At 71.6% G+C, this 55,452-nt stretch carries 54 protein-coding genes and 1 pseudogene (1 of these 55 only partly in view); 18 read left to right on the top strand and 37 right to left on the bottom strand.

Features of this window, described 5'->3' with window-relative positions; all coding sequences use genetic code 11:
- Positions 1–135 precede the first annotated feature (135 nt).
- The 3 genes from xseA (at position 136) to ACJ9NR_RS25400 (ending at position 2,397) form a co-directional block, all read left to right on the top strand.
- The gene (xseA, locus tag ACJ9NR_RS25410; protein WP_412493235.1) at positions 136–1,344 is read left to right on the top strand and encodes an exodeoxyribonuclease VII large subunit; all 1,209 of its coding nucleotides are present in this window, start codon (positions 136–138) and stop codon (positions 1,342–1,344) included.
- 9 nt (positions 1,345–1,353) lie between these two features.
- Positions 1,354–1,587, top strand: a complete 234-nt coding sequence (locus ACJ9NR_RS25405) for an exodeoxyribonuclease VII small subunit (protein ID WP_412493234.1) — start codon at positions 1,354–1,356, stop codon at positions 1,585–1,587.
- Positions 1,588–1,806: 219 nt separating this feature from the next.
- Positions 1,807–2,397 (top strand): malonic semialdehyde reductase, encoded by a 591-nt coding sequence (locus tag ACJ9NR_RS25400; protein ID WP_412493233.1) that lies wholly within the window; start codon positions 1,807–1,809, stop codon positions 2,395–2,397.
- A 126-nt stretch (positions 2,398–2,523) separates the two neighbouring features.
- Here ACJ9NR_RS25400 and ACJ9NR_RS25395 read toward each other — a convergent pair whose 3' ends face one another.
- Entirely contained in the window at positions 2,524–3,051 is a 528-nt protein-coding gene (locus tag ACJ9NR_RS25395) for a DUF4245 domain-containing protein (protein ID WP_412493232.1), read from the bottom strand.
- A gap of 126 nt (positions 3,052–3,177) precedes the next feature.
- Between ACJ9NR_RS25395 and glpX the strand changes: the two genes are divergently transcribed.
- Positions 3,178–4,212: a class II fructose-bisphosphatase gene (glpX, locus tag ACJ9NR_RS25390; RefSeq protein WP_412493231.1), complete on the top strand. Its 1,035-nt coding sequence runs from the start codon at positions 3,178–3,180 to the stop codon at positions 4,210–4,212.
- Positions 4,213–4,306: 94 nt separating this feature from the next.
- On the opposite strand, the gene ACJ9NR_RS25385 is transcribed toward glpX, so the two are convergent.
- Both ACJ9NR_RS25385 and ACJ9NR_RS25380 read right to left on the bottom strand, forming a co-directional pair.
- Entirely contained in the window at positions 4,307–4,681 is a 375-nt protein-coding gene (locus tag ACJ9NR_RS25385) for a WhiB family transcriptional regulator (RefSeq protein WP_412493230.1), read from the bottom strand.
- 174 nt (positions 4,682–4,855) lie between these two features.
- A complete protein-coding gene (locus ACJ9NR_RS25380; RefSeq protein WP_412493229.1) occupies positions 4,856–5,563 on the bottom strand; it encodes a DUF1707 SHOCT-like domain-containing protein in 708 nt (235 codons plus the stop codon).
- A gap of 146 nt (positions 5,564–5,709) precedes the next feature.
- On the opposite strand from ACJ9NR_RS25380, the gene ACJ9NR_RS25375 reads away from it, so the two are divergent.
- The 4 genes from ACJ9NR_RS25375 (at position 5,710) to ACJ9NR_RS25360 (ending at position 12,140) form a co-directional block, all read left to right on the top strand.
- Positions 5,710–7,377 (top strand): fumarate hydratase, encoded by a 1,668-nt coding sequence (locus ACJ9NR_RS25375; RefSeq protein ID WP_412493228.1) that lies wholly within the window; start codon positions 5,710–5,712, stop codon positions 7,375–7,377.
- A 112-nt stretch (positions 7,378–7,489) separates the two neighbouring features.
- Complete coding sequence (locus ACJ9NR_RS25370) at positions 7,490–8,875, top strand: class II fumarate hydratase (RefSeq protein ID WP_412493227.1); 1,386 nt, start codon at positions 7,490–7,492, stop codon at positions 8,873–8,875.
- 72 nt (positions 8,876–8,947) lie between these two features.
- Positions 8,948–9,643, top strand: coding sequence for a cytidylyl-2-hydroxypropylphosphonate hydrolase (gene fomD / locus ACJ9NR_RS25365; protein WP_412493226.1), 696 nt, complete (start codon positions 8,948–8,950; stop codon positions 9,641–9,643).
- A gap of 379 nt (positions 9,644–10,022) precedes the next feature.
- Complete coding sequence (locus ACJ9NR_RS25360; protein WP_412493225.1) at positions 10,023–12,140, top strand: SpoIIE family protein phosphatase; 2,118 nt, start codon at positions 10,023–10,025, stop codon at positions 12,138–12,140.
- 78 nt (positions 12,141–12,218) lie between these two features.
- Here ACJ9NR_RS25360 and ACJ9NR_RS25355 read toward each other — a convergent pair whose 3' ends face one another.
- The gene (locus ACJ9NR_RS25355) at positions 12,219–14,600 is read right to left on the bottom strand and encodes a transglycosylase domain-containing protein (RefSeq protein ID WP_412512736.1); all 2,382 of its coding nucleotides are present in this window, start codon (positions 14,598–14,600) and stop codon (positions 12,219–12,221) included.
- Positions 14,601–14,856: 256 nt separating this feature from the next.
- Between ACJ9NR_RS25355 and ACJ9NR_RS25350 the strand changes: the two genes are divergently transcribed.
- The 5 genes from ACJ9NR_RS25350 to ACJ9NR_RS25330 all read left to right on the top strand — a co-directional run bounded on the left by ACJ9NR_RS25350 (position 14,857) and on the right by ACJ9NR_RS25330 (position 19,712).
- Entirely contained in the window at positions 14,857–15,774 is a 918-nt protein-coding gene (locus ACJ9NR_RS25350; RefSeq protein WP_412493223.1) for an SPFH domain-containing protein, read from the top strand.
- Positions 15,771–16,013, top strand: coding sequence for a type II toxin-antitoxin system antitoxin (locus ACJ9NR_RS25345; RefSeq protein ID WP_412493222.1), 243 nt, complete (start codon positions 15,771–15,773; stop codon positions 16,011–16,013). Before ACJ9NR_RS25350 ends, ACJ9NR_RS25345 begins: the two co-directional genes overlap by 4 nt.
- Positions 16,014–16,129: 116 nt before the next feature.
- Positions 16,130–16,654: a PadR family transcriptional regulator gene (locus tag ACJ9NR_RS25340; protein WP_412493221.1), complete on the top strand. Its 525-nt coding sequence runs from the start codon at positions 16,130–16,132 to the stop codon at positions 16,652–16,654.
- Entirely contained in the window at positions 16,651–17,340 is a 690-nt protein-coding gene (locus ACJ9NR_RS25335) for an ABC transporter ATP-binding protein (RefSeq protein ID WP_412493220.1), read from the top strand. Before ACJ9NR_RS25340 ends, ACJ9NR_RS25335 begins: the two co-directional genes overlap by 4 nt.
- The gene (locus ACJ9NR_RS25330) at positions 17,337–19,712 is read left to right on the top strand and encodes an ABC transporter permease (protein WP_412493219.1); all 2,376 of its coding nucleotides are present in this window, start codon (positions 17,337–17,339) and stop codon (positions 19,710–19,712) included. The genes ACJ9NR_RS25335 and ACJ9NR_RS25330 overlap by 4 nt, the downstream gene beginning before the upstream one ends.
- Positions 19,713–19,783: 71 nt before the next feature.
- On the opposite strand, the gene ACJ9NR_RS25325 is transcribed toward ACJ9NR_RS25330, so the two are convergent.
- From ACJ9NR_RS25325 to ACJ9NR_RS25275, 11 genes and pseudogenes are all read right to left on the bottom strand, one after another.
- Positions 19,784–20,212, bottom strand: coding sequence for a hypothetical protein (locus ACJ9NR_RS25325; protein WP_412493218.1), 429 nt, complete (start codon positions 20,210–20,212; stop codon positions 19,784–19,786).
- Between the two features lie 4 nt (positions 20,213–20,216).
- Complete coding sequence (locus tag ACJ9NR_RS25320; protein ID WP_412493217.1) at positions 20,217–20,603, bottom strand: roadblock/LC7 domain-containing protein; 387 nt, start codon at positions 20,601–20,603, stop codon at positions 20,217–20,219.
- Positions 20,604–20,657: 54 nt separating this feature from the next.
- Positions 20,658–21,482, bottom strand: a complete 825-nt coding sequence (locus ACJ9NR_RS25315) for a MarR family transcriptional regulator (RefSeq protein WP_412493216.1) — start codon at positions 21,480–21,482, stop codon at positions 20,658–20,660.
- Between the two features lie 176 nt (positions 21,483–21,658).
- Positions 21,659–23,071, bottom strand: coding sequence for an AI-2E family transporter (locus ACJ9NR_RS25310; protein ID WP_412493215.1), 1,413 nt, complete (start codon positions 23,069–23,071; stop codon positions 21,659–21,661).
- Between the two features lie 138 nt (positions 23,072–23,209).
- The gene (locus ACJ9NR_RS25305; RefSeq protein ID WP_412493214.1) at positions 23,210–23,902 is read right to left on the bottom strand and encodes an aggregation-promoting factor C-terminal-like domain-containing protein; all 693 of its coding nucleotides are present in this window, start codon (positions 23,900–23,902) and stop codon (positions 23,210–23,212) included.
- 456 nt (positions 23,903–24,358) lie between these two features.
- A complete protein-coding gene (gene phoH2 / locus ACJ9NR_RS25300; RefSeq protein WP_412493213.1) occupies positions 24,359–25,684 on the bottom strand; it encodes an RNA 5'-3' helicase PhoH2 in 1,326 nt (441 codons plus the stop codon).
- Between the two features lie 347 nt (positions 25,685–26,031).
- The gene (locus ACJ9NR_RS25295; protein ID WP_412493212.1) at positions 26,032–26,805 is read right to left on the bottom strand and encodes an isoprenyl transferase; all 774 of its coding nucleotides are present in this window, start codon (positions 26,803–26,805) and stop codon (positions 26,032–26,034) included.
- 789 nt (positions 26,806–27,594) lie between these two features.
- The gene (locus ACJ9NR_RS25290) at positions 27,595–28,386 is read right to left on the bottom strand and encodes a methyltransferase domain-containing protein (RefSeq protein WP_412493211.1); all 792 of its coding nucleotides are present in this window, start codon (positions 28,384–28,386) and stop codon (positions 27,595–27,597) included.
- A gap of 86 nt (positions 28,387–28,472) precedes the next feature.
- Positions 28,473–29,348: an LLM class flavin-dependent oxidoreductase gene (locus ACJ9NR_RS25285; RefSeq protein ID WP_412493210.1), complete on the bottom strand. Its 876-nt coding sequence runs from the start codon at positions 29,346–29,348 to the stop codon at positions 28,473–28,475.
- Between the two features lie 42 nt (positions 29,349–29,390).
- Positions 29,391–29,966 (bottom strand): dihydrofolate reductase family protein, encoded by a 576-nt coding sequence (locus ACJ9NR_RS25280; RefSeq protein ID WP_412493209.1) that lies wholly within the window; start codon positions 29,964–29,966, stop codon positions 29,391–29,393.
- 77 nt (positions 29,967–30,043) lie between these two features.
- Positions 30,044–30,199: pseudogene (locus ACJ9NR_RS25275) on the bottom strand (prepilin peptidase); the annotation flags it as partial.
- 154 nt (positions 30,200–30,353) lie between these two features.
- Here ACJ9NR_RS25275 and ACJ9NR_RS25270 point away from each other — a divergent pair.
- Positions 30,354–30,728, top strand: coding sequence for a DUF192 domain-containing protein (locus ACJ9NR_RS25270; RefSeq protein ID WP_412493520.1), 375 nt, complete (start codon positions 30,354–30,356; stop codon positions 30,726–30,728).
- Between the two features lie 21 nt (positions 30,729–30,749).
- Here ACJ9NR_RS25270 and ACJ9NR_RS25265 read toward each other — a convergent pair whose 3' ends face one another.
- From ACJ9NR_RS25265 to ACJ9NR_RS25255, 3 genes are all read right to left on the bottom strand, one after another.
- Positions 30,750–31,247, bottom strand: a complete 498-nt coding sequence (locus tag ACJ9NR_RS25265; protein WP_412493208.1) for a hypothetical protein — start codon at positions 31,245–31,247, stop codon at positions 30,750–30,752.
- A 42-nt stretch (positions 31,248–31,289) separates the two neighbouring features.
- Positions 31,290–33,302: a Flp family type IVb pilin gene (locus ACJ9NR_RS25260; RefSeq protein WP_412493207.1), complete on the bottom strand. Its 2,013-nt coding sequence runs from the start codon at positions 33,300–33,302 to the stop codon at positions 31,290–31,292.
- Positions 33,303–33,844: 542 nt separating this feature from the next.
- Positions 33,845–34,174 carry a hypothetical protein gene (locus ACJ9NR_RS25255; protein WP_412493206.1) on the bottom strand — a complete coding sequence of 110 codons (330 nt, stop codon included), beginning with the start codon at positions 34,172–34,174 and terminating at the stop codon, positions 33,845–33,847.
- A gap of 156 nt (positions 34,175–34,330) precedes the next feature.
- Here ACJ9NR_RS25255 and ACJ9NR_RS25250 point away from each other — a divergent pair, with 156 nt between their 5' ends.
- Positions 34,331–34,648, top strand: coding sequence for a GntR family transcriptional regulator (locus ACJ9NR_RS25250; protein WP_412493205.1), 318 nt, complete (start codon positions 34,331–34,333; stop codon positions 34,646–34,648).
- 83 nt (positions 34,649–34,731) lie between these two features.
- On the opposite strand, the gene ACJ9NR_RS25245 is transcribed toward ACJ9NR_RS25250, so the two are convergent.
- The 14 genes from ACJ9NR_RS25245 to ACJ9NR_RS25180 all read right to left on the bottom strand — a co-directional run bounded on the left by ACJ9NR_RS25245 (position 34,732) and on the right by ACJ9NR_RS25180 (position 46,820).
- Positions 34,732–35,385 (bottom strand): OmpA family protein, encoded by a 654-nt coding sequence (locus tag ACJ9NR_RS25245; RefSeq protein ID WP_412493204.1) that lies wholly within the window; start codon positions 35,383–35,385, stop codon positions 34,732–34,734.
- An 8-nt stretch (positions 35,386–35,393) separates the two neighbouring features.
- A complete protein-coding gene (locus ACJ9NR_RS25240) occupies positions 35,394–35,972 on the bottom strand; it encodes a hypothetical protein (RefSeq protein WP_412493203.1) in 579 nt (192 codons plus the stop codon).
- Between the two features lie 34 nt (positions 35,973–36,006).
- Positions 36,007–36,600 (bottom strand): pilus assembly protein TadG-related protein, encoded by a 594-nt coding sequence (locus ACJ9NR_RS25235; protein WP_412493519.1) that lies wholly within the window; start codon positions 36,598–36,600, stop codon positions 36,007–36,009.
- Positions 36,600–36,833 (bottom strand): hypothetical protein, encoded by a 234-nt coding sequence (locus ACJ9NR_RS25230; RefSeq protein WP_412493202.1) that lies wholly within the window; start codon positions 36,831–36,833, stop codon positions 36,600–36,602. The genes ACJ9NR_RS25235 and ACJ9NR_RS25230 overlap by 1 nt, the downstream gene beginning before the upstream one ends.
- Positions 36,834–37,086: 253 nt before the next feature.
- Complete coding sequence (locus ACJ9NR_RS25225; protein ID WP_412493201.1) at positions 37,087–38,046, bottom strand: response regulator; 960 nt, start codon at positions 38,044–38,046, stop codon at positions 37,087–37,089.
- 56 nt (positions 38,047–38,102) lie between these two features.
- Positions 38,103–39,563, bottom strand: a complete 1,461-nt coding sequence (locus tag ACJ9NR_RS25220; RefSeq protein ID WP_412493518.1) for a sensor histidine kinase — start codon at positions 39,561–39,563, stop codon at positions 38,103–38,105.
- Positions 39,564–39,959: 396 nt separating this feature from the next.
- On the bottom strand, positions 39,960–40,847 hold the full coding sequence (locus ACJ9NR_RS25215) for a DUF5936 domain-containing protein (protein WP_412493200.1): 888 nt from the start codon (positions 40,845–40,847) through the stop codon (positions 39,960–39,962).
- Positions 40,848–40,878: 31 nt separating this feature from the next.
- The gene (locus ACJ9NR_RS25210; RefSeq protein WP_412493199.1) at positions 40,879–41,823 is read right to left on the bottom strand and encodes a type II secretion system F family protein; all 945 of its coding nucleotides are present in this window, start codon (positions 41,821–41,823) and stop codon (positions 40,879–40,881) included.
- A gap of 1 nt (position 41,824) precedes the next feature.
- Entirely contained in the window at positions 41,825–43,162 is a 1,338-nt protein-coding gene (locus ACJ9NR_RS25205) for a TadA family conjugal transfer-associated ATPase (RefSeq protein WP_412493198.1), read from the bottom strand.
- A gap of 18 nt (positions 43,163–43,180) precedes the next feature.
- Complete coding sequence (locus ACJ9NR_RS25200) at positions 43,181–43,564, bottom strand: TadE/TadG family type IV pilus assembly protein (RefSeq protein ID WP_412493197.1); 384 nt, start codon at positions 43,562–43,564, stop codon at positions 43,181–43,183.
- 1 nt (position 43,565) lies between these two features.
- Entirely contained in the window at positions 43,566–43,964 is a 399-nt protein-coding gene (locus ACJ9NR_RS25195; RefSeq protein ID WP_412493196.1) for a pilus assembly protein, read from the bottom strand.
- A 5-nt stretch (positions 43,965–43,969) separates the two neighbouring features.
- Positions 43,970–45,217, bottom strand: coding sequence for a CpaE/TadZ family protein (locus ACJ9NR_RS25190; protein WP_412493195.1), 1,248 nt, complete (start codon positions 45,215–45,217; stop codon positions 43,970–43,972).
- 6 nt (positions 45,218–45,223) lie between these two features.
- Positions 45,224–45,934: a Flp pilus assembly protein CpaB gene (gene cpaB / locus ACJ9NR_RS25185; protein WP_412493194.1), complete on the bottom strand. Its 711-nt coding sequence runs from the start codon at positions 45,932–45,934 to the stop codon at positions 45,224–45,226.
- 76 nt (positions 45,935–46,010) lie between these two features.
- Positions 46,011–46,820 carry a hypothetical protein gene (locus ACJ9NR_RS25180; RefSeq protein ID WP_412493517.1) on the bottom strand — a complete coding sequence of 270 codons (810 nt, stop codon included), beginning with the start codon at positions 46,818–46,820 and terminating at the stop codon, positions 46,011–46,013.
- Positions 46,821–47,187: 367 nt separating this feature from the next.
- On the opposite strand from ACJ9NR_RS25180, the gene ACJ9NR_RS25175 reads away from it, so the two are divergent.
- The 3 genes from ACJ9NR_RS25175 (at position 47,188) to ACJ9NR_RS25165 (ending at position 50,885) form a co-directional block, all read left to right on the top strand.
- A complete protein-coding gene (locus ACJ9NR_RS25175) occupies positions 47,188–48,879 on the top strand; it encodes a chitinase (protein WP_412493193.1) in 1,692 nt (563 codons plus the stop codon).
- Positions 48,880–49,042: 163 nt separating this feature from the next.
- The gene (locus ACJ9NR_RS25170; protein WP_412493192.1) at positions 49,043–49,552 is read left to right on the top strand and encodes a SigE family RNA polymerase sigma factor; all 510 of its coding nucleotides are present in this window, start codon (positions 49,043–49,045) and stop codon (positions 49,550–49,552) included.
- Positions 49,553–49,625: 73 nt separating this feature from the next.
- A complete protein-coding gene (locus ACJ9NR_RS25165; protein WP_412493191.1) occupies positions 49,626–50,885 on the top strand; it encodes a hypothetical protein in 1,260 nt (419 codons plus the stop codon).
- 153 nt (positions 50,886–51,038) lie between these two features.
- On the opposite strand, the gene ACJ9NR_RS25160 is transcribed toward ACJ9NR_RS25165, so the two are convergent.
- From ACJ9NR_RS25160 to ACJ9NR_RS25140, 5 genes are all read right to left on the bottom strand, one after another.
- Positions 51,039–51,938 (bottom strand): anti-sigma factor RsbA family regulatory protein, encoded by a 900-nt coding sequence (locus tag ACJ9NR_RS25160; protein WP_412493190.1) that lies wholly within the window; start codon positions 51,936–51,938, stop codon positions 51,039–51,041.
- Positions 51,935–52,375, bottom strand: coding sequence for a hypothetical protein (locus ACJ9NR_RS25155; RefSeq protein WP_412493189.1), 441 nt, complete (start codon positions 52,373–52,375; stop codon positions 51,935–51,937). The genes ACJ9NR_RS25160 and ACJ9NR_RS25155 overlap by 4 nt, the downstream gene beginning before the upstream one ends.
- Positions 52,376–52,741: 366 nt before the next feature.
- Positions 52,742–53,395: a hypothetical protein gene (locus ACJ9NR_RS25150; protein WP_412493188.1), complete on the bottom strand. Its 654-nt coding sequence runs from the start codon at positions 53,393–53,395 to the stop codon at positions 52,742–52,744.
- Between the two features lie 90 nt (positions 53,396–53,485).
- The gene (locus ACJ9NR_RS25145) at positions 53,486–54,961 is read right to left on the bottom strand and encodes a GntP family permease (protein WP_412493187.1); all 1,476 of its coding nucleotides are present in this window, start codon (positions 54,959–54,961) and stop codon (positions 53,486–53,488) included.
- 156 nt (positions 54,962–55,117) lie between these two features.
- Positions 55,118–55,452, bottom strand: the 3' portion of a protein-coding gene (locus ACJ9NR_RS25140) for a RidA family protein (RefSeq protein ID WP_412493186.1). Its footprint extends 76 nt past the window's final position; the window shows 335 of its 411 coding nt (coding positions 77–411); its start codon lies off the right edge, out of view — the gene reads right to left on this strand; it ends in the stop codon at positions 55,118–55,120.

Raw genomic sequence — 55,452 nt, 5'->3', positions numbered from 1 at the left:
GTCGGTCGGGGCCGGGGCCTGTCGGTCGCGGCCCGGTCCTGGCTGACCCGCCGCGTCGGTCGGGGCCGGGGCCTGTCGGTCGCGGCCCGGTCCGGGCTGACCCGCCGCGTCGGTCGGGGCCGTTACCCTCGCGGCATGGCTCTCAACACGTCCGTGGAAACCCCCCTGCCCGTCGGTGAGGTCTCGCGGCTCATCGGAGGGTGGATCGACCGGCTGGGGGCCGTCTGGGTGGAGGGGCAGATCACCCAGCTGTCGCGGCGGCCCGGCGCCGGGGTCGTCTTCCTGACGCTGCGGGATCCCTCGCACGACATCTCCATCGGCGTCACCTGCTACCGGCAGGTGTTCGACGCCGTCGCGGACGTCGTCAGCGAGGGCGCGCGGGTCGTCGTGCACGCCAAGCCGGAGTGGTACGCGCCCCGGGGCCAGCTCTCCCTGCGCGCCGCCGAGATAAGGCCCGTCGGCATCGGTGAACTCCTCGCCCGGCTGGAGCGGTTGAAGAAGTCGCTGGCCGCCGAGGGGCTGTTCGCGCCCGAGCGGAAGAAGGCCCTGCCCTTTCTGCCCCAGCTGATCGGCCTGGTCTGCGGTCGCGCCTCGGCCGCCGAGCGGGACGTCCTGGAGAACGCCCGGCACCGCTGGCCCGCCGTCCGCTTCGAGGTGCGCAACGTCGCCGTGCAGGGCGTGCACGCCGTCCCGCAGGTCGTGCAGGCCGTGAAGGAGCTCGACGAGCTCGGCGAGGTGGACGTGATCATCGTCGCGCGCGGCGGCGGCAGCGTGGAGGACCTGCTGCCCTTCTCCGACGAGCAGCTGGTGCGCGCCGTCGCCGGGTGCCGCACGCCGGTCGTCTCGGCGATCGGCCACGAGCCCGACAACCCCCTCCTGGACCACGTCGCCGACCTGCGCGCCTCCACCCCGACCGACGCGGCCAAGAAGGTCGTACCGGACGTGGGTGAGGAGTACGAGCGCGTGCGGCTGCTGCGGGACCGGGCCCGGCGGTGTGTGCGGGCGTTCGTCGAGCGGGAGGAGCGCGGGCTCGCCCACGCGCTCGCCCGGCCCTCGATGGAGGACCCGCACCGGATGATCGACGAGCGGTCCGATCACATCGGCTCGCTGGTCGACCGCTCGCGGCGCACGCTGCGGCACCATCTCGACCGCGCCGACTCCGAGCTGACGCACACGCACGCACGCGTGGTGGCCCTCTCCCCCGCCGCCACCCTCAGGCGCGGGTACGCCGTGCTGCAGAAGGAGGACGGTCACGTGGTGCGCGATCCCGCCGAGGTCACGGCGGCGGAGACGCTGCGCGCGCGGGTCTGTGAGGGTGAGTTCTCCGTACGAGTCGACGCATAGGGTGGGCGGATGACCGGCAAGGTGGCGGAAGAGGCGCTCGGCTACGAGCAGGCGCGGGACGAGCTGATCGAGGTCGTGCGACGGCTCGAGGCCGGCGGCACGACGCTGGAGGAGTCCCTCGCGCTGTGGGAGCGGGGCGAGGAGCTGGCCAGGGTGTGCCGGCGCTGGCTGGACGGCGCGCGGGCCCGGCTGGACGCGGCACTGGCCGAGGAGGAAGAGGCCGAGGAGACGGGCGCCGAGTAGCCGCCCCCTGCGGTGGGCCCCCCGCAATGGGCCACCCGCAGGGGGCCACCCGCAGGGGGCCGCCCCTCCGGGGGCCGTCGTGCGGTGGCCGCTGTGAAGCGGATCACTGCGGCCCGGATTTTGTTGAAGGTTGAACTTCACTGGCGTACGGTCATGTCGTCAGCTTAACCGGACCACGGTCCGGTTGAGGGCCCGGCATCATCACCAGGAAGTGCAGCCATGTCTCTCGTTCTCGACCCCGCCGCCCAGGACCTGCTGTTCCGCGAGGCCCGCACCGCGAACACCTTCGCCGACGAGCCGGTGACCGACGAGCAGGTGCGGGCGATCTACGACCTGGTCAAGTACGGCCCGACCTCCATGAACCAGTCGCCGCTGCGCGTCACGCTGGTCCGTTCCGCCGAGGCCCGCGAGCGCCTGGTGGGGCACATGGCCGAGGGCAACCGGAACAAGACCGCCGCCGCCCCGCTGGTCGCGATCCTCTCCGCGGACAACGAGTTCCACGAGGAGCTGCCGGCGCTCTTCCCGCACTTCCCGCAGGCCAAGGACGCCGTCTTCGGCGACCGCGTGGTCCGGGAGAACAGCGCCGCCCTGAACGCCACGCTCCAGGCCGCCTACTTCATCATCGGCGTGCGGGCCGCCGGCCTCGCCGCGGGACCGATGACCGGCCTGGACTTCGAGGGCGTCCGCAAGGAGTTCCTGGACGACGACCACACCCCGCTGATGGTGGTCAACATCGGCAGGCCGGGTGAGAACGCCTGGTTCCCGCGCTCCCCGCGCCTGGAGTACGACCAGGTCGTCACGACCGTCTGAGCCCTCCCGCGCACGGCGTCCGAGCCCTCCCGCACGGCATCCGAGCCACCTCGCACGGCGTCCGAGCCACCTCGCGCACGATCCGGCCCCCGGCGTCACCGCCAGGGGGCCGGTCGCGCGGCGGGGCTACGACTTCGCCGACCTCAGCGCCTCGGCCATCCGCGTCAGCTGCCGGAAGGAGCCCGTTCCCGCGACCACCGTCGTCGAGCCCTTGCCCGGGAGCACCAGCGCGTCGTAGCGGCCGCCGGTGTAGCGGGTCCAGGTCCGGCCGTCGATCCGCTGGGTGGTGCTGGTCGCGTGCGCGCCCTGGCTCGCCTCGTCGATGAACTCCGCCGGCTTCTGAGTCGACTGCTCGATCTGCACGTACTGGTCGCCGGGGGCCTGGAAGCCCAGATGCCAGGCGTCGAAGTGGTCGCCCCGGAAGCGGACGGAGGTCGCCTTCCAGCCCGCCGGCAGGCCCTCGGGGGCCGCGACCGGGTAGGCCGCGGCACGGCGCGCCGTGAGCAGCTCGACCCGGTAGTCGACCGGCTTGATGTCCGGTCGGGAGTCGTCGTGCGGGATGAAGACGTAGATGACTGCCGCCGCGATCCCGATGATGCCCAGGGAGAGAATCATGTCCCGGACCGTCTTCTGCCTGCCGTTCGAACCTGCCACGTCCCCTATCGTCGCAGGTGCCCGGTCCGCTCATCCGTGGGGTCCCCTGCTCATTTTGTCGGACTGGCGATAGAGTCGGGAGCGAACCCTCATCCGGCCGTCGTCGTATCAGAAAGGTGCGCCTCGATGACCGAGCATCATCACTTGCCGTCCGAACTCGAAGTACCCCGGGAAGCCCCCGACCGCAACCTCGCCCTGGAGCTCGTCCGGGTGACCGAAGCAGCCGCGATGGCCGCGGGCCGCTGGGTCGGGCGGGGCGACAAGAACGGCGCCGACGGTGCCGCGGTGCGCGCCATGCGGAGCCTGGTCTCCACCGTGTCGATGAACGGCGTGGTGGTGATCGGCGAGGGCGAGAAGGACGAGGCCCCGATGCTCTTCAACGGGGAGCACATCGGTGACGGGACCGGGCCCGAGTGCGACATCGCCGTCGACCCCATCGACGGCACCACGCTGACGGCCAAGGGCATGCCGAACGCCATCGCCGTGCTGGCCGCCGCCGACCGCGGCTCGATGTTCGACCCGTCCGCCGTGTTCTACATGGACAAGCTGGTCACCGGGCCCGAAGCGGCCGACTTCGTCGACATCGACGCCCCGGTGTCCGTCAACATCCGCCGGGTCGCCAAGGCCAAGCGCTCCACGCCGGAGGACGTCACCGTCGTCATCCTCGACCGGCCCCGGCACGAGGGGATCATCAAGGAGGTCCGCGAGGCCGGAGCACGGATCAAGCTGATCTCCGACGGCGACGTGGCCGGTTCGATCTACGCGCTGCGCGAGGGCACCGGCGTCGACATGCTGCTCGGCATCGGCGGTACGCCCGAGGGGATCATCTCCGCCTGCGCGGTGAAGTGCCTGGGCGGGACGATCCAGGGCAAGCTGTGGCCGAAGGACGACGAGGAGCGGGCGCGGGCCGTCGACGCGGGCCACGACCTGGACCGGGTGCTGATGACCGACGACCTCGTCTCCGGCGAGAACGTCTTCTTCGTCGCGACGGGCATCACCGACGGCGAGTTGCTGCGCGGTGTGCGGTACCGCTCGGAGACCGCGACGACCGACTCGATCGTGATGCGGTCGAAGTCGGGAACGGTGCGCCGGATCGATTCCGACCACCGGCTGAGCAAGCTGCGGGCCTACAGCGCGATCGACTTCGACCGCCCCAAGTAGGCCGGAGACCGTCCGCGGAACCGGTTCGGCGGACGACGGGAACCGGGCGCCCCCTGGTGCGGAAGGGGGCGCCCTCCTCCGTCGCTCACGGCTTCTACCCCGCCCGGGCTATGCGCGCCGCCCCGGCCGCCTTCTTCAGTTCCATCTCGCGGCGGCGGCGCCGGGCCAGGACCACACGGCGTTCGGCGGCGGTGAGGCCGCCCCAGACGCCGTAGGGCTCCGGTTGCAGGAGTGCGTGCTCGCGGCATTCGACCATCACCGGGCAGCGGGCGCAGACGCGCTTAGCCGCCTCCTCGCGCGAGAGCCGGGCGGCGGTGGGTTCTTTGGAAGGGGCGAAGAACAGGCCTGCCTCGTCGCGCCGGCACACCGCCTCGGTGTGCCATGGAGCGTCTTGGTCCCTGTCCCGCACTGGCACCCGCTGGGCCGGAACAGCAGCTACCTGCAGGGACGAATGCGGCGGTTGCAGCACGGTCTACTCCTGACGACGGCTTCGCGAGCGAGAGACGATGCAGCAAGGCCTACCCGCTGTGCGCGCGCCTATGCACTGAGTTCCGAACCGCTGGATTCCGGGGAGTTGTGAGCGCCGCCGGGGCGCGGCCGCGACAGGACCCGCCCCCTCCCGGCCCGCCGGGATTCGCGAACGTCAACGGTCCAGGTGTTTGCGCAAATTCCTGTCGACCTTGCGCTGAACCCGGTCCAGGATGTCGGCGACGAGCCTGCCGCGCTTGGGGCGCGCCTCGACGTTGCCGAGGACGGCCCACCCGTCGACGTAGACGACCGGGGCGTCCGGTTCCGCCGAGTCGAGGGTGTCCACCTCGAAGTTGCCGAGCACGCCGCCGCCGGTGCCGCGCAGCGACACGTTCTCCGGGACGCGGATCTCGACGTTGCCGAAGACCGAGACCGTCTTGATCACGACCTGCTGGTACTCGAAGAGCGCCTCGCTGAGGTCGATCTCCACACTGCCGAAGACCGCGTACGCGTGGATGCGGCGCCCCGCGCGCCAGCGGCCCTTGCGGACGGCGCTGCTGAACACCGCCACCACGTTGTCGTCGGGGTCGGCGGGGACGGAGCCCGCGGCGGGGCGGTTCGGGGCCGCGGCGAAGGCGGGGGCCGCACGGCGCCGGTGGGCCGCCGGCAGGTCCCGTATGAAGGCCTCCAGCTCGCCGACGGTCTTGGCGGCGAGCACGCCCTCCACCCGCTCGGCGTGCTCCTCGGCGGTCAGCCGGCCCTCGGCGAGGGCGTCGCGCAGGATGTCGGCGATACGGTCGCGGTCGGCGTCCGAGGCGCGCAGCTCGGCCGGCGCGGGTGCGGGTTCGGCGCGCTGGTGAAGGTCCTGCTTCTGAAGGTCCACGGCAGCAGCGTACCGAAACGCGATAGATCGCGACTACCCCCGGCTGAGGACAACCTCACGGATTCGCCGTCGGCGGCAGGTTCTAGGCTGGTGAGCGCCCGCCAGTGCCGGCGGGCCGCCGTCTGCCGAGTGAGGAATGGGCGAAGATGCCTGAGTTCGCGTACACCGATCTGCTCCCCATGGGCGAGGACACCACCCCCTACCGGCTGGTGACCTCCGAGGGCGTGTCCACCTTCGAGGCCGACGGGCGGACGTTCCTCAAGGTGGAGCCGGAGGCGCTGCGCAGGCTCGCCGAGGAGGCCGTCCACGACATCCAGCACTACCTCCGCCCGGCCCACCTGGCCCAGCTGCGCCGCATCGTCGACGACCCGGAGGCGTCGGCCAACGACAAGTTCGTGGCCCTGGACCTGCTGAAGAACGCGAACATCGCGGCCGCGGGCGTGCTGCCCATGTGCCAGGACACCGGCACGGCGATCGTCATGGGCAAGCGCGGGCAGAACGTCCTCACCGGGGGCGGCGACGAGGAGGCCCTGAGCCGGGGCGTCTACGACGCCTACCGCAACCTCAACCTGCGGTACTCGCAGATGGCCCCCCTCACCATGTGGGAGGAGAAGAACACCGGCTCCAACCTGCCGGCCCAGATCGAGCTGTACGCCACCGACGGCGGCGCCTACAAGTTCCTGTTCATGGCCAAGGGCGGCGGCTCGGCCAACAAGTCGTTCCTGTACCAGGAGACGAAGGCCGTCCTGAACGAGTCCTCCATGATGCGGTTCCTGGAGGAGAAGATCCGTTCGCTGGGCACGGCCGCCTGCCCGCCGTACCACCTGGCGATCGTCGTCGGCGGCACGTCCGCCGAGTACGCGCTGAAAACCGCCAAGTACGCCTCGGCCCACTACCTGGACGAGATCCCGGCCGAGGGCTCGGAACTCGGCCACGGCTTCCGGGACAAGGACCTGGAGCAGAAGGTCTTCGAGCTGACGCAGAAGATCGGCATCGGCGCGCAGTTCGGCGGCAAGTACTTCTGCCACGACGTGCGGGTGGTGCGGCTGCCGCGGCACGGCGCCTCCTGCCCGGTCGCCATCGCCGTGTCCTGCTCCGCCGACCGCCAGGCCGTCGCGAAGATCACGGCGGAGGGCGTCTTCCTGGAGCAGCTGGAGACCGACCCGGCGCGCTTCCTGCCGGAGACGACCGAGGAGCACCTGGACGAGTCCTCCGACGTCGTCCGCATCGACCTCAACCAGCCGATGGACGTGATCCTCGCCGAACTGACCAAGTACCCGGTGAAGACCCGGCTCTCGCTCTCCGGGCCGCTGGTCGTGGCCCGCGACATCGCGCACGCCAAGATCAAGGAGCGGCTGGACGCGGGCGAGGAGATGCCGCAGTACCTCAGGGACCACCCGGTCTACTACGCCGGTCCCGCGAAGACGCCCGAGGGGTACGCTTCCGGCTCCTTCGGGCCGACCACCGCCGGACGCATGGACTCCTACGTCGAGCAGTTCCAGGCCGCGGGCGGCTCGAAGGTGATGCTCGCCAAGGGCAACCGCTCCCAGCAGGTCACGGACGCGTGCCGGGCCCACGGCGGCTTCTACCTCGGCTCCATCGGCGGCCCGGCCGCGCGCCTCGCCCAGGACTGCATCAAGAAGGTCGAGGTCGTCGAGTACGAGGAGCTCGGCATGGAGGCCGTCTGGAAGATCGAGGTCGAGGACTTCCCGGCGTTCATCGTGGTCGACGACAAGGGCAACGACTTCTTCCAGGACCCGGCGCCGCAGCCGACGTTCACGTCGATCCCGGTGCGGGGCCCCGGCCTGGCGTAGCCGCCCCGCGCCCACCGGTCCAGGGGGACCCGCCCCCTGGGCCCCGTTCGCCCGATCGCCCGAGCGGCGCGGGGTCCGGAACATCCGGGCCCCGCCGATCGCTGTACCCGGCATGAGCGAATACCGCATCGAGCACGACTCCATGGGTGACATCCGGGTCCCGGCGGACGCCAAGTGGCGGGCCCAGACCCAGCGTGCCGTCGAGAACTTCCCGGTCTCCGGGCAGCGCCTGGAGCGTGCGCACATCGAGGCGCTGGCGCGCGTCAAGGGCGCGGCCGCCAAGGTGAACGCGCGGCTGGGGGTGCTCGACGAGGACGTCGCCGAGGCGATCCGGGAGGCGGCCGAGGAGGTCGCTCGCGGGGACTGGGACGAGCAGTTCCCGGTCGACGTCTTCCAGACCGGTTCGGGCACCTCGTCCAACATGAACACCAACGAGGTCCTCGCCACGCTCGCGAGCGAGCGGCTCGGCCGGGACGTGCACCCCAACGACCACGTCAACGCCTCGCAGTCCTCCAACGACGTCTTCCCCTCCTCCATCCACATCGCCGCCACCGCCGCCGTGGTCCACGACCTCGTTCCGGCGCTGGAGCACCTCGCCGGATCGCTGGAGCGCAAGTCGCGGGAGTTCGCCGACGTGGTGAAGTCGGGGCGGACGCATCTCATGGACGCCACGCCCGTGACGCTGGGGCAGGAGTTCGGCGGGTACGCGGCCCAGGTGCGGTACGGGATCGAGCGGCTGCGGGCCTCGCTGCCCCGCCTGGCCGAGCTGCCCCTGGGCGGCACCGCCGTCGGCACCGGCATCAACACCCCGCCCGGGTTCTCCGCCGCGGTCATCGAGGAGGTCGCGCGGGTCACGGGCCTGCCGCTGACCGAGGCCCGCGACCACTTCGAGGCGCAGGGCGCGCGGGACGCCGTCGTCGAGACCAGCGGGCAGCTCAGGACCATCGCCGTGGGACTGACCAAGATCGCCAATGACCTGCGGTGGATGTCGTCCGGTCCGCGCACCGGGCTCGCCGAGATCAGTCTGCCGGACCTGCAGCCCGGATCATCGATCATGCCGGGCAAGGTCAACCCGGTCATCCCCGAGGCCGTGGTCATGGTCGCCGCCCAGGTCGTCGGGAACGACGCGACGGTGGCCACCGCGGGCGCCGCCGGGAACTTCGAGCTCAACGTGATGCTGCCGGTCATCGCCAAGAACGTCCTGGAGTCGGTCCGGCTGCTGGCCAACGTCTCCCGGCTGCTCGCCGACAGGACCGTGGACGGGATCACGGCGAACCGGGAGCGGGCGCGCGAGTACGCCGAGTCGTCGCCCTCCGTGGTCACCCCGCTCAACCGGTACATCGGCTACGAGGAGGCCGCGAAGGTCGCCAAGAAGGCGCTCGCCGAGCGGAAGACCATCCGCCAGGTCGTGCTGGAGGGCGGGTACGTGGACCGCGGTGACCTCACCCGGCAGCAGCTCGACGAGGCGCTGGACGTCCTGCGGATGACACGTCCGTGACCTTTCGCCGCCGCGGCGCGAACCGTGACGCGCGCCGCAGCGTCGTATGCCCATGGCACCTAATATCTGTGCATGGCAGAGGGCGGAGCGGTGAGAGCTGACCTGGCGGCGGGCGCGAGGACGGGCTTCTGGGCCCCCGGGACACAGATCCTGTGGCGGTACCGGGAGAACGGCGGCGCGCGCTTCCACATCGCCCGTCCCGTCACCGTCGCCCGCGACGACGCCGACCTGCTCGCCGTCTGGCTGGCACCGGGCACCGAGTGCGTGAGGCCGGTGCTCGCCGACGGCACGCCCGTGCACGTCGAGCCGCTCGAGACGCGTTACACCAAGCCCCGTACCGTCCACTACGACCGCTGGTTCGGCACCGGCGTGCTGAAGCTGGCCCGGCCCGGCCGGCCCTGGTCGGTCTGGCTGTTCTGGGAGCCGGGCTGGCAGTTCAAGAACTGGTACGTCAACCTGGAGGCGCCGCTGACGCGTTGGGGCGGCGGGGTCGACTCCGAGGACCACTTCCTGGACATCTCCGTGCACCCGGACGGCAGTTGGCACTGGCGGGACGAGGACGAGTTCGCGCAGGCCCAGCGCGACGGGCTGATGGACGCCGCGGCCGCCGGGCGGGTGCGGGAGGCGGGGCGCTCGGCGGTGGAGGTGATCCGCGCCTGGGGCCCGCCGTTCAGCGAGGGCTGGCAGCACTGGCGCCCGGATCCGTCCTGGGCGGTACCGTCTTTGCCGGAGGACTGGGACCGTACGCCCACGCACGTGTCCACGTGAGACCCTTGATAGGCCCCCGGCCCGCAACCGTAGGATCGTCCTCCACATGTATGCAGGAGTCGGTGCGCGGCACCGTCGTCGAGGGGCGGTGGTCGGGTGACGGGTGATCTCGCAGGAGCAACTCTGGCAGCATGCGCTGGGCTTGACCGATCGTCACCGAGGGGCGGCAGGACGTGAGCGAGGGGTACGAGGGCAACATCCGCGAAGCACGCGCCGTGAGACGCGGCCGGTGTGCCCGCGGCACAGGAACAGCCTCTGACCACGCGGGAATTCCGTTCCAGGGACACGTATTCCGGGTATCGGCATTCCTGCGGGACGAACTGCGCACGCCAGGCGCAGCCCCGGACGGACGGATTCGACACGCGTGACGGAGCACCCCATGTCCTTCGAGCGCCCGCAGCCGGGCGCCGCCCCCGCGGCGGACCCCCGCGGGGCGCTCCTGCACACCCCGGCGCAGGTGGCCCCCCAGGCGGCCTTACCGGCACAGGGCCGCACCGGGGAGACCCCGCCGGCGCCGGGTACGGCCGCGCCGCGCGGCAAGGGAAAGGAACCGGCCTCGCCTCCCTCCGACATCACCGGCCCCGAGCACTCGCAGCCCGCCGCCGAGGACCCGCTGGGGTCGCCTCCCGCGCGGGGCCCGTCGGGCGTGCAGGACCATCGCCCGCGGCCCGTGCCCGAGACGGTCGGGGAGCAGCCCGGCGGCGATCCGGGCCGTACGCAGGACGGCGACGGTCAGGAACGCCGTACCGGGCAGGGGATGGCACACGGGCGTCCCACGCCGATGCGGCGGGACGGCGACCGGCTGCGCTTCGTGGGCGCGGCCACCCGGCGGATCGCCCGCGGCATCGACCTCGACGAGATCGTCATGGGGCTGTGCCGGGCGACCGTGCCGACCTTCTCCGACGCGATCCTCGTCTATCTGCGCGACCCGCTGCCCGTCGGCGACGAGCGGCCCACCGGCCCGCTCCTGCTGCGCCTGAGGCGCACCGACCGGATCCCGGCGGAGCGCGACACCGACGGCGGGTTCTCGCCCGCGCTGCAGCCCGAGCCGACGGAGATGACGGGGCTCGACGCGGTCGGCTGCGACATCTGCGAGGTCCGGCCGGGCAGCGCGCTCGCGGAGGTGCTGCGCGGGGTGCGCCCGGTCTTCACCGACGCGCCGGCCGCCCGTGCCGCCCTGCCCGAACTCCTCGGTGACACGGGCGAGTTCCTGGTGCCCGGCGGCCAGCGCGCGATCCTCGCCCCGCTGCGCGGCCGGCGGCGGGTGATCGGCGCCGCGCTCTTCCTGCGCCGCCCGGAGCGCCTCGCCTTCGAGGCCGACGACCTCCTGGTCGCCGCCCAGCTCGCCACGCACAGCGCGCTCGGCATCGACAAGGCGGTGCTCTACGGCCGCGAGGCGTACATCGCCGACGAGCTGCAGCGCACCATGCTCCCGGAGACGCTGCCCCGGCCCACGGGCGTGCGCCTGGCCTCCCGCTATCTGCCCGCCGCCGAGACCGCGCGGGTGGGCGGCGACTGGTACGACGCCATCCCGCTGCCGGGCAGCCGGGTCGCCCTCGTCGTCGGCGACGTCATGGGGCACTCCATGACCTCCGCCGCGATCATGGGCCAGCTGCGCACGACGGCGCAGACCCTGGCCGGACTCGACCTGCCGCCGCAGGAGGTCCTGCACCACCTCGACGAGCAGGCGCAGCGCCTGGGCACCGACCGCATGGCGACCTGCCTCTACGCCGTCTACGACCCGGTCTCGCACCGCATCACCATCGCCAACGCCGGTCATCCGCCGCCGGTCCTGCTGCACCTGGGCGGGCGCGCGGAGGTGCTGCGGGTGCCGCCGGGCGCGCCCATCGGCGTGGGCGGCGTCGACTTCGAGGCCGTGGAGCTGGACGCGCCCGCAGGGGCGACCCTGCTGCTCTACACCGACGGGCTCGTCGAGTCCCGCCTGCGGGACGTGTGGACCGGCATAGAGCAGCTGCGCGAGAAGCTCGCCGACACGGCGCAGCTGACCGGGCCCGACCATCCGCCGCCGCTCGAGGCCCTGTGCGACGAGGTGCTCGACATGCTCGGTCCGGGCGACCGGGACGACGACATCGCGCTGCTGGCCGCCCGCTTCGACGGGATCGCGCCCAGCGACGTCGCGTACTGGTTCCTGGAGCCCGAGGACGCCGCCCCCGGCCGGGCCCGCCGGCTCGCCCGGCGCGCGCTGTCCCGCTGGGGCATGGAGGACCTCAGCGACTCCGTGGAACTGCTCGTCAGCGAGGTCGTCACCAACGCCGTGCGCTACGCGTCGCGTCCGGTCACCCTGCGGCTGCTGCGCACCGACGTGCTGCGCTGCGAGGTCGGCGACGACGTCCCGCAGCTGCCGCGGCTGCGGCAGGCGCGGGCCACCGACGAGGGCGGCCGCGGGCTGTACCTGGTGAACAGGCTGGCCCGGCGGTGGGGGGCGACGCGGCTGAGCACCGGGAAAGTGGTCTGGTTCGAGCTGAACCGGGTCTAGGAGCCGCAGGTACGGCGAAGGGCGCCCGGCGTGCTGCCGGGCGCCCTTCGCCGTACGGCCCCCTTCGCCGTACGGCCGCTACGGCTGCTGCCCGCCGTTCGGATCCAGCGGGTTCTGGACGCCGCCGCCCGACGGGGTCTCGCTCGGGCTCTGGCTCGGGCTCTGGCTCGGGCTCTGGCTGGGGGTCTGCGACGGCGTCCGGCTCGGGGTCCGGCTGGGTGTCTGCGACGTCGGAGACTCGCTCGTCGGCGTCCTGGACGGCGTCTGGCTCGGCGTCCGGCTCGGCGTCTGCGAGTAGGTCGGCCGGACCGCCGCGCCCTGGGTGGTGTCGAGGTCGAACTTCAGGCCCGTCCTGGAGACGCCGAAGGTGTACGCCGCCCAGATCTGGGCCGGGAAGCCACCGCCGTTGACGCGGGGCAGGCCGGCGGCGCCGTGCATCGAGACCTGGGCGCCGCTCTTCTTCGACTCGCCGAACAGGCCCACCGAGGTGACCAGGTCGGGCGTGTAGCCGCTGAACCAGGCGGAGCGGTTCTCGTCGGACGTACCGGTCTTGCCGGCGACCTTGCGGCCGTCGCGCTCGGCGTTGTTGCGCACCGACACCCTGGCCGTGCCGTCGTCGACCACGCCGGTCAGCACCGAGGTGACCGTGTCGGCGGCCTCGCGGCTGATGACCTGGTCGCCGATCGGGTTCGGCAGGTCGACCTGGTGCCGGCTGTTCTCGACCGACTTGATGATGGTCGGCGTGACCTTCTTGCCGTGGTTGTCCAGGGTCGCGTAGACGCCGGCCATCTGCAGCGGGCTCGCGCCCATGGTGCCGAGGGTCTGCGCGGGCCTGGCGTTGAGCTTGCTGGTGTCCATGCCGAGGTCGCCGCCGACCTTGAGCACCTTCTTCATGCCGACGTCCACGCCCATCTGCGCGAAGACGGAGTTGACCGACTTGTTCATCGCCGTCTGCACGGTGATCTCGCCGTAGCTGGCGTTGTCCTCGTTCTCCGGGGCGAAGCCGACCTTGGTGCCGTTGTCCACGACCGGGCGCCTGCTCGTGCCGTCGTACATCGTGCCGGCGGTGATCGGCTTGCCGGTCTGCGTCTGGGCGCCCCCGTCCAGGGCCGCGGCGAGGATCACCGGCTTGAAGGTCGAGGCGGGCTGGTAGTCCGTGCGGGTCGCGTTGTTGCGGTAGTGCTTGTAGTAGTCCTGGCCGCCGTACATCGCGACGACCGCGCCGTTCTTCGGGTTCACGGAGACGGCGCCGGCCTGGACGTCGGCGTCGACCGAGCGCTTCTTCGGGTCGAGTTTGCTGGTCAGCTGCGACTTGGCGGCCTTCTCCAGCGCGGCCTGCTTCTTCTTGTCGATGCTGAGCGTGATGGTCCAGCCGCCCTGGTTGACCATGGTCAGGGCGTCGTTCACGTTGTCGGCGGTGCCCTGCGCGACCAGTTGCCTGGCCAGCTGGTTGTTGGCCGCGTTCACCAGGTAGCCGGTCTGGCCGCCCATGCCGGGCGCGGCCTTGGGCGGCTTGGGGGTGGGGAAGGTCGTCCGGGCGCGCTTGGCCTTGTCCAGCCAGCCCTCCTCGACCATGTTGTCGAGGACGTAGTTCCAGCGGGCCTTCACCAGCTTCTTGCCGGTGTCGGAGGCGATCGCCCAGTCGTACTGGTTCGGCGCCTGGAGCAGCGCGGCGAGGTAGGCGCCCTGCTCGACGCTCAGGTCCTGGGCGTCGACGCGGTAGTAGGCCTGCGCGGCGGCCTGGATGCCGTAGGCGCCGCGGCCGTAGTAGCTGGTGTTGATGTAGCCGGCGAGGATGTAGTCCTTGGACTTCTCCCGGTCCAGCTTCAGCGAGATGACCAGTTCCTTGAGCTTGCGCGTGACGGTCTGGTTCTGCGTCAGGTAGTAGTTCTTGACGTACTGCTGGGTGATGGTCGAACCGCCCTGCGCGCCCTTGCCGGAGAGCGTGTTGAGCAGACCGCGCGCGGTGCCCCTGAGGTCGACGCCGTTGTCCTTGTAGAAGGTCTTGTTCTCGGCGGCGACGAAGGTCCGCTGGACGCTCTTGGGTATCTTGTCCAGGCCCACGATCTCGCGGTTGCGCTGGCCGTCGCGGGTCATGAGCGAGCCGTCGCTGTACTGGTAGACGTTGCTCTGGAGCGTGGCGTCGGCGTTGCCCTTGGGTATCCCGATCATCATGTACAGCGCGATGAAGGCGCCCATGCCGAGCAGGCACATCCCGAAGAAGGCCCCGACGATCTTCTTCCAGGTGAACATCCGGCGTATGAGGCTCCGGCCGTCCTTGCCCGCCTTGCCCTTGGCCCGGCCCCGGCCACGGGCCGCCCGGCGGGCCGCGGCCCGGCCCCCGACGACCGTGACGGGCTCCTCCTGGGCCGACGAGCCGGTGGGCGCCGCGGAGGAGCGCGTGGGCGCGGCGCGGCGGCCGCCGCGCCGTCGCGCTCGTCTGTCTTCCGCTCGTCCCATGGGTCCGATCCGCTCCGCTTCGCTCATGTGTGCTCACACGTCACACAGGTTCGCCGCTCAAGTCAGCTCAAGAAGCTAACACCGTGACATGTCATGAAGGTCCGTCGATACGGCCTTCCACGGACGTGAGAATCAGCACCCGCCCCCACCGGAACCGACGACCGGGAGGGCCCCAGGGTTGCCCTGCGGTGTAAAGTGATATCACTTAGATAGACCAGCGTCGCACCGAGGCGCGCCACGGAAACGGGGGCCCTTCATGTCCGCACACGACTCCGCACCCACCGCCGACGTCCCGGAGATGCCCGCGCCGCGGGTGCGGGAGTTCGCCGCGCACAGCATCGGGGGCGCGCTCGCGCTCCTGCTCGGGCTGCTGGGGCTGCTGGCGGCCGTCGCCCTGTTCGTGGCCGCCTCGGCCGGCCCGGGCTTCGCGATCGGCGGCGCCCTGGTCCTGATCGCCGCGCTCATCTCGCTGCGCGGGCTCAACACGGTGGCGCCGGGCGAGGCGCGGGTGGTCCAGCTCTTCGGGCGCTACCGGGGCACGATCCGGCAGGACGGCCTGCGCTGGGTGAACCCCTTCACCTCGCGCACCAAGATCTCCACCCGCGTCCGCAACCACGAGACCGCCGTCCTCAAGGTCAACGACGCCTACGGCAACCCGATCGAGCTCGCCGCGGTGGTCGTCTGGAAGGTGCGCGACACCGCGCAGGCGACGTTCGAGGTGGACAACTACCTCGAGTTCGTCGCCACGCAGACGGAGGCCGCGGTCCGGCACATCGCCATCGAGTACCCCTACGACGCCCACGACGAGGGCGGGCTCTCGCTGCGCGGCAACGCCGAGGAGATCACCGAGAAGCTCGCCGCCGAACTGCACGCACGCGTGGAGGCGGCCGGCGTGCAGATCATCGAGTCGCGGTTCACGCACCTCGCGTACGCTCCCGAGATCGCCTCGGCGATGCTCCAGCGCCAGCAGGCCGGGGCGGTCGTGGCGGCCCGGCGGCAGATCGTGGACGGAGCGGTGGGCATGGTCGAGGCCGCCCTCGCGCGGATCACCGAGCGCGACATCGTGGAGCTGGACGACGAGCGCAAGGCGGCGATGGTGTCCAACCTGATGGTGGTGCTGTGCGGGGACCGGGCTCCGCAGCCCGTGCTCAACACCGGGACCCTCTACCAGTGACGGCACCGCCCGAGGGGGCCTCGCCCGAGCGCCGGCCGCGGCAGCGCAAGCAGGTGCTGCTGCGGCTGGACCCCTCGGTGTACGAGGCGCTGGCACGGTGGGCCGGGGACGAGCTGCGGTCCGCCAACGCCCAGATCGAGTTCCTGCTGCGCCGGGCCCTGGCGGAGGCGGGGCGGCTGCCCGGGGAGGCGCGGCCGATCCCGCGCCGCGGGCGGCCGCCCGCCGGTCCCGAGACCTGAGAGCGCTGTGGCACAACTGTGACAATCGGCCCCGACCTGCGGGGCCGTACACCCCGCCATGATCACCGCACTCCGCGTATACATCGTGCGTATACACCGTGTGTAGAGTGCTTCCCATGTCCATCGGTCACACCCTTCTGGGACTCCTGGAGTCCGGGCCCCGCCACGGCTACGACCTCAAGCGGGCCTTCGACGAGAAGTTCGGTCACGACCGGCCGCTGCACTACGGCCAGGTCTATTCGACGATGTCCCGCCTGCTGAAGAACGGGCTCGTGGAGGTCGACGGGATCGAGGCGGGCGGCGGGCCCGAGCGCAAGCGGTACGCGATCACCGACGCCGGGGTCACCGACGTGGAGCGCTGGCTCGCGACGCCGGAGGCGCCCGAGCCGTATCTGCAGTCCACGCTCTACACCAAGGTCGTCCTCGCGCTGCTCACCCACCGCGACGCCTCCGACATCCTCGACACACAGCGCTCCGAGCACCTGCGGATGATGCGCATCCTGACCGACCGCAAGCGCAGGGGCGACCTGGCCGACCAGCTCATCTGCGACCACGCCCTGTTCCACCTCGAGGCCGACCTGCGCTGGCTGGAACTGACCGCCGCGCGCCTCGACAGGCTCGCGGAGGTGGTGACCAGGTGACCGCGCCCCCCGGCTCCCTGCTCGCGGCCGAGAACCTGCACAAGAGGTACGGGCCGACCACGGCGCTCGACGGCGCCGAGTTCTCCATCCACCCCGGCGAGGTCGTCGCCGTGATGGGCCCCTCCGGGTCCGGCAAGTCGACGCTGCTGCACTGCCTCGCCGGCATCGTGACCCCCGACGAGGGGTCGATCACCTACGACGGCCGCGAGATGGCGACCATGAGCGACGCCGCGCGCAGTGCGCTGCGGCGCTCCGAGTTCGGTTTCGTCTTCCAGTTCGGCCAGCTGGTGCCGGAGCTGACCTGCGTGGAGAACGTGGCCCTGCCGCTCCGGCTGAACGGCACCTCCCGCAAGGAGGCCGAACGGACCGCGCTGGGCTGGATGGAGCGGCTCGAGGTCGACGACCTGAGGAAGAAGCGCCCCGGTGAGGTCTCCGGCGGCCAGGGGCAGCGCGTCGCCGTCGCCCGGGCCCTGGTCACCGGCCCCCGGGTGCTCTTCGCGGACGAGCCGACCGGCGCGCTGGACTCGCTCAACGGCGAGCGCGTGATGAACCTGCTCACCGACGCCGCCCGGTCCGCCAGCGCCGCCGTCGTCCTCGTCACGCACGAGGCCCGGGTGGCCGCGTACTCGGACCGCGAGATCGTCGTACGGGACGGCAAGTCGCGGGACATGGAGCGCGCCGTATGACGGCGCGCGAGGCCGGCCGGGACCTCCCGCCCGGACGGGGCCGGGAGTGGACGGCGGTCAGGGATCTGGCCATGGGGATGCGGTTCGCCTTCGCCGGCGGGCGTGAGGGCTGGACCCGGGCGCTGCTGACGGCCGTCGGCGTCGGGCTCGGGGTGGCGCTGCTGCTGCTGACGACCGCCATACCGAGCGCGCTGTCCGAGCGGGACCGGCGGGGCAGCGCCCGGGACGACTTCACCTACAGCGGCAAGGTGCTGCCGAAGGCGGACGACACGCTGATCGTCGCCCACACCGACACGACCTTCCACGGCACGGACGTGCGCGGCCGGCTCCTGCAGCGGGAGGGCGCGCACGCGCCGCTGCCGCCGGGCGTCGCGGCGTTCCCGGCGAAGGGCGAGATGGTCGTCTCGCCCGCGCTGAAGAAGCTGCTCGCGTCCGGCTCCGGCGAGCTGCTGCGCGACCGGATCCCCTACCGCGTCGTGGGCACCATCGCCCACTCGGGGCTCGTCGGGCCCGCGGAGCTCGCCTACTACGCGGGGGCCTCGGGTCTCGAGCACCGGCTGAGCGGCGGCAACGTCGAGCGCATCGACTATTTCGGGCCCTCCCCCGGCAACCGGCCGGGCGGGCTGGACCCGGTCCTGATCCTGCTCGTCACGATCATCTTCGTGGTGCTGCTGCTGCCCGTCGGCGTGTTCATCGCCGCGGCCGTCCGCTTCGGCGGCGAGCGCCGCGACCGCCGCCTCGCGGCGCTCAGGCTGGTCGGCGCGGACGGCCGGACGGCCCGCAGGATCGCGGGCGGGGAGGCCCTCGCCGGTGCGCTGCTCGGGCTCGTCCTCGGCACCGCCTTCTTCCTCACCGGACGTCAGCTGGCGGCCCTGCTGCAGGTGCGGGACATCAGCGTCTTCCCGAGCGACCTCAACCCCTCGCCCGCGCTCGTGCTGCTGGTGGCCGTCGCGGTGCCCGCCGCGGCCGTCCTGGTCACGCTGTTCGCGCTGCGCGGGGTCGTCATCGAGCCGCTCGGCGTCGTCCGTACGGCGAAGCCGCCGCGGCGCCGGCTGTGGTGGCGGCTGCTGCTGCCGCTGGCCGGGCTCGCGCTGCTGTATCCGATGATCGGCCAGGGCAACGACAACGGGAACTTCAACCAGTGGATGGTCATCGGCGGCACCGTACTGCTGCTGGTCGGCGTCACCGCGCTGCTGCCGTGGATCGTGGAGGCCGTCGTGGCCCGGCTGAACTCCGGCCCGGTCTCCTGGCAACTGGCGGTGCGCAGGCTGCAGTTGAGCAGCGGCTCGGCCGCCCGCATGGTCAACGGCATCGCGGTCGCGGTGGCCGGCGCGGTCGCCCTGCAGATGCTGTTCGCCGGGGTCGAGCACGACTACACCAAGTGGACGAGGAACGACCTGGAACGGGCCCAGATGGAGATCTCCGTGCACGGCGACGTCCCGCTGTCCGAGGCGGACCGGGCGCTCGCCGGGACCAAGGGGGTGAGCCGGGTGACGGCGCTCTCGCTGGGCTCGGTCGGGGACGGGCCGAAGGACCCGGACCACGAGCTGGAGGTCGCCGTCGGCAGCTGCGCGCAGCTGTCCGAGGTGGCCCGGCTGCCGTCCTGCCGCGACGGCGACATCTTCCGCATCACCGGAGGTGACTCCGGCAGCGAGACCAAGAGCCTCGTCGCGGCGGGCCGCACCGTGTACTTCGACCCGGCCTACAGCGGGACGAGCAGCCACCCGGTGGCCTGGAAGGTGCCCGCCGGCCTGAAGACGGCGGCGCAGCGCGAGGACCCGACGGGCTACGAGCGCGGCGGACTGCTCATCACCCCGGGCGCGCTGCCCGCGGGCGCGACGGCCGGCCTGATCGAGAAGGTGTACGTCTCGCTGGACCGGTCGGTGGCGGACGCCGCCGAGTACGCGCGCAACACCGCGGCCCGGCTCGACCCGCTGGCGGACGTGTTCGTCCTGACGTCCAGCAAGCAGTCGCTGCAGTTCCGCTCCATCCGCACGGGCCTGTTCGTGGGCGCCACCTGCGTCCTGGTGCTGATCGGCGCGAGCCTGCTGGTGTCGCAGCTGGAGCAGCTGCGCGAGCGCAGGAAACTGCTGTCGTCGCTGGTGGCCTTCGGCACCCGGCGCCGCACGCTGAGCCTGTCGGTGCTGTGGCAGACGGCGATCCCCATCGCGCTGGGCCTGCTGCTGGCCTCGGTGGTCGGGCTGACGCTGGGCGCGGTGCTGCTGAAGATGACCGGCACCTCGGTGAGCGTGGACTGGGCGAGCGTGCTGTCGATGACGGGCATCGGCGCGGCGGTCGTCCTGGCCGTGACGCTGCTCAGCCTGCCGCCGCTGCTGCGGCTGATGCGGCCGGACGGGCTGCGCACCGAGTGACCCCGGCACCCTCCCGGGGGCCCGTCCCGGGGGCAGGCCCCTCCCCGTCGCGGGGAGGGGCCTGCCGCCTTTCACAGGCTGTACTCCTTCACCACCCGCCGCACCTGGGCGAAGAGCATGCCCACGTTGACCGACTTGCGGCAGACGACGACGGCGACGACGTCCTGCTGCTCGTTCATGCGCACGAACAGATGGGTGAGGTTCTCGCTGTTGACCAGGATCTCCTGGAAGAAGTGGTTGTCGCTCTGGATGCCGCGGCGCTCCTTGAAGACGTCCTCGATCATCACCACCGTGCGCCCCTGGAACAGGTCCAGGGTCGCGCCCGCCAGCAGGTCCAGGACCTCGGGCGGGTGGTTGTCGATGGTCTCGTACGACAGCAGCATGCCCGTGGCCATGTCGACGACGCCCGAGGCGACGCACTCGGGGGCTTCGGTGCGGAGCGACTTGACCAGGCCCATCACCTGGTCGGAGAAACCGGTGGTCATACGCTTCGTCGCCATCCCTTCAGACTCCTTCTGCCGTCTTGTGCCTGAGGATCGAACCGATGCGATCCAGTGCGGGTGCCGTCGCCCGGTGCAGCCGGTCGACGTCGATGCCCTCGTCGCCGAGGACGACCATCAGCGCGGTGTCCCCGACGGCGTAGAAGGCGGCACAGCCATGGCTGCCGTACGTCACCGTCTGGCGCAGCGCGCCGCGTGCGGTCGCCTGCGCGGTGCGGCGGGCGAGCCCGAGGCCCGCCGCGGCCAGCGCGGCGAGACCCTCCGGGTCGATCGAGTCGGCGGTGTCGGACGCGATCAGCAGTCCGTCCGACGCCGCCACCGCGGTGTCGGTGATACCGGTCACCTGCTCCCGCAGGCCGCGCATCTCCAGCGCGAGGGCTTCGTGATCCATGTGCTCAACTCCCGTGTTTCTGTTCGCAGTTCGGTAAGCGTCTGGTCGGTTCGGTCATTTCGCTGATCCGTTTCGGAGGCGGAAGAAGCCGCTCTGTCTACGGCGCGGAAGGTCCACCGGGACGGGGGGCCGCGGCGGGGGCGGTTCCGGGGGTGGCGCGATGCGGTGGTGGATGCCCTCGGGCGGGACGCGCACCGGGATCGGGGCCGGCTCCGCGGGACACCGCAGGAGGCCCTCGGTGAGCATGCGGGAGACCTCGACGGTGACCGTGTAGACCCCGCGGCCGGTGCGGAAGGCGAGGTCGCGGGCCGTGCGGCGGCCGTCGGCGTGGGCGAGCAGGTCGCGCCGGAGGTCGCTGAGCGGGGCGGTGGAGCCCGGCACGGGCAGCGGCCGTTCGCGGTCGGGGTGCACGGGGTGGGGCAGCGCGGCGAGGGCGGTCAGCTTGCGGGCCGCGTCCTCCAGCAGCCGCGAACAGGGCTCTCCCACGGCGACCGGGGCGGGCGGCTCCAGGCCGGCGTCCACGCGCTCGCAGTCCTCGACGCGGCCCGCGAGGATCGCGAACACCGCGTCCTGCAGCGCCATGGCGCACACCACCGCGAGCTGGGCGGCCCCGGCGTACCCGTGGGCGACCAGTGCGGCGGCCGGCCACCGGGTGCCCCCGGACTCCCGCACCAGCGCCGCCCACTGCTCGCCGTCCACCCGGCCGGACCGCAGCAGCAGCGCCTCCGGCGCCGGCGCCCCGGGCGACTCGGCGGCGACGATGAGCCCGTGCCGCAGGTGCAGCACACCGCCCGGCGAACCGGACACGCGCAGGGCACCGGTCCATCCTTCGCGCCCGCAGGCGGCGAGAGCCCGTGCCAGCAGGTCGTGGCCCGACATGACACCCCCTGTCGCGTACCGCTGAGGGGGGAATGTGTATCAGGCCGAACGCATATTCCGGCCGCGGACTTCCGACCTGTCCCCAGGTGACGGAAGTTGTGTCCGGAGCCGGTTCAATTGGCTGTGTTCGGCGCGCATCTGATCGAGCGGCGAACGCATTTCGGACGCCGCGGGCGTCAGGAGCCGGAGCCCTCCGCGCCCTCCCCGGGGGCCGCGTCCCCGGGCCCGGCGTCGGTCGGCACGACCTCGTCCTGGACGTCCGCCGTGCCGGACGTCCCGGTGCCGGACGCCCGCGGGACGTCCGGCGGGGGCTGCTCGTCGCCGCCGGGGATGTGTTCCGCGGAGTAGGCCCGCAGATACGCCACGACCGTGTTCGACACCGCCACCAGCGGCACGGCCACCACGGCACCGCCGATTCCCGCCACCATGCCGCCGGCGGCGACCGTCAGGACCACCGCGAGCGGATGGACCCGGACCGCGCGCCCGAGGATGAACGGCTGCAGGATGTGCCCCTCGATCTGCTGGACCGCGAGGACCACCACGAGCGTCATCACGGCCGTGAAGACACCCTGGGTGACGAGCGCGACGACCACCGCCAGCGCGCCGGAGGCCACCGCGCCGACGAGCGGGATGAAGGAGAACAGGAAGATGAAGACGGCCAGCGGGACGGCCATGGGCACGTCGAGGAAGTAGATGCCCAGGCCGATGAAGATGGCGTCGATCAGGGCGACGAGCACCGTGCCGCGCACATACGCGGTCAGCGTGCGCCAGGCCCGCGGCCCCGCGCCCGCGATGGCGGGACGCGCCGCCGCGGGCACCAGCTTCAGCGTCCACTGCCAGATGCGCCGGCCGTCGTACAGCAGGAACAGGGTCGAGAAGAACGTCAGCAGGATGCCGGTCAGCGCCTCGACCACGACCTGGACGCCCTCGAGGCCCGCGGAGGTGATCTGGTCGGTGTTCGCGCCGACCGCGTCCCGCAGGTTCTTGGCGATCTGGTTGATCTGCTTGTCGGTGACGTGGAAGGGACTGCGCAGCAGCCAGTTGCGCAGGTCGTCGATGCCGTTCTGGATCTGGTTGGAGAGATTGTCGATGTTCTCCATGACCTGCCAGGTCACGAACCAGCCGATCAGGCCGAGGACGACGAAGCCGAGGATCGCCGTCAGGGCGGTGGCGGGGCCGCGCGGGACACCGTGCCGCTGCAGGCGGGCCACGGTCGGCTGCAGCAGCGCCGTGATGAGCAGGGCCACGACGAAGGCGAGGACGACGAGCTGTACGGCGCTGATGACCCGCATCAGCACCCAGACCGTGCCGGCCAGCACCAGCAGCCGCCAGCCGGCCTCCGCCGCGACCCGCATGCCCCACGGCACGGCGTGCGCGGGATCGGGACGGACGGGACGGACGGGGCGCGCGGGCGGCGGCACGTCGGGCGTACGGTCCGGAGCCGGTCCCGCCTTGTTCCCGGGCGCGGGAGACGGCCGGTCGTCCTCGGCGGACTCCCGCTCGACCTCGGCGCGGCGTTCGTCCAAACGCTCACTCACCTCGGTCAGGCCGGCGCCGATCCGGCCCAGCCACCCTGGCACTCGCGACATGATCCGTCCTCTTCCCCCGTATGTGCCCACCACTCCCCCCGGAGTCGTCGCGTCCGACCGTACAGGGCGAAAGCCCCTCCCCCTATGACGGGGAGGGGCTGCGCGGGGTTGAGTGGCGGGACCGCGGGGCTCGGCGGCTCAGTACCAGCTGTTGGCCTGCCAGAACGACCAGGCCTGGCACGGGCTGCCGTACCGGCTGTCCATGTAGTTCAGGCCCCACTTGATCTGGGTGGCCGGGTTCGTCTGCCAGTCGGCTCCGGCGGAGGAGTACTTGGAGGCGGGCAGTGCCTGGAAGAGGCCGTAGGCGCCGGAGGAGGCGTTGACCGCGTGGTAGTTCCAGCTGGACTCGTGGTCCACGATGTTGCTGAAGCACTGGAACTGTCCGCTCGGCACCATCTGCCGTGCCATCGCCTGGATCTGGGCGACGGAGTACGAGCTCTGGACGGGGAAGTCGGCCGAGGTGGCCTTGCTGCGGCTGGCCGCGGCCTTGGCCTCGGCGCGCTGCTTGGCCTCCTTGGCCGCCTTCTCAGCCGCTTCCTTCTTGGCGATGGCGGTGTCGGCGGCCGCCTTGCGGGCCGCGGCCTCGGCGTCCTTCTTGGCGCTGGCGTCGGCCTGGATCGCCTGGGCGTCGGCCTGCTGCGTCAGGGAGGCGGTCTGCACCTGGGCCTGCTGGCCGGTGGGTATGTCCGCCAGGAGCGTCGCGTCGCTTGCCGTCGCCTCGGCGTCGTTGTTCTGCGCCACGCTGCCCGAGGCAACTCCGACGACGCTTCCGACGGCGGTGACCGCGGTGGCCGAGGCCACTGCGAATCCCCGGACCGAAATCCGGCTCACACGGTTTCCTTCCAGCATCGCCCGCTTCGGTGACCCTGGCGGACGCAATCGTGCCCCTGAACGCTGGCCTCCCAACTGCGGGGTCACGGGAGGCACGGGCCCGGTGGGCAACTCCGCGAGGGAAGCGCCGCGTGGTGCTCGGGCGGCATACGACGACGCTGTGGAGTTAGCTGTGGTGCTCATGTGGTTCCGTACCGCTGGGGGTACAGGGGTGTCGTATGCGGGGCCTGACAGGAATGAGACTCTGCCGTAACCGGACGCCGGGTGGCAATTCTGAGTTGCGTGTGAAAGCTCACATCCCGTTTGGCCCCGGGGATTTCGAGAAACAGCAACACGCGAAGGCGCCGCCCGGCTAGGCTCACGGCCTTTACCGGACGGCGCCAACTGCCACGTAACCGGCCCCTATTGGCCCTTATCGGGCCCGATCGGCGAGACCGGTCAGATCGGCTGGATCGGTTAGATCTGCCCCTCCTCGAGCATTTCGGTCACAAGAGCCGCGATCTGGGACCTCTCGGACCTCGTCAGCGTGACATGGGCGAAAAGGGGATGCCCCTTCAGCTTCTCGACCACGGCGACGACCCCGTCGTAGCGGCCGACCCGCAGATTGTCCCGCTGCGCCACGTCGTGGGTGAGGATCACCCGCGAATTGGCGCCGATCCGGGACAGCACGGTCAGCAGCACGTTCCGTTCCAGCGACTGCGCCTCGTCCACGATCACGAAGGCGTCGTGCAGGGAGCGCCCGCGGATGTGGGTGAGCGGAAGGACCTCGAGCATGCCGCGCGCGGTGACCTCCTCGATGACCTCGCGGCTGGTGACCGCGGACAGCGTGTCGAAGACCGCCTGCGCCCAGGGGCTCATCTTCTCGGCCTCGCTGCCGGGCAGATAGCCGAGCTCCTGCCCGCCGACCGCGTACAGCGGACGGAAGACCATCACCTTCTGGTGCTGACGCCGCTCCAGCACGGCCTCGAGACCCGCGCACAGCGCGAGCGCCGACTTGCCGGTGCCGGCCCGGCCGCCCATGGACACGATCCCCACGTCCGGGTCGAGGAGCAGATCGAGGGCGATCCGCTGCTCGGCGCTGCGGCCCTTGATGCCGAAGGCCTCCCGGTCGCCGCGCACCAGACGCACGTTGCCCTCGGGCGTGACCCGGCCGAGGGCCTTGCCGCGCTCCGACTGGATCGTCAGGCCCGTGTGCACGGGGAGGTCGGACGCCTCGGGCACGTACACGTGCCCCTCCTCGAAGAGGACGTCCACCTGCTCGCCGGGCAGGGTCAGCTCGGACATGCCGGTCCAGCCGGAGGAGTCCGTGATGGCCAGTTCCGCGCGGTACTCCTCGGCGAGGAGACCGACGGAGGAGGCCTTGATCCTCAGCGGCAGGTCCTTCGAGACGACGGTGACGTCGAACCCCTCGGCCTGCAGATTGCGGGCGACCGCGAGAATGCGGGAGTCGTTGTCCCCCAGGCGGTAGCCGCTCGGCAGCACACTGGGGTCCGAGTGGTTGAGCTCGACACGGACGGTCCCGCCCAGTTCCCCGATCGGGATGGGGGCGTCGAGTCGGCCATGCTTCACCCGGTAGTCGTCGAGCAGGCGCAGGGCCTGCCGGGCGAAGTAGCCGAGCTCGGGATGGTGCCGCTTCGCCTCCAGCTCCGTGACCACGACGATGGGGAGCACGACCTCGTGCTCGTCGAAGCGGCTCAGGGCGTTCGGGTCGGCCAGCAGGACGCTGGTGTCGAGAACATAGGTGCGCCGGTCTGGCTTGTGGCGCTTTGCGCTGGTCACCACGGAAGGACGTACCCCCTCGGATGAGGTCGGGGAGCGACGGAGTGGAGCTGGGCCGGTCGACGGCCGCGATGCACGGGCCGAGAACCGGCCCTCCGCCTGTTCGTCCGTGCTGTGACCGCACGATCGGGCTGGTGCAAAGGGCCTCCCGGGCGGACGGCCCCGTGCCGTCCGCTGAGATCCGACACCCGTGGGTCGGGTGTCGACCTCCTTGGCTTATTCCCTCGAACCGGCGTCACCATGCCGACCCGTATGACGGCGCGCCGGTGAACTCCTTGTTACTTCCGTCCCGGAAGGGGTACGGACGGACCGCTTCGAAACCGTCCGGAGCGGCCGTGGCAAGGGCTGTGTCAGCCGCCGTAGCGCCGGTGCCGCGCCGCGTAGTCCCGCAGGGCACGCAGGAAGTCGACCTTGCGGAAGGCCGGCCAGAAGACCTCACAGAAGTAGTACTCGGAGTGCGCCGTCTGCCACAGCATGAAACCGGACAGCCGCTGCTCGCCGCTGGTGCGGATCACCAGGTCGGGGTCGGGCTGGGCGCCGGTGTAGAGGTGCCGCCCGATCATGTCGACGTCGACGGCCTCGGCGAGGTCCTCCATCGAGGTGCCCCTGTCCTGGGCGTCGAGGAGCATGGCGCGCACCGCGTCGGCGATCTCCTGCCGGCCGCCGTAGCCGATCGCGACGTTGACCAGTATCCCGTCGACGTGGGCGGTGGTCTCCTCCGCCTCCTTCAGCGCGGTCTGCATCTGCGAGGGCAGCAGGTCGGGGGTGCCGACGTGGTGCACGCGCCAGCGGCCGTCCGACGCGAGGGTGCGTACGACGTCCTCGATGATCCCGAGGAGCGGGCCGAGTTCGTCCTGCGGACGGTCGAAGTTGTCCGTCGACAGCAGCCAGAGGGTGACGACCTCGACATCCGTCTCGGTGCACCAGCCGAGGAACTCCTCGATCTTCTCGGCGCCTGCCCGGTGACCGTGGACGGTGGTGGAACCCGCGGCCTTCGCCCAGCGACGGTTGCCGTCCATGATGACGCCGATGTGCTTGGGCACCTGAGCGTGGTCCAGGTGGCCCTCCACCCGGCGCGCGTACAGCCTGACGAGCAGGCCGCGCAGCTTGTCGCGCAGGTTCACGTGTCTGTCGCCCCTCCGTGCAATGCGGTCCCCGCGGCTCGCAGCCTACCCCTGCGGGGCCTGGGGCGGGATGTAGAGGTGCCGGGGCGGGAGTTGGGGGGACGGGGCGGGTGGGCGGTCGGGCGCGCCGGGGGTGCGGGTTCGTGTGCGGCCGGCCGCGCGGCGGGACGTCCGCCCCGGCGCGTTCCCGGCGCTCACGGAGGAAGCACGGAGGAAGCCTGGCCGGGTACGAAAACGGGCCGGTCCGTGGGGGGGAGACGGACCGGCCCGAGGGGGGGTTTCCACCATAACCCTTCGTAAGGGCCGGTGGGTGCATCGGCGTGCCACAACTACTCTCCGGAATCGAACGGCGACGCGCCGATGACCGCCGGAGGGCCGTCTTGTGGCTGGTTCGCGGCCGGAAGAGGGCCGATGTGCCAGTTCGGACGGCGGGCGCGGCACTGTCCCCCGGGCGGGTGAACCGGGCGGCGGATCCGCGCTTGACGCGGGAGAGGGCACCGCGCAGCCCCCTCCACTGCGCGGTGCCGCCGCGCAGCTTTGCTCACGCGAATTACCTGCGCTTGAACCTACGTGACGTCTGCGGCGGAGGCGAGCGAACATCGATAACGATGTGAAAACCTCGCGAAACCTGTGAATGTGCGGGTGGGATCCGCCCCTTGATGCCGCGAATGTCCGCTCGCCCTCCCGAAACGCGCGCAGACAGGCATGCGGGCGGGTGGGCGCGCAGACAGGCACGCACGTATTCATGCATGCATGCATGCATACGTCCGGGCAGGCAGGCAGGCAGTCCTAACGGTGACGCGGCTTGCGGGCCTCGACGAGGTGGCGGGTGCTGTGCGCGACGAAGGGTCCCTCGGCCGCGATCCGTTCGTGCAGGGCACGGAGTCGGTCCTCGTACGCCTCGACCGTGAAGTCCGGGACCATCCAGATCACCTTGCGCAGGAAGTGGACGACGGCGGCGATGTCGTGGAACTCGACGCGGAGGCGTTCGGCGCGCAGGGTGACGACCTCCAGGCCGGCGGCCTCGGCGCCGGCGCGCTCCCGCTCGGGGTGACGGGCGGAGCCCTGCTCGGCCGGGAGGGGGCCGAGGAAGTGCTCGACGAGCTCGAAGACGCTGCGGGGACCCACGTGCTGGGCGAAGTACGTGCCGCCGGGCTCCAGGACGCGTGCGATCTCCGGCCAGTTCGGCACCACCGGGTGCCGGCTGCCGACCAGGTCGAAGGCACCGTCCGCGAAGGGCAGCGCCGCGTCCTCGGGTGCGGCGACGACCACCGTGCCGCGGTGGCGCAGCAGCGCGGTGGCCCTGGCGACGTTCGGCGGCCAGCCCTCGGTCGCTGCGGTGAGCGCCGGAACCCTGGTGGCCCGGCCGAGCGCGAAGTCGAGGACCTCTCCCCCGCCCGTCTGCACGTCCAGCGCGGCACTCGCCCCGGAGAGCCGGCCGGCCAGGGACACCGCGTACCCCCACGAGGGCCGCTGCTCGGTGGCCCGGCCCTCGAACCAGGAGAAGTCCCAGCCCTCGGTGGGCACGGCGGCCCCCTCGGCCACGAGGTCCTCGAAGCCGCGGGGCCGGTCGTGGGGCATGGGAATCCGTCCTGTCCATGAGGGCGGCGCGGCAGGGCGTGCACCACCCAGGCGGTCGGCGCGCCGCGCCGCAGCGCTCGGTTCGGTCATGGGACCAGGGGCCTGACCTCTTGGGCCACGAAACGCACGAACGCCTCGGGGTCGGGCTCGTCACCCGTCGGCTGCAGGATCACCGTGTCGGCGCCGGCCTCGGCGAGGCGCTGGACGGCCTTGGCGACGGTGCCGGCGTCCCCGGCGACACCGAGGCCGGGGGCGGGTTCGAGCCCCTCGTCGGCCTGGGCGGCGCGCAGCCGGGCGGCGGCGTCCGGGCCGGTGGTGGCGAGCAGGTAGACGACGACCTCGTGCGGGTCGGCGGTCCGACCCGCCGACTGCCGTCCCTCGTCGATGAGTCGGCGGGCCCGGCGTACGCCGTCCGCCGTGGTGGCCGCGGTCAGGACGGTGCCGTCCGCCGCCTCACCGGCCAGCCGCAGCGAACGCGGCCCGGTCGCCCCGGCGAGGACGGGCACGGCGGCCGCGGGCGGCCAGTCGAGGGCGACGTCGTCGAGGCGGACGTAGCGCCCACTGGTGCTGAGCCGCTCGCCGCGCAGCAGGGTGCGCAGGGCGAGGAGGTGCTCCCGCAGCAGGGTCAGCGGCGACTCGACGCGCGCGCCGACCTGACCCATCCAGTCCTGCACGCCGTGTCCGACGCCCACGACGGCGCGCCCGGGGAACATCCGGTGCAGGGTGGCGGTCTCCATGGCGGTCACGGCGACGTTGCGCAGCGGCACCGGCAGCAGGCCGACACCGACGCGTACCCGTTCGGTCCAGGCGAGGGCGGCCGCGGCGGAGGAGATGCCGCCTTCGAGGAAGCAGTCCTCCCACAGCCAGAGTTCCTCCAGCCCGGCCGCGTCGGCGGCACGGGCGACGGCGCGCAGTCGCTCGGGAGGCAGCTGGGGGCGGAACACGGCACCGAGTCCAGTCATGCGTTCCTTCCTACCCGCGCCGGAAGCGGCCGGACAACTTCTTTACGCGGCCCGGCCCCCGTCCGGCACGTACCGCAGCAGCACGACGCCGTTGCCGAACACCCGGTTCTCCACGAGCCGCAGGGACGCGGCGATGTCGCCCTCGGGGAACAGCCGTGTGCCGCCTCCGACGAGGGCGGGGTGGACGTAGATCCGGTACTCGTCGACGAGTCCGAGCCGCAGGAACTCCCCGGCCACCTCGGTCCCGCCGAGCCCGAGATCCCCGTCGAACCGCTGCTTGAGCGCCCTGACCTCCTCGGGGACGACGTCCCGCACCACGGTCGCGTTCCACTCGGCCCGCTCCAGGGTGCGCGAGTACACGACCTTCGGCATGTCCCGCCAGATCCGGGCGAACTCGGCGGTGGTGGCGGAGACGTCCGGCGCGGCGTCCGCGGTGGGCCAGTGGGCGGCCATCAGCTCGTGGACGCGCCGGCCGCTCAGCAGGGCGCCGTAGCGCCCGATGACGTCGTTCATGTGCCGGCTCAGCTCCTCGTCGACGCTGTGCCAGCTGATGTCGTGGCCGGGGCCCTCGATGTACCCGTCGAGGGACATGCCCATCATCAGCACGATCTTCGCCATCGCCCACCTCGTCCTGATCCGTCCGCAGCGGTCGCCGTTCACCGTATCCGGCGCGGGCGGGTGGCGCCCGCGCCGCCGGCCCGGCCCGGCCAGCCGCCGCAGGCGCCCGTGATCGGGTGGCCGGCGGGGCAGCTCGCCCGCCAGGGCTCACCCGGCTCGACGGAGAGACGGTGCGCCGCACGGGGCAGCAGGAGGCCCGACCCCGCCCCCCAGCAAGCGGCCACGACGATCAGGAGTACGCCCGCGGCGGGACCCTACGGCGGTGGGGGCGGGCCCCGCATGGGTCCGTGGGCCCATGCGGGGCCCAGGGCCCTGCGGATACGTTCGGATCTCGCGGTGCTCCCTTCTGCGGGTGCACAGGTGGCGGACACGGGAGGGGGCCTCGGCATGGGGCGGCGCTGGCGGGACGGGCGGGGCACGCTGGTGGTGCGCGGTGACGGCGGGCCCGGCACGCGGTCGGTGCCGCTGGAGATCGCCACGTCCTACCGGGCCCGCACGAAGGGGCTGCTGGGCCGGGACTCGGTGGACGGGGCGATCCTGCTCTCCCCCGCGGGCAGCATCCACACCCTCCGTATGCGCATCCCCATCGACGTGGCCTACCTCGACCGCGACCTCAACGTCATCGCCGTGCACACGATGAAGCCCTGGCGGCTCGGCCTGCCGCGGCTCCGCTCCCGGCACGTACTGGAGGCGGAGGCGGGGGCCATGGCCGGCTGGGGGCTCGGGCCGGGCGCGCGGGTGGAGGTGACGGACGGGGCCTGAGCCGGGGACGCCACCGCGCCGTCACCGCCGCTCCCGCTCCCAGCGCCGCATGTCCTCGGCGTTGCCGATCCTGATGCCGAAGGCCCAGGTCGGGTCGAAGAACAGCCAGTAGCGGGACTCGAGTTCGAGCGCGAGACACTTCAGGGTCCCATCCACGGGACGGGACCCGCCGTCCGTGTACGGGCGGACGGCGGTGCAGCGCAGCTTCGACCACCCGTCCCCGAAGAGCTGTTCGCCCCAGGAGGCATGGGCGACCTCGTCGTCCGTCTCCTCCTGCGCACTCTCGAAGAACTCCACCCCGCCGAGCGACACGGACTCCACCACCCGTACCGCCAACTGGTCGTACTGCCCGACCGACTCGAGCCGCAGCACCCCCTCGTCGAGCACCACGTGCACGACGAGCGGCTGCGGCCGGAACACGGGTACCGGCACCTCGTCCCGGTCGAGGAGACCGGGTACGAGGACGTCCGTGACGTGACGCCGGCGCAGGATGTCCTCGACGTGGTTCCACGTGGTCACTGCCTGCTCCTGTCCTTCTCCTCGGTCCGGTTGGATCACGGGTCACTCGGCCTTCTTGGTGATTTCAATCGAAGTGTCCAGTCCTTCGCCCGACTTCAGTGCGGTCCAGAACTCGCCGTTCTCACGCAGCACGATGGTCACGCCTTTGCCACGGTAGATGAGCCCCTCCGGCTCGCCCTTCTTCAGCGTGCCCTTGCCGACGAGCTTGAACGTACCGTTCTTGATGTTGGCCTCGATGTCCTCCAGGAACCGCGGTCCGTCTTCCTTGAGCTTTTTGTACTTCGTGCCCAGCGCATCCTCGACCAGCTTCTTGTGGCGCAGGAAGTGGTCCTTGAACTTCTTCGGGTCGCCCTGCTGGACTGTCGGCTTCCTGGCGGCCTCGACCTCTTCCTTCGTCATACGGCCTGCCGCGCCATCGGCCTCGTCGGCCTGCTTGCGGGCCTCCTCGGCCTCCTTCTTGGCGTCCTCGTCGCAGCCGTCCTCGGCGAGGACGACGTACGGGGAGCCGCCGGCGGCCAGGACGGTGGTGCCGGTGCCCGGGGAGCCGGTGCCGGGGGTGGCGGTGTCGCCGTAGCCGGTGCTGCCGTCGGCGTTGCTGCTGTCGGCGGGAGCCGTGCCGTCGTAGGGGACGCGGCGGCTGGGCGCGGAGATCGTGCAGCCGGACTGCCGCGCCTTCTTCTCCGCCTCCTCCGCGGCGTCGTCGGCCTCCTTGGCCGCCTTCTCCGCGCCCGCGACGTCACCGGCCTTGGCCGCCTTCTTGGCGTCCTCCGCCGCCTTGCCCGCCTTCTCCGCGAGCTTGCCCAGTTTGCCGAGCTTGCCGAGTACGCCGACCTTCTCGACGACCTTCCCGACGTCGTAACCCGGGATGAAGAGCGAACCGACGTTCCAGATGACGGTCGTGACGGCACGCGTCTTGTTGCCGCTGTTCCACTGGTCGGCGACGTCCTTGCCGATGAACATGTCGTAGAGGACCGTGCCGCCCGTCTTCAGCGACGCGCCGCCCCAGTCCCCGAGGGCGCCGAGGTAGTCGCCCTTGGCCCACTTGCCGGCGGCGTCCTTGGAGTTCCGCACCCAGTCGTGGCCGAGCTGCTTGCCGTAGTCCCCGAGGCCCTTCAGCGTGTCGAGGGGGTGGCGGACCATGCCGTAGATCCCGGTCAGGTCGCCCCAGACGCCGTCGACGAAGAGGCCCTGGCCGACCTGCTTGAGCTGGTTGCCGGCACAGCCGAAGAAGGCGCCGAAGCCGGAGAAGCAGCCGTCGTCCTTCTTGCCGTCCTGTTTGCCGTCCGGTTTCCTGGCGTCCGGTTTCCTGCCGTCCTGATTGCCGTCCGGCTTCCGGGCTCCGGGGGCGTCGGCCTTCTGGCCCGGGTTGCCGCTCGTGCCGTTCCCGCCGGTGGTGCCGGTACCGCCCGTAGCGCCGCCGGTGGCTCCGGCGTCGTTCCTGCCGTTCCCGTCCCCCGCCGTGACGTCCGTGCCGCCGCCCGAAGGGGCCGGGCAGGCCATGCCGGTGACCTTGCAGACCTGAGCCTGGATACCGCCGTAGATCTGCGTACCGAGCCCGCTGACCAGCAGTGCCGTGACGATCGCGGCGACGATGGCGACGAGACCCGCGTACTCGATCGCGGTCTGTCCCTCGTCCCGGCGCCAGCGGATCATGCGGGCCAGGGAGAAGGGGCGGCGCTCGGCGCGGTCCAGTTCGGGGGTCTCGTACCAGCGGCGGCTCTCCGGGCGGAGCAGGAAGCAGAGGATCAGGACCGGCAGGACGAGCTGGGTCCCGCCGCGCGCCGATCCGGCGGAGAGGTTGGCCGCGCCGCTCAGGATCAGCCACACCTGTACGGCGATCAGGCCGCGCCGGACCGCTCTCCCGCCCTCCCAGCTCCGCCGGGCCAGCCACCAGCCCAGGGTGCCGGGGGCTGCCGCGTAGGCGAGGAGCGCGAGCACACCGCCGTCGAGGGCGTCGGCCGACACCGCCGTCAACAGCAGCCCGAGACCGCCGACGATCGTCATGCCGAACAGGACGTGGGTGAGGACAAGGGCGGAGGAGAGCGGTGTGGGCATGTTCCGGCGCCTGCCGTGCCCCGTCGGCCACACGGCCCCGGACCCCGGCACTCCCCCGATCGACGCCATGACCGCCCCCTCCTCGACTGACCTGACGGAGGGGGGCGTTCACCGGATACGCGGTGACCCTGCCCGGTTCCCCCGCCGGTGGTTCACGACACGGACCGACCGTAGGGAGCGGACGGCCGGGCGGCATGGGCCCGCGGGCCCAAATCGGTGCCCAATCCGGGACGGGGCCCGGTCAGGTCTGCGCCGGACGGTTCATTGCTCGCCTCCGAACCCGGCGGGCGCGTCCGGTGGGTCCGGTGGGTCCGGTGGCGGGAAGTGCGGGGCGCATGCCCGGCAGGCGTAGACGGTGAAGCCCGGTCCCGAGTTCTGGTGCACCACACACACCACGACCGGCGTCACGGTGGTCACGTGGCAGCGCACGCACATCCGTACTGGCGGGCGCGTTCGCGCCTGCCGCGCGGCGGCGGGCGCGGGCTCAGGCCTCGCGTCCGCCTCGGCCCCGCGCGAACTCTCGGACCGCTCGCTTCTCCCCGTCACGCCACGCCTCCGGCGGTGATCAGGTGGTGGTCGAGGCCGATACCGAAATCCGCCGCCAGGACGAGCCCGATGCGGCGCCGAAGCCGGGCGTTCTCGCGCTCGGTCGCGATCACATACGGGCGGACCAGGGCAGCGTCTCGGCCGTCGAGCAGCACGGGGAGCCCATACGGGGAGCGGTGGGCGGGAAGCGGTACGGCTGTGGGACCGAGCGTTTCCCCGGTACGGGCCGGGGCCGGACCGGTTGGGCGTGTGCCCGCTCGGCGGGTGCCGGTGCCGGGCGCGAAGACGCCCAGGATCCAGCGGGCGGCGGCATGGATAATGCTCACTGTCTTCAGCTCCTGAGTAGCTGGTGGCCATGCCCCCGGACGGCTCCACCCGTCGCGGGGGTCTTCCTGAATCAGCAGCGTAACTCAACCTGGTCATGCCCTGCCATGGCATGACACGAATGAGTGTCCCTTTCCCTGTCCACCTACGGTCAAGCCATGGTGGACATTCCAGAGGGCTACGGCCCCGACGATGAACTGGACCCGGAGGCGGCAGACCCGCTATATCTGCAGCTGGCCGCGGTCCTGATCTCTCGGATCGACAGCGGCGTGTACCCGCTGGGCCGCGCTCTACCCGGTGTCGACCGATTGATGCAGGAATTCGGGCTTGCGCGCGGGACCGCCCGTAAAACACTGGTCCTGCTGGCCGAGTTGGGCTACGTGCGCACGGTTGTCGGCAAGGGGTCGTTCGTCATCGAGCGTCAGGCTCCGGATCAGCCCGCCGACGCTGTTGAAGGACACGAGGGCGACGGCTGACGGACGCGACACCCGGGGTCCTCTCGCTTGAGACGGCGCGGGCGGACCCCGGTTCGGTTCCGTGTGCTGCGATGCGGCCCCCGTCAGTTGGCGCTCTCACCGCGCGGGAACGTGACCTCCACGCGTCGGTTCTTCTTGCGGCCCGCCTCCGTGGAGTTGTCCGCGATGGGGTACTGCTCGCCGTAGCCACGTACCTCGAAGGTGATGTTCGGGTCGTTGAGCTGCTGGTCCAGGACGTCCTGGACGGCGTTGGCGCGCTGCCTGGAGAGGACGTCGCCGTGCGCGGAGGAACCGAGGTTGTCGGTGAAGCCGAAGACGCGGACCTTCGTCGCCTTCTGGCTCCGGATCTCGTCGGCGATCGTGGCGATGCGGGACTTCGCCTCGCCGCCCAGCTTCGCGCTGTCCTTGCCGAACAGCACCTCGGCCTGGAGAGCGAACGTGACGTCGGTGTTGGTGTCCTCACGGCGCTCGTCACCGCTCTGGTCCTCCACGACCGACTTGATGTCGAGGACTTTGGGGGCGGCGAGGGTGGCGCCTTCGGGAAGCTTGAGGTCTGGGTCGTTGGGGTCGACCTTGACAGGCGCGGAGGCAGACGCCTCGGTGCCGGGAGGGGCGCTCGGGCTGTCGTCGGCGTGAGCCGCCACCGCGCCGTAGAGGTTCGTGGCGACCATGAGGGAGGCGGCGGTGAGGACCAGGGCGAGGCGAGGCGAAGTCGCTCGGGTGTGGGTACGCGTCATGGCCGGCCTCACGCAGAGATCTTGATGCTGGCGGTCGAGAACGTCGGCAGCTGGAAGTCGACCTCGGTCGTGCTCGCCGGAGGCGCGGGGAACTGCATGAAGACGGACACGGTGCCGCCCGCCTTCACATCCTGGACGCCGGTCGTGGTCAGCGGACGCCCGTCCGTGTCCCGGAGCACGTAGTAGCGCTTCTTCCCCTTCGTGTCCACAAGGGTGGCGCCGCCGAAGGACTGGCCGTTCTTCATGATCTCGGTCTCGTTGCCGGTCAGTTGGGAAGAGAGGACAGCCGTCTCACTTCCGTCGTTCTTGAGCTCACCGTTGACGGTGAGGAATCCACCGGAGTCCCGTTTGGCCGACGTGATCTTCAAGCTGAGGCCGTCGGGGCCGTGCAGCTCGGCCAAGGGCTGTTCCGACTGTCCTTCCTGAGCACTCGGATTGGATCCACCGCCTTGGGAGGCGGAGGCCGATGCCTCCGGCTTCTTGCCGTCTCCTCCACCACCACAACCGGCCACGCCGAGGGCCAGACCGGCCGCAACGGTCAACGCGACCATTCCCCTACGGGCCTTCGTAGTGAACCGAATGCTCATGACTCTGTTTCCTTCTCCACTCGTCGTTCGCCTGTCAGTCGGCCAGATGGACGTCGAAGAGGTCTTCGGGTCCGGGCAGATCCGTGAGGTGCTTGGGGTCCAGGTCCCAGTTCCTGCCCTTGCAGGAGAGTCGCGGCAGCACGTCGCCAGCGGCGTCCGCCGCCGGGGGCTCGAACGTGCACAGCGGCTCGATCACCGCCGTGGCATGCGCATGCGCGTAGTGGTTCTCCGTGCCGGGTACGAGGGATTCTCCGACAGGCTTGTTCGTCCGGACACGGACTTCGTAGCGCAGAAGTCCCGTCCGGTCACAAGCCTCCGCACGGGCGTCGTTCCGCGATGCGAGCTGCGTCGCGCGCCCGCAGCCGTTGCCCACTGCGCCGTTCCCGTCGAAGATTCCTTGCCACTTGGTCGGGTCGAGTACGTTCTGCACCCACAAACCGGCAAGGTCGTCCCTGGTCTCCTGAGCCGCCGCAAGTGCCGCCGCGTCGGCGGCCGTCTGGGCACCGTTCCGATTCACCGCGGCCTGGCCGACCGCGAAGTAGGCGAACGCAAGAAAGAGCAGGCCCCCCACCACCGTGATGTAGATGGGGAAGGCCTGCCCTGCATCGCCGTACCGGCGAGATCGCATCAAGGAGCGACCTTGGCGATCTGCGCCTTGATCTTGTCGAGGATCGTCTTGCCGACATCCGTGCCCGTGATGGCCAGAACGATCGCCACGACGACCGCGATGATGCCCAGGTACTCGACCGCGGTCTGCCCCTTGTCGCCGGCGCGGCGCCGAATCGCCTCGACCGTCGTGTTCTTCCAGTTGTTCACACGCACCTGAGTCGCGACGGCGGTCTTCAGCATCAGGTCGCTCATGGTGTTCCCCTCCGGGTTCGGACGGCCGTCGGCCGGCCGGCTGCTGCGTCTTGGCGCCTTTCGCGTGACCGGCTTCCTCCTTGCCGGTGCCGCTTTCGACACGAGGAAGGTACGGCGGGACACCCCGCCCTTCGGAGGGTCCCAGGGCCCAATCAAGGGCCCAAAGGGAGGCCCAGGCGCTGCTCTGGGGCTGCGTGGCGGCGGCGTGGGCCCGCGGGCCCCGCTTCGTGATCCCCCGTAACCTCATCGCGGCTCACCCGACCCCTCGGCCCGAACCGGGCGCCGTGCCGAGCCACTTGGCGGCCGCCTCCGAGCGGCTGGTGCTGTGGAGTTTGGCGAAGATGCGGTTGATGTGGTTCTTGACGGTCTTCTCGCTGATGAAGCAGGTGGCGGCGATCTGCTGGTTGTTCATCCCGGACGCGATGTGGTCCATGATCTCCGCCTCCCTCGCGCTCAGTTGGAACCGTGACCTGTCCGGAGCGGCCGGGCGGCCACCCGACCATCCAGACGACGACTGTCCCACATCCGGTTGCAATTGCGAAAGGTTTTCCGCAGAAATACCAGGGCCGGAGTACCGATGGGTGTCCAAGTGCGCTGGTGGAGACACTAATTCAGTGGGCGGATACGGAGCGATCGTCGATGAATTTCCGTATGCAGTCGCATCCGCCTGCCCCAGCCCCTCGGGGAGTGGCACGCCTCCGGCGGGGTCCTGGCCCTGACCCTGGCGGAGTTGCGCCAGCAGCGCTCCCGCCGCCGTCGGGGTGAAGTGGGCCCTGCCGTCCGTGATGTCCCGCACCGCCGTGACCAGTTGGTCGGCCGTGAACTCGCCGTGCACCAGGTAGCCGCCGGCGCCTCGGCGCAGGGCCTCCTGGACGATCTCCGACTCCCTGCTGTACGTGAGCATCACGACCGGCGCGATCCGTACGAGGTACGGGAGTGCCGAGATGCCGTCCACGCCCGGCATGCGGACGTCCAGGAGGATGACGTCGGGCCGGTGCCGGAGTGCGGCCTCGTAGGCCTCGCGGCCGTCCGCCGCCTCCGCCGCGACCGTGATGTCCGACCGGCCGGAGAGGAGGGCCGTGAGGCCGGCGCGGACCACCGGGTTGTCGTCCGCCACCACGACCTTGAGCGGTGCGGGTGGGGGGAACGCCTCGAACGGGCTCTTGGGCGGGGGCTCCTGGGAGCCGGGATGGGAACGCGTCGGGTCCGGCATGGGGAGGTGGCCTCCTCTCTCCTGAAAGGGTTCGTGGGGGGACGGGTACGGCGTGCTCATGCGGGTGAGGGTGACGGCGCCGCCGTCAGGGCCGCGAGCGGGAGCTCCAGGCGGACCTCCGTGCCCTTGGGGTGGCCGCCGCGGCCGATGCGGATGCGGGCGCCGACCGACGCGGCCCGCTCGACCATGCCGACCAGGCCGAAGTGGCCCGTGCGGCGGAGTTGTTCGAGGCTGGTGCCGGAGGGCAGGCCGCGGCCGTCGTCGTAGACGCTGATGCGCAGCAGGTCGCCGTGGACGCCGGCGCTGACGTCGACGCGGGTCGGGCCCGCGTGGCGGTGGGCGTTCTCCATCGCCTCCGAGGCGATGGTCAGCAACTGGCGGGCGACGGCCGGCGGTACCGGCGGGACGGCGTGCTCGCCGGTCGGGCGGTAGACCGCCGGCAGGCGGGTACGTGTGCTGAAGTCCCGGGTGCGGGCGGCCAGTTCGACGAGTACGTCCGTGGCGTGTTCCGGGTCCGACTCGCGGCGCAGGTCGGCGAGGAGCTCGCGGGACTCGGCCGCCGCCCTGCGGGCCGACCGGGCGACCAGTTCGGCTTGCTGCCTGACCAGTTTCGCGTCCATGCGGGGTGCGCCGGCCGATCCCGCGAGGCCGTCCGCGGCGAGCGCCACGCCGTGCAGGGTCTTGGCCACCGAGTCGTGCATCTCCCGGGCGAGGCGCGCCCGTTCGGCGCTGACCGCCTCGGTGACCGCGAGGCGGGCCTGGACGGTGGTCAGGGCCTGGGTCGCGGCGCCGAAGCGGAGCATGAGGTTGCGCAGCGTCGAGCCGACCGCGCCCGCGATCACGCAGAGGCCGGGCAGCAGCAGGGACTGCGCGGGGGCCGCGTGCAGGTCCTTCGCGGCCGCGAGGACCAGGACGAGGATCACGGACTGCAGCGAGGCGAACACCGCCGCGCCGCGCCAGCCGTAGACGATGCCGGCCAGGAGCGGGGTGCAGACGCTGACGTAGGCCAGGGTGGTGTCCGGGCCCGCGGAGATGAGGAGCAGGGAGCCGAAGAGGGTGTCCACCGCCAGGAGGGTGGGGTGGCGCAGGAGGAGGGGGCCGAAGCGTTCCCAGTCCCGGAAGAGGACGTAGGACCCCATGAAGGTGACGACGACCGCCGCGCCCACCAGGCGGGTGGCCATGCCCGGTGCGGCGTTGAGGAGCGCGGCGGGGGCGGCCAGGGCGATCATCGCCAGGCGGAAGCCGAAGACCTGGCGGCACATGGCCTGGAGGGCGTTGACCTGGATGGGGATGGCCGCGTCGCCGGGTGCGGGCTCCCGTGCGGGTGCGGGGGGATCGGCCGACGCACGGCCTTCTACCGGGTCCGGGTTCGAGTCCGGGCCCAGATTCGGGTCCGGGTTCAGGTTCCGGTCCGGGTCCGGGTTCCGGTCCGGGTCCGGGTCCGGGTTCCGGTCCGGGTCCGGGTCCGGGTTCAGGTTCCGGTCCGGGTCCGGGTTCAGGTTCCGGTCCGGGCCCATGTTCCGGTCCGGGTTCGAGTCCGGGCCCAGGTCCGGATTCGGGTTCCCGTCCGCACGCCCCGTGGCGCCTTCGTCGTCCGGTGCGGTAGAGCCCTGCGGGGGCCTGGCGCCGTAGACGGCAGCCGAGGGTGTCCGGGGCGCGGCGGCGGCCGTCGGCGTGGGTGCCGTCGCCCGCGGGTCCGGCTGCGCCGGTACCCCCGCCAGCCTCGACCCCGCCGGCTCCCACCCCGGGGGCAGCGCCGGTGTCACCGACGTCACCGGGATGTCGGGGGCGCCCGTGCGGACGTGGGGCGGCAGGACCGTGCCCGCGGGCGGGGTGGTGATCTCCGGGGCCTTCGGGCGCCGTCGCAGCAGGCCCGTGCGTTCGCTCGTCGTCGCCATGGCCGTCACCCCGTCCTACTTGCCCGTGAGGGAGCCGAAGTCGGTGCCGGAGCCGAGGATCAGGCCGGCGCCGAGGAGGAGCATGGTGGCCGGGACCATGAAGGTGGTGATCATCATGGTGGCCTTGGGGACCGCGCGAGCGGCCTTGCGGCGGGCGTTCTGCGCGTCCGTGCGGCGCATGTCCTTCGCCAGGGACACGAGGGTGTCGACGATCGGCGCGCCGAGCTCCTCGCCCTGCTGCAGGGCCGTCACGAACATCGCCACCTGCTCGGAGTCGTTGCGGCGGCGCAGTTCGGCGAAGGCCTGGCGGCGGCTCATGCCGAGGTCCATCTGGCGCAGGGTGATGCGCAGTTCGTCGGCCCACGGGCCCTCGTACTTCGACGCCACCCGGTCCAGCGCCTGGCGGAAGCCGAGGCCCGCGCTGACCACGACCGCGAGCACGTCCAGGAAGTCGGGCAGGGTGCGCTCGATGACGTCCTTGCGGACGCGGATCGCCGCCCAGATGCCGACCTCCGTCCAGAACGCGCCGAACGCGAACAGGATGACGGCCACGATGAAGTCGCCCTTCATCAGGAAGACCAGGCCGCCGACGCCGCCGAGGAAGCCGTAGACCGCGCGGCGGGCCGCGTAGCGGTCGATGGTCAGGCCTCCCGGGTTGCCCGCGAGGTCGATCTTGCGGCGGTACCTGGCCACCATCCTCGGGCCCATCAGCCGCAGCACCGCCGGCGCGTACCGCATGCCGAGGCGGTCGACGAGCGAGTCGACCGCGCCGGTGCGGGTGGAGCCGACCTCCAGGGCCAGCGCGAGGTCGCCGGGCAGTCGCGCGTCCGCGCGGTACATGCGGATGCCGGCGAAGATGCCCCAGACGCTGAGGCCCATCACCAGTGCCAGCAGAAGTCCCATGGTCGTCCCTCCTCCAGGCTTCTCCGACGTCTCAGACGTCGATACGGGACAGACGGCGGATGAGGACGAAGCCGACCGCGTAGAGCGAGAAGGCGATGATCACCGCGCCCTGGCCGAGCGGGGAACTGGTCATCCGTTCCAGGGCGCCGTCCTTGACGCCGTTCATCAGGAACAACGAGCCCACGCCCAGCACGGGAACGGCGTACGACGTCATGTTGACCTGGGAGAGCTGGGTGCGGACCTCGCGCCGGGTCTCCTTGCGCTCCTCCAGGGTCTCCGTGAGGTTGCGCAGGGCGCTGACCACCTGGCCGCCCGCGCGGTTGGACAGCACCAGCGTCGTCACCAGGACGACCAGTTCGCGGGAGGGCAGCCGGTCGGCCAGCTCGCCCAGCGCGTCGTCCATCGACGCGCCGATGGCCAACTGGTTGGCCACCTTGCCGAGTTCCTCGCCCGCCGGGGCCTCCAGCTCCTCCGCGGCCATGCCGATGGCCGTGCGCAGCGCCAGTCCGGCGTGCGTGGCGTTCGCCAGGATGCGTGCCAGCTCCGGCAGCTGGTTGATGAACTTCTCGATCCGCTTCTGCCGCTGCCAGTTGAGGAACTGCAGCGCCGCCCAGATGCCGAGCAGTCCGGCCAGCGGCCCGAAGAAGGGGGCGAGGGTCGCCTGGCCGATCAGCCACAGTCCCGCCACCGTCGCCAGCATGTAGACGAAGAACTCGCCCGGCGTGATGTCCAGACCGGTCGCCGCCAGCCGCAGCTCCAGCTTCTTGCCCGCTTTCGTACGGCGCAGCCTGCGGTCCAGGTTGCGGAAGCGGCGCCGCTTGCCGGCGGCGGGGATCTGGCCGGTGGCCGACAGCCGGTCGACCAGCTCCTGGCGCTGGGCCTTGCCCATGGCGTACGCGTGCAGACCCATGACCGCCAGGACGCAGGTCAGCAGGGTGATGCCGGTGGTGAGCGTGACGAGGGTTTGCAGATCCATCCTAATTCGCTTCTCTTGTCGCCAGTTGGTCCGCGGACTGGGCCACGCCGAACGCCTGCGGGACGGGCTGGCTCGCCATGTAGAGGCGGTCCGCGGTGCGGCGTGGGAGCGGGAAGTGTTCGAAGGCGCCGTGGATGCGGCCGTCGGCGGCGATCGGCCGGGCGTTGAAGCGGGCCACCGTCGCCAGCCGGTACGGCTCGCCGCCGTGGCTGTCCAGCAGCGCGACCTCGGTGACGCGGCGGGCGCCGTCGGCGAAGCGCGTGAGCTGGATGATCACGTCGATCGCGCTGTTGATCTGGTCGTGCAGGGCCTCGAAGGGGACCTCGACCTCGGACATCGACGCCAGGGTCTTCAGACGCATCAGCGCGTCCTCCGCGCTGTTGGCGTGCACGGTGGCCAGCGAGCCGTCGTGGCCGGTCGACATCGCCTGGAGCATGTCGAGGGACTCGCCGCCGCGGACCTCACCGACGACGATCCGGTCCGGGCGCATGCGCAGCGAGTTGCGGACCAGGTCGCGGATGGTGACCTGGCCCTTGCCCTCGACGTTCGGGGGGCGGGACTCCAGGCGGATCACGTGGGCCTGCTGGAGCTGGAGTTCGGCGGAGTCCTCGATGGTGATGATGCGCTCGCTCTCCGGGATCAGCCCGGAGAGGGCGTTGAGCAGGGTCGTCTTGCCGGTGCCGGTCGCCCCCGAGACGATGACGTTGAACTTCGCCTGCACCAGGCCCGCCAGCAGGTACAGGATGTGCTCGTCGAGCGAGCCGAAGCCGATCATCTCGTGGAGCGTGAAGGAGCGCGGGAAGCGGCGGATGGTGAGGGTGGCGCCGGTGAGCGACAGCGGCGGGATGATCACGTTCACCCGCTCGCCGGACGGCAGGCGGGCGTCGACCATCGGGTTCGACTCGTCCACACGGCGGTTGACCGTCGAGACGATGCGTTCGATGGTCTGCATCAGCTGGTCGTGGGAGGGGAAGCGGAGCGGGAGCTGTTCGACCCGGCCGCCGCGCTCCACGAAGATCGCGTCCGGGCCGTTGACCATGATCTCCGTGATCGACGCGTCCTCGAGGAGCGGTTCGAGGATGCCGAGGCCCAGCGCCTCGTCCACCACCCGGCGGATCAGCTGCGAGCGCTCGACCGTGGACAGCACCGGGCCCTCGCGGCTGATGATGTGCCCGAGCACCCGCTCGAGCCGGGCGCGGCGCTCGGCGGCGGCCAGCGCGCTCATCTCCGCGAGGTCGATCTCCTCCAGGAGCTTGGCGCGGTACGAGGCGACCAGGTGGCCGTCCTCGCCCCTGCTGCCGTTCTCCTCGGGGGAGTTGATACGTGCCCGCAGACTCATCGTGTTCCTCGCAGTACCTCAGTGGTCGAGCGGCATGGTGGCTTTCTTGTGGGCGTCCCCGAAGCCGTCGTAGCCGGGGAAGACGGAGGGGATGTGGACGGTGGCGGTGACGGTGACCTCGCCGCCGGAGGACGACGCCGGGCAGCTCCTGACGTCGACCCAGCTGCTGACGGCGTCCCGGCAGGCCTGTTCCGACCCCTGCCGGAGCGAGGCGCTGCGCGCGCCGGCACGGGCGGCGGTGCCCGCCTGCTGGGCGACGTAGGCGATGATGCCGAGCTGCACGGCGGCCAGCGCGACGATGATCAGGATCGGGATGAACCCGAGGTACTCGATGGCCACCTGGCCGCGGTCCCGGGCTTTTCCGGCGTACGGCGTCTCGCGGTCCTCTCCGGCGTACGACATCTCAGCGCGTCGCCTCCTCTACCGCGCCCGCGTTGCCGTGCACGGTGAACGGGAAGGTGATCGAGCCCGGGAAGAGCACGGGGACCTCGAGGGAGACGGCGGACCTCACGTAGCCGTTCGCGGTGGTGCAATGCACGGTCGCGTTCCCCCTCCAGGCGTTCGACAGCTTGTCCAGGCCCTGCTGTTCGCACGCGGCCTCGCGCTCGCCCGGCGACGCCTGCGCCGCCGCGTGCACGGCTTCGTCCGCAGCATTCCCAGCGAGCGTGAAGGTGTATCCCACCAGCACGAACTGCCACATCAACACCAGTGTCAGGATGATCAGCGGTGTCATGCCGAGGAACTCGATCGTGACCTGGCCCCGGTCTTCCCGGCCCGGCGACGTGCGCGTGTGCTCCCCCATGCCCCTCACTCCTTGCGCCGCCGGAAACTCACCGACCCGCGATCCCCGCGGAACCGCCCGCCGCCCTTCTGCGCCCCTTCCGGCACCTTCACCAGTCCCAGCTCCCCCGCCAGCGCCCACAGCGCCTGCCGCACCACGCCCTTGCTGTCCAGTTCATGGACGCGGCCCGCGTCCACCGCTCCCTGCAACTCCTTGAAGTTCGCGGGGATCGCGGTCGCGGCGACCGCCGTGCCGGTGATCTTCTGGATCAGCGGCGGCTGGATCTCCGTGCCGCGCGTGTGCCGGTTGACGACCACGGTCGTCTCCTCCGCCTTGCGGATCTGCAGCCGGTCCCACATCCGCACCGTCCGCTTGGCGCCGCGCACGGCGACCACGTCCGGCGTGGTGATCAGCAGGGCGGTGTCCGCCATCTCGACCGCGGCGGCTCCGGCGCCGCTGAGCTGCGCGCCGCAGTCGACGACGACGACCTCGTAGCGGGAGCGCAGTGCGCTGACGATCTGCCGGGCGGCCCGGTCGGTGACCTCTTCGCCGCGTTCGCCCTCGCCGGGCGCGAGCAGCAGGGCCACTCCGGTGTCGTGGCGGAAGACGGCGTCGGCGAGCACCCGCGGGGAGATGTCCGTGATCGCCGCCAGGTCGACCACCGAGCGGCGGAACTGCACGTCCAGATACGAGGCCACGTCCCCGGCCTGGAGGTCCATGTCTACCAGGGCGGTGCTGCGCCCCGACGCCTGCGCGGCCAGCGCCAGCTGGATCGAGGTGAGCGTCGCACCGACCCCGCCCTTCGCCCCGCACACCGTGACGACGGTGCCGCCGACGCCGGTGAACACGTCGCCGCCGGAGCCGAGATGGCGCCGTACCCCCACCGACCACTGGGCGACGGCCTGGACGCGGCTGGCCAGCTCCTCGTAGCTCAGCGGGAGCGCGACCAGTCCGCGCGCGCCGTAGTCCATCGCGGCCTGGAACAGGCCGGGGCCGGCGTCCGAGGTGACGAGGATGACTCCCACCGCGGGGAAGCGCAGGGCGACTTCGCGAATCAGCTCCAGCGCCGGGACCGGGCCGATGCGCTCGTGCACGACGACGACCTCGGGCAGTTCGTCGACGGACTCGGCGGCGAGCCGCGCGAGGGTGTCGATGAGCTGTGTCGAGTCGACGACCGGGGCCACCGGCTCGGCGTCCGGCAGCTGACTGAGCAGTGTCGTGATGGAGCGGACAGCGTCCACGTCACCGACGGCCGGCAGGATCCTCGTGGGCATGGCCTCTCACTTGTCCTTCGCGAGCTGGTACGTCCGGTCCTTGTCGGGGACCGTGGTGTCGCTGCCGGGCGCCACCAGCGCGAGCCGCACCCGCTGGGCGAACGACTCCGCGTAGGTGATGCGCTGGGCGTCGAGGGTGGAGAGGGCGAAGGTGATCGGGACGGCGTCGGTGGGCTGCTGCTGGTTCTTGTCGCTCGCGCTCGGGTCGAGTGCCTTGATCTTGCCGACGTCGAGGACCTTGGCGTTCGTCACGATGATCTTGGACTGGGCGGGATCGCCCTCCCGCTGGCCCGCGAAGGTGGCGTACACGTTGACGGTGGAGCCCGGCGTGATCTTGCCGGCCACGCCGGTCGCCGCGTCGATCATGATGGCGACCTCCTGCTGCCCGGGCTGCAGGGCCGGCTGGTTCACGATCATGTCGCTCTGCAGCAGGGAGCCCGCCCGGAGCGTGGTGACCGCGATCTTCCCCTGTATCTCGCGCAGGTTGGTGATCGCGTTCTCCGACAGCCAGCGCTTGGGCATCCGGATCTTCTCGAACTGCCCCGTGGTCAGCCGGGTGTAGGGCGCCACGTCGGTCTTGACCTGGTAGGCCGTGACCTCCGGACCGACCTTGGACTTCACGTCGCTGATGACGGACAGGACGCCGGCGAACGCGCCGAGGGCGCAGACGACCGACAGGAGCAGGAGTAGCACGCCGCGGCGCTGACGGGAGTTCATGAACCGTACAACCTCATTGGGGATATCGGTCGAGCGGAATGGATTCGTGCGAGCGGTGCGTCTGGAGCTTTGGGACTCACCCGGCGGAGATCTGGTTCTCCGGGAGCGGTGGTGTGGCGGAACAGAAGACGCAGCGGTCGCCGATGACGTCGATGCCGCACCAGTGGCAGACGCCCTGCCGTACCGACGTGACCAGCTGGTACAGCACGGACAGGTCCGGGAGATAGGCGGCGAACTCGATCAGCTTGCCCGTACCCCACCAGACCGGCGACTCGGCCGGCAGCGGCGCTTCCCTCAGTCCCTGGACGCTCCAGGACTGCGCGAGGGTTGCGGTGACCCAGTCCGATTGCAGCTGCCCCTTGGCCACCAGCATCCAGGTGCCGAACTCCGGGCCGGTGAGCTCGGCGCCGGGAGCGATCCTCACCAGTTGCGGCTCGGGGTGTGCGAGGACGCCGAACTGGCTGCCGGGCACCCACGACTTGGCGTGTGACCTCAGGCCCACGGGGACGCGGTCGAGCCGGGCGACGGAGCCGAGCAGCGCGCCGGAGTGGATGTAGTGGGTGAGCAGGCGTCCGGCGGAGGCAAGGACGCCCGGACTGAGGTCGCAGGAGGCGAGCTGCCTCAACTGGCGGGCCAGGACGGCCAGTCCGAGTGGGGGCAGATCGGGCCGGAACAGGGCGATACGGTCGCTCTCGAGCAGGGAGCGGATGGTGTGCAGCCGTCTGTCGACCCCGCGGGAGACCGCCTGCGAGCACACCACGATCAGATGCCCGTACTGGTCGATCAGGCTCTGCACCGCGGCCAGCGCCTGCTCGAGCGGCTGTTTGTCCAGGTCTTCCAGGACGACAGCGGGCAGGGTCCGCTCGTCCTGCGGTGGCAGCGCCATGTCGGCACCGGTCACGGCAATGGCAGTTGGCACGCGCAGCTCCCCGTGTTACGCCGTCGATCCACCGGGGTTACTCCGGTACACCGAGATGACTTCACTGCGTGACTACCTCAGCACTGTATCCACGCCTCTGTGACCGGAGAACAGCGTTTCTGTAGCTGGTCGGCAACTGTGCATGTACAAGACACGCCAAAACGGGGCAGGTTGAGCATCTTGCCGGTCCCGTACCGGCTCCGGACCCCGGCCCGGAGCCTCGGTCACGGCCGGCAGGCCGGCCTCCGGACGGGCCGGAGGGGTGAGGTGCCGGCATCCGGGAAGTTGGTCTGGACCTCTTGACAGCCGAATTGGTCTGGACCAACTTGTTGTCATGTCCCCACACAGAAGATCGGCACGGCTCTGGGCCTCAGTGGCCACCGTCGCCCTCGCCCTCACCTTCGCGGGCGCGGGCCAGGCGTCCGCGGCGGACGTCAACAACGCCAGGAACGCCGGCTTCGAGTCCGGCCTCGGCAACTGGACGTGCAGCGCGAACAGCGGCACGACCGTCTCCTCCCCGGTGCACAGCGGCACGGCCGCGCTGAAGGCGACGCCGGCCGGGCAGGACAACGCCACCTGCACCCAGTCGGTCGCGGTGCGGCCCGACTCGACGTACACGCTGAGCGCCTGGGTGCGGGGCGGGTACGCGTACCTGGGCGTGACCGGCACCGGCACCACGGACGTCTCGACGTGGACCCCCGACTCGTCGAGCTGGAAGCAGCTCTCGACGACCTTCACCACCGGCTCCTCGACCACCTCGGTGACGGTGTACACGCACGGCTGGTACGGCCAGGCCCCCTACTACGCGGACGACATCTCGGTCTACGGCCCGGACGGGGGCGGCGGCGGCGATCCGGTGCCGACGGTGCCCGCGGCGCCGTCGGGCCTGTCGGTCTCGTCCACCACCTCCTCCTCGGCGTCCCTGTCCTGGTCCGCCGTCCCGGGCGCCACCGGCTACAACGTCTACCGCGACGGCACGAAGGCAACCGCGGTGACGGGAACGTCGGCGACGGTGACCGGGCTGGCCGCCGCCACCTCCTACTCCTTCCGGGTCACCGCCACGAACTCGGCGGGCGAGTCGCCGAAGTCGGGCGCGGTGACGGCGACGACCGCGTCCGGCGGGGGCGGCGGGAACACCTCCCTGCCCAAGCACGCGGTGACCGGCTACTGGCAGAACTTCGACAACGGAGCGACGGTCCAGAAGCTCTCGGACGTCTCCTCCCGGTACGACATCATCGCGGTGGCCTTCGCGGACGCCACGACGACGCCGGGCGCCGTGACCTTCAACCTGGACTCCGCGGGGCTCGGCGGCTACACCGTCGACCAGTTCAAGGCGGACATCAGGGCCAAGCAGGCCGCGGGCAAGAAGGTCATCGTGTCCGTGGGCGGCCAGAACGGCACGATCTCGGTGAGCGACTCGGCGTCGGCGGCGAACTTCGCCGACTCCGTGTACACGCTGATGCAGACCTACGGCTTCGACGGCGTGGACATCGACCTGGAGAACGGCCTCAACGCGACGTACATGTCGCAGGCGCTGCACGCGCTGGCCGCGAAGGCCGGCCCGTCCCTGGTGCTCACGATGGCACCGCAGACGATAGACATGCAGTCGACGTCGAACTCCTACTTCCAGACCGCGCTGAACGTGAAGGACATCCTCACGGTCGTCAACATGCAGTACTACAACAGCGGCTCGATGCTGGGCTGCGACGGCAAGGTCTACAGCCAGGGCTCCGTCGACTTCCTCACCGCGCTGGCCTGCATCCAGCTCGAGGGCGGCCTCTCCCCCTCCCAGGTGGGCCTGGGCCTGCCGGCCTCCACCCGGGCGGCGGGCAGCGGATACGTCTCCCCCACGGTCGTCGACGACGCGCTGGACTGCCTGACCCAGGGCACGAACTGCGGCTCCTTCAAGCCCTCCAGGACCTACCCCGGCCTGCGGGGCGCGATGACCTGGTCCACCAACTGGGACGCCTCGGCGGGGGGCTCCTGGTCGAACACGGTGGGTGCCCACGTGCACGCGCTGCCGTGACCTGACCGGCCTGACCGAACGGGCCGCCCCGCGCCGCCCCTGCCCGCTCCCACCGGGGCAGGGGCGCTCGCGTCGGCCGGTCACCGTGATCGTGTGAAACATTTCTCCGGTCCCACCGCGTCAGAGAAGTGAGAGCGGGTGGGCAAGCCGGGCAGGGGGAGACATGAGACAGGTGCGGGCCGACGAGTACGCGGAGTTCGCCGCTGCGCGTGCCGGGCATCTGTACCGGTCCGCCTGCCTGCTGACCGCCGGGGACACCCATCTGGCCGAGGACCTCGTGCAGGAGACCCTCGGGCGGCTGTACGTCAGCTGGCGGCGGGTGACGCGGGCGGAAAACCCGGCGGGGTACGCGCAGACCGTTCTCATGCGGGTGTTCCTCACTCATCAGCGGCGCAGCAGCACCGAGCGGGCCACGGACGTGCTGCCCGACCGGCCCGACGACGGCGCGGGGCGGGACACACCGCTGCGGCTGACCCTGCTGGAGGCCCTGGCCGGGCTTCCCGCCAAGGACCGTGCGGTCGTCGTCCTGCGGTACTGGGAGGACCGCTCCATCGAGGAGACCGCGCAGGTCATGAACGTCAGCTCCGCCGCCGTGCGGACGCGGTGCGTTCGTGCGCTGGGGCGGTTGCGGGAGCTGCTCGGTGAGGATCTCAGCGAGTACGCCCGGCCCTGAGCGCCGATTTCGTCCGGTTTCTTCCTCCTACGTTCCTCCGGTTCCTCTTCCCTCGCGAATACGGTGATCCGTCATGCCCTTGGAACAGCACAGCGATCCCTTCGAGGAGCAGCTCTCCGCCGGAATGCGGCACGCCGCCGCCGCGTTCGAGACGGATCGGGCCGCGCTCGTCACCGCCGGTGCGGTGCGCGGGCGGCGGCGACTGCTGCTGCGGCGCCGGGCCGCCGTCGCCGGCGGCGCCGCGGGGCTCGCGCTCGTCGGCGTGGGCGGGGCGCTGCTCCTGCCCGGCGGCGGCTCCCGGCCGGACGGCTCCCGGGCGGACGGCGCCTCCGTGGCCGCCGCCGGCCGGCACCGCTCCACCCCGGACCCCGTCTCCGGCGACACGCTGATCCGTACGCTCGAGAAGCTGCTGCCCGCCGGCAAGGTCAGCGGCGCGGAGGCCAGGGGCACGGACGAGAAGGGGGGGCCGTCGGTGCACGTCGTCTACGACGACGGCAAGGGCGCGGCGGCCGTGGGGGTCGGCCTCGGGCGCGTGGAGCCGGGCAGCGACCAGGCCCGGCAGGTCACCGAGTGCCCCGGGAAGGCCTACGTCCACTACGACGCCTGCACCACGAGCAGGCTCCCGGACGGCTCCGTCGTCATGGTGCTCCAGGGGTACGAGTACCCGGACCGCCGGGTGGACACCAAGTGGTGGAGCGCCGAGCTGGTCTCCCCGAAGGGACATCACGTCAGCGTCAGCGAGTGGAACGCCGCCGCCGAGAAGGACTCGCCCGTCACCCGCGGCGAACCTCCCCTCTCACCCGCCCGGTTGACGCGGTTGGCCGCCGCCGCGGCCTGGCGCGACGCCATCGACGCGATGCCCGTGGACGAGGGCGGGCCGAGCACGCGGCCGACCGCGCGGCCGAGCGCGACCCTCGCCGCCGTGCCCGTCGCGCCCACCCTGAAGTCCCTGCTGCCGAAGGGCCTCACCTTCTCCGAGAGCAGCGGCGCCGACAGCGGGTTCGGCTATGTCGTCGCCGACGACGGCAGGGGCCGGAGCCTCGTCCAGGTCAACGTGCAGAGCGGCATGGGGGACGTCGCGGGCGACCTCTTCGGGTCCGGCGCCGAGACCCTGCCCGACGGGACGCGGGTCGCCGTGCACCAGGGCCCCGGCGAGAAGGGCGGCCCGGGCGTCGTGATGTGGACCGTGGACACCCTGCGGACCGACGGTACGCGTGTCGTCATCAGCGCCTTCAACTCGGGCGCGCAGGACACCGCGGCGACCCGCAAGACCCCCGTCCTGACCATCGGGCAGCTGCGGAAGATCGCGCTCAGCCCGAAGTGGTTCCAGTAGGGATCAGGTCGCCCCGGCGGGTCCGTGGGAACAGGACGGCGGAGCGCACCCGCAGGTGTCCGGCTCGAACCACACCGTCTTGCCCGCGCCTCCCCGGCGGGCGCCGGGCACGGGGAGGGCTGTCTGCTTCCCTGCCTGTCCGCGGCCGGGCCGTCAGCCGTACTGCAGCCGTACGGTCGCCCCGGAGGCGTCGTCGCGGACGTCGACGTAGGCGCACACCTGACGGGTGAACCACAGCCCCTGGTCGGGTGCCAGCGCGGCGCAGGCGGGCGGGACGAAGCCCGCCAGCGGGTCGCCGACCCGGCGCGCCGTGCGCAGTTCGCAGACGCAGCCGGGCGCCTCGCCCCACATCAGGACGCGGCTGACCGGGCCGAGGGCGGCGGCCGCGGCGCGGACCGCCTCGGCGAACAGCTCCGCGTCCGCGGGCGGCAGTCCACGGGCGCGGGCCCGGCCGACCACGGCGGCCGCGGTCGGCGAGGCGAACACCTCCGCGTCGGCCGGAGGCACCGGCAGCGGTACGGAGTCCAGTTCGGCGGCGAGCCGCACCGGGTCCTGGTAGACGCCGGTGCCCGGATGTGCGCGGCGGGCCGCCGCGACGACGGCCGCGCCGGCGACCCGGGTGTCGTAGGCGCACAGGGCCGTCGTGGCCATCGGCGCGAAGAGGAGGTTGGCGAGGGCCTCGTAGCGGATCCACTCGGTGGTCTCGCGCGCGGAGCGTCCGGCGCGGCCGTTCCACACGGGCTCCATGAGGAGGTGGACACGGCCGCCGGGGCCGGCCTGCGCCGCGAGATAGCTCGCGCCGCGCGCCACGGCGTTGGCGGCGGAGCCCGTGTACCACTCGGTGTGCGGGATGAGGACGACGTCCTTCGCGTCGCCGTCCAGGACGTCCCGCAGCAGCCCGAGCTTGTCGGGGGCGGCGACGGCGACCGGGCGGGCCGCGCCGGCCGCGCCCAGTCCTTCGCGCAGGAACGGCACGGCGGCGGCCACGAACGCGTCGTCCGCGCCGTACACGGCCATGCGGTGGTCGAACAGGCCGTGAGGGGTGGTGGTCATGGTTCTCCTCTCAGTGGGTGGACGGATGGTGTGCGCGAGGGGAGGCCGGGCCCGGCTCGGCGCCGGGCGGCGACCCAGGCGGCGATCTGGCTGCGGTTGCTGGATCCGAACGTGCCGAGGATGCGCTCCGCATGGCCTTCGGCGGTGCACCGGGCGATGACGAGGCGGTCGGCGATCTGCCGGTCGGCGATCTGCCGGTCGGCGATCTGCCGGTCGGCGATCTGCCGGTCGGCGATCTGCCGGTCGGCGATCTGCCGGTCGGCGATCTGCCGGTCGGCGATCTGCTGGTCGGCGAACCCCTCGGCGACGAGTCCGGGGGCACCCAGGGCGGCCGGGCGGACGAAGTGCACGCCGGCCGGGAACGCTCGCCCGACGCGGGCCGCGGTCCGTGCGGCGAGGCGTGTCCTGCCGACGCCGCCGGGTCCGGTCGGCGTCACCGGGCGCGCCCTGGCGAGCAGTTCGCGGCCTTCGGTCCGTTCGCCGCACCGGTCGACGGAACCGGTCGTCCCGACCGGCGGACGACCGTCCCGACGTGGCGCTGATCCGCCCATGATCAGCCAGTCCTCTGGAGTGGGGCGAGGATCCGGACGCCCCGGGTCCTCCTGCGCGGACCATCACTCTGCTGGGTTCACGGCATATATGCACGCACCGGTCACACCCACGGGTGCATAAATGCCGGAGGCGCCTGCGGAGTTGCGGCCGTGGCTACACTGCGCGGCCGAATGTCCAGTGAGGGCGTCGGGACCCGGCAGGGACGGGACGGGGCGGTGGGAGAGGTACCCCGGCGAGTGGGCGGCGGAGGGTCAGTCGGCGTCCGCGGCCCTGAGGTTCTCGGCGTCGGTGCCTTCGGCGTCGGCGGCCTCGAGGTTCTCGGCGTCCGGGGTCTGCGCATCCTCGTCCGCGGAGTCCTCCTCGGCGCCGTCCTCGAAGTAGGCGTCGAGGACCGCGTCCAGCTCGGACTCCCACTCGCTGAAGCGGGCCCGGGCCGTCGCCTCGATCTCGATCGGGTACCAGCGGCTGTCGGGAGTGTGGACGGTGATGGTGAACCTCTTGCCGAAGCGCGGGGACTCGGTCTCCACGGCCCCGATCTCGTCCCAGTGGAACTCGCACTCCTGGTCGTCCAGGGCCAGTCGTACGCCCCGGTGGTCGGCGACGATCCTCGCGCGGCGGTCGGCGGCCTCGAAGACGGGGCCCTCGGGGGCCTCGTCGCCGCTCCCGGCCGCCTCCTCGTCCCCGGTCCCGTCCTCGGCAGACTGCCGCGCCCCGTCCGTGGACTCACCGGACGCGGGATCCGCGTCGCCGGCCACGCCCTCGGCCCCGGCGCCGTCCGCCTCGGCCTCCTCCGGCTCCTCGGAGACGGGTGGGGTGAGCCCGGGGATGAAGGCCGGGTCGAACCCGGCACCCGTCACGGGCTCCCCCTTCAGGGGCTGGCTGCTCGATCCTATGCGCTGCTCCACAGCGGGCAGTATGGTCGAAGATCCTGTGCCTGACACAGCCGGCCCCGGTTTCGTTATCAGACGCCTACACGTCCGTCCGGGCGGACGTGCCTAGACGAACAGGCTGACCACCGCGGCCACCACGAACCCCGCCACCGACAGCACCGACTCCAGCACCGTCCACGTCTTCAGGGTGTCCCGTTCGCTGATGCCGAAGTACTTCGCGACCATCCAGAAGCCGCCGTCGTTGACGTGCGAGGCGAAGATGGAACCCGCGGAGATGGCCATGATGACCAGGGCGACGAACGCCTGGGAGTGGTGGCCCCCGGCGAGGAGGGGGGCGACGATCCCGGCCGTGGTGACGATGGCGACCGTGGCCGAGCCCTGGGCGACCCGGAGGACCACCGAGATCAGGTAGGAGAGGACCAGCACCGGCAGACCCACGCCGTGGAAGGTGTCCGAGAGGGCCTGGGCGACGCCGCTCGCCTTGAGGACCGCGCCGAAGACTCCGCCCGCGCCGACCACCAGCAGGATGTTGCCGACCGGCTTGAGGGACGCGGTGGAGACGGTCTCCAGGGAGTTGCGGGACCAGCCGCGGCGGATGCCCAGCAGGTAGTAGGCGAGGAGCAGGGCGATCGTCAGGGCCACGAACGGGTGGCCGAAGAACTCGATCGCCGAGCGGCCCGTGGAGGGGTCGAGGGCGATGGAGGAGAAGGTGGCCGCGAGGATCAGGATCAGCGGCGTGCCGATGATGCCGAGGACGACGCCCAGCGACACGGGCTGCTCGCGCGGCCGCAGGCCCTGTTCCCGCTGCTCGTCGACGACCGCCAGCCTGGCCTCCTCGGCGGCCTCGACCATGTCCTGCGGCACGGGCACGAAGATGCGGCGGCCGACCCACGCGGAGAACACCCAGGCGGCCAGCACCGCGGGGATGCCGCAGACGACGCCCATCAGGATGATCCAGCCGAGCTGCACGTGGAGCAGTCCGGCGGCGGCCACCGGCCCCGGGTGCGGGGGCAGGAACGCGTGGGTCATCGACAGGCCCGCGAGCAGCGGCAGGCAGTACAGCAGGATCGACTTGCCGGAGCGTTTGGCGGCGGCGTAGACGATCGGGGCGAGCACGAAGATGCCGACGTCGAAGAAGACGGGGATGCCGAAGATCAGGCCGGTGAGGCCCATGGCCAGCGGTGCCCGCCGTTCGCCGAAGAGGTGCAGCAGCCGGGAGGCCAGCACCTCGGCGCCGCCGCTGACTTCGAGGATGGCGCCGAGCATGGTGCCCAGGCCGATGATGATCGCGACATGGCCGAGGATGCCGCCCATGCCGGACTCGATGGTCGAGACGGCGTCCGACCGCTGGACCGTGCCGAAGAGTTCGGTGACCGACAGCCCGGCCATCAGGCCGACGGCTATGGAGACGGCGAGCAGGGCGACGAAGGGCTGGAGTCTGACCTTGATGATCAGGAAGAGCAGGAGCGCGATACCGAGGGCGGCGACCGTGAGCAGGCCGGCCGTGCCGTCGATCAGGAGAAGCAGACCGCCGGTGTGGGGTGGCGCGACCGGGGTGTCCGCGGCGAGCGAAAGGGACATTAGGGGGTCCTCTGGGTAAGGGCATGGGTCCGGGGGGCTGGAGGTCCGGGGTGTCTCCCGGAGGGCGCAGCCGGGCAGGGGGGATCGCGGCGCGGCGCTCCGGGGTGAGGGGCGCCGCACCGTGCGGACGTACGGGGTGCGGGGTGCGAGCCGGCGTCAGTCCAGTACGGCCAGCGCGTCGATCTCGATGAGGAGCCCGGCGGGCAGACCGACGTAGACCGTCGTGCGCGCGGCGGGCGGCCGGGTGAGGCCCTGCTCCTCGAAGTAGGTGTCGTAGAGGGAGTTCATCTCGGCGAAGTGGTCCACGTCCGTGAGGTAGACGCGGATCATCATCACGTCGTCCCAGCCCGCGCCGCCCTCCTCCAGGATCGCCTTGACGTTGGCGAGGGTCTGGAGGGTCTGCTCACGCAGGGTGGGGCCGGCGGGCGTGGGGGCCCTGCCCTCCTCGGCGGGCAGGAAGCCGACCTGGCCGGCGACCTGCAGGATGTTGC

Origin of the sequence: Streptomyces sediminimaris, from assembly GCF_047049295.1 — a bacterium.
GTDB lineage: Bacteria > Actinomycetota > Actinomycetes > Streptomycetales > Streptomycetaceae > Streptomyces > Streptomyces sediminimaris.
This window is presented reverse-complemented; position numbering and strand designations above follow the sequence as displayed.

Bases quoted from the DNA above. Each gene is read 5' to 3' on its own strand.
- ACJ9NR_RS25330 (WP_412493219.1), top strand. From the start codon at position 17,337: ATGACGGCGCGCGAGGCCGGCCGGGACCTCCCGCCCGGACGGGGCCGG.
- ACJ9NR_RS25210 (WP_412493199.1), bottom strand. From the start codon at position 41,823: ATGGATCTGCAAACCCTCGTCACGCTCACCACCGGCATCACCCTGCTG.
- ACJ9NR_RS25200 (WP_412493197.1), bottom strand. From the start codon at position 43,564: ATGTCGTACGCCGGAGAGGACCGCGAGACGCCGTACGCCGGAAAAGCC.
- ACJ9NR_RS25220 (WP_412493518.1), bottom strand. From the start codon at position 39,563: ATGGGCCCGGACCGGAACCTGAACCCGGACCCGGACCGGAACCTGAAC.
- ACJ9NR_RS25235 (WP_412493519.1), bottom strand. From the start codon at position 36,600: ATGCGATCTCGCCGGTACGGCGATGCAGGGCAGGCCTTCCCCATCTAC.
- ACJ9NR_RS25270 (WP_412493520.1), top strand. From the start codon at position 30,354: ATGGGGCGGCGCTGGCGGGACGGGCGGGGCACGCTGGTGGTGCGCGGT.
- ACJ9NR_RS25175 (WP_412493193.1), top strand. From the start codon at position 47,188: ATGTCCCCACACAGAAGATCGGCACGGCTCTGGGCCTCAGTGGCCACC.
- ACJ9NR_RS25245 (WP_412493204.1), bottom strand. From the start codon at position 35,385: ATGACGCGTACCCACACCCGAGCGACTTCGCCTCGCCTCGCCCTGGTC.
- ACJ9NR_RS25355 (WP_412512736.1), bottom strand. From the start codon at position 14,600: ATGGGACGAGCGGAAGACAGACGAGCGCGACGGCGCGGCGGCCGCCGC.
- ACJ9NR_RS25170 (WP_412493192.1), top strand. From the start codon at position 49,043: ATGAGACAGGTGCGGGCCGACGAGTACGCGGAGTTCGCCGCTGCGCGT.
- ACJ9NR_RS25340 (WP_412493221.1), top strand. From the start codon at position 16,130: ATGTCCATCGGTCACACCCTTCTGGGACTCCTGGAGTCCGGGCCCCGC.
- glpX (WP_412493231.1), top strand. From the start codon at position 3,178: ATGACCGAGCATCATCACTTGCCGTCCGAACTCGAAGTACCCCGGGAA.
- ACJ9NR_RS25310 (WP_412493215.1), bottom strand. From the start codon at position 23,071: ATGTCGCGAGTGCCAGGGTGGCTGGGCCGGATCGGCGCCGGCCTGACC.
- ACJ9NR_RS25285 (WP_412493210.1), bottom strand. From the start codon at position 29,348: ATGACTGGACTCGGTGCCGTGTTCCGCCCCCAGCTGCCTCCCGAGCGA.
- ACJ9NR_RS25250 (WP_412493205.1), top strand. From the start codon at position 34,331: ATGGTGGACATTCCAGAGGGCTACGGCCCCGACGATGAACTGGACCCG.
- ACJ9NR_RS25215 (WP_412493200.1), bottom strand. From the start codon at position 40,847: ATGGGACTTCTGCTGGCACTGGTGATGGGCCTCAGCGTCTGGGGCATC.
- ACJ9NR_RS25280 (WP_412493209.1), bottom strand. From the start codon at position 29,966: ATGGCGAAGATCGTGCTGATGATGGGCATGTCCCTCGACGGGTACATC.
- ACJ9NR_RS25260 (WP_412493207.1), bottom strand. From the start codon at position 33,302: ATGCCCACACCGCTCTCCTCCGCCCTTGTCCTCACCCACGTCCTGTTC.
- ACJ9NR_RS25400 (WP_412493233.1), top strand. From the start codon at position 1,807: ATGTCTCTCGTTCTCGACCCCGCCGCCCAGGACCTGCTGTTCCGCGAG.
- ACJ9NR_RS25360 (WP_412493225.1), top strand. From the start codon at position 10,023: ATGTCCTTCGAGCGCCCGCAGCCGGGCGCCGCCCCCGCGGCGGACCCC.
- ACJ9NR_RS25370 (WP_412493227.1), top strand. From the start codon at position 7,490: ATGAGCGAATACCGCATCGAGCACGACTCCATGGGTGACATCCGGGTC.
- ACJ9NR_RS25375 (WP_412493228.1), top strand. From the start codon at position 5,710: ATGCCTGAGTTCGCGTACACCGATCTGCTCCCCATGGGCGAGGACACC.
- ACJ9NR_RS25145 (WP_412493187.1), bottom strand. From the start codon at position 54,961: ATGTCCCTTTCGCTCGCCGCGGACACCCCGGTCGCGCCACCCCACACC.
- ACJ9NR_RS25405 (WP_412493234.1), top strand. From the start codon at position 1,354: ATGACCGGCAAGGTGGCGGAAGAGGCGCTCGGCTACGAGCAGGCGCGG.
- ACJ9NR_RS25190 (WP_412493195.1), bottom strand. From the start codon at position 45,217: ATGCCCACGAGGATCCTGCCGGCCGTCGGTGACGTGGACGCTGTCCGC.
- xseA (WP_412493235.1), top strand. From the start codon at position 136: ATGGCTCTCAACACGTCCGTGGAAACCCCCCTGCCCGTCGGTGAGGTC.
- ACJ9NR_RS25315 (WP_412493216.1), bottom strand. From the start codon at position 21,482: ATGTCGGGCCACGACCTGCTGGCACGGGCTCTCGCCGCCTGCGGGCGC.
- ACJ9NR_RS25205 (WP_412493198.1), bottom strand. From the start codon at position 43,162: ATGAGTCTGCGGGCACGTATCAACTCCCCCGAGGAGAACGGCAGCAGG.
- cpaB (WP_412493194.1), bottom strand. From the start codon at position 45,934: ATGAACTCCCGTCAGCGCCGCGGCGTGCTACTCCTGCTCCTGTCGGTC.
- ACJ9NR_RS25325 (WP_412493218.1), bottom strand. From the start codon at position 20,212: ATGGCGACGAAGCGTATGACCACCGGTTTCTCCGACCAGGTGATGGGC.
- ACJ9NR_RS25320 (WP_412493217.1), bottom strand. From the start codon at position 20,603: ATGGATCACGAAGCCCTCGCGCTGGAGATGCGCGGCCTGCGGGAGCAG.
- fomD (WP_412493226.1), top strand. From the start codon at position 8,948: ATGGCAGAGGGCGGAGCGGTGAGAGCTGACCTGGCGGCGGGCGCGAGG.
- ACJ9NR_RS25290 (WP_412493211.1), bottom strand. From the start codon at position 28,386: ATGCCCCACGACCGGCCCCGCGGCTTCGAGGACCTCGTGGCCGAGGGG.
- ACJ9NR_RS25230 (WP_412493202.1), bottom strand. From the start codon at position 36,833: ATGAGCGACCTGATGCTGAAGACCGCCGTCGCGACTCAGGTGCGTGTG.
- ACJ9NR_RS25160 (WP_412493190.1), bottom strand. From the start codon at position 51,938: ATGACCACCACCCCTCACGGCCTGTTCGACCACCGCATGGCCGTGTAC.
- ACJ9NR_RS25165 (WP_412493191.1), top strand. From the start codon at position 49,626: ATGCCCTTGGAACAGCACAGCGATCCCTTCGAGGAGCAGCTCTCCGCC.
- ACJ9NR_RS25195 (WP_412493196.1), bottom strand. From the start codon at position 43,964: ATGGGGGAGCACACGCGCACGTCGCCGGGCCGGGAAGACCGGGGCCAG.
- ACJ9NR_RS25225 (WP_412493201.1), bottom strand. From the start codon at position 38,046: ATGCCGGACCCGACGCGTTCCCATCCCGGCTCCCAGGAGCCCCCGCCC.
- ACJ9NR_RS25240 (WP_412493203.1), bottom strand. From the start codon at position 35,972: ATGAGCATTCGGTTCACTACGAAGGCCCGTAGGGGAATGGTCGCGTTG.
- ACJ9NR_RS25180 (WP_412493517.1), bottom strand. From the start codon at position 46,820: ATGGCGCTGCCACCGCAGGACGAGCGGACCCTGCCCGCTGTCGTCCTG.
- ACJ9NR_RS25350 (WP_412493223.1), top strand. From the start codon at position 14,857: ATGTCCGCACACGACTCCGCACCCACCGCCGACGTCCCGGAGATGCCC.